This window comes from Budvicia aquatica DSM 5075 = ATCC 35567, from assembly GCF_000427805.1.
GTDB classification, from domain to species: Bacteria; Pseudomonadota; Gammaproteobacteria; order Enterobacterales; family Enterobacteriaceae; genus Budvicia; species Budvicia aquatica.
Genome location: NZ_KE386585.1, coordinates 57,672 through 115,342 on the forward strand (window position 1 = coordinate 57,672; position 57,671 = coordinate 115,342).

Annotated in this window: 39 protein-coding genes and 2 pseudogenes (2 of these 41 cut by a window edge); 5 read left to right on the forward strand and 36 right to left on the reverse strand. The window is 44.9% G+C overall.

The window, feature by feature from the left end; all coding sequences use genetic code 11:
* From YWE_RS0122340 to YWE_RS0122380, 9 genes are all read right to left on the reverse strand, one after another.
* A protein-coding gene (locus YWE_RS0122340; protein WP_029096459.1) for a hypothetical protein crosses the window boundary here: on the reverse strand, positions 1-141 show its beginning. 222 nt of this gene lie to the left of the window's left edge; only the first 141 of its 363 coding nucleotides appear in the window; it begins with the start codon at positions 139-141; its stop codon lies beyond the left edge, outside the window.
* A gap of 40 nt (positions 142-181) precedes the next feature.
* On the reverse strand, positions 182-1,432 hold the full coding sequence (locus YWE_RS0122345) for a tetratricopeptide repeat protein (RefSeq protein WP_029096460.1): 1,251 nt from the start codon (positions 1,430-1,432) through the stop codon (positions 182-184).
* Complete coding sequence (locus YWE_RS29255; RefSeq protein ID WP_051323523.1) at positions 1,420-2,262, reverse strand: type II secretion system F family protein; 843 nt, start codon at positions 2,260-2,262, stop codon at positions 1,420-1,422. The genes YWE_RS0122345 and YWE_RS29255 overlap by 13 nt, the downstream gene beginning before the upstream one ends.
* A gap of 41 nt (positions 2,263-2,303) precedes the next feature.
* Positions 2,304-3,209, reverse strand: a complete 906-nt coding sequence (locus YWE_RS28395) for a type II secretion system F family protein (protein WP_051323524.1) — start codon at positions 3,207-3,209, stop codon at positions 2,304-2,306.
* Positions 3,206-4,495 (reverse strand): TadA family conjugal transfer-associated ATPase, encoded by a 1,290-nt coding sequence (locus YWE_RS0122360; RefSeq protein ID WP_029096461.1) that lies wholly within the window; start codon positions 4,493-4,495, stop codon positions 3,206-3,208. The genes YWE_RS28395 and YWE_RS0122360 overlap by 4 nt, the downstream gene beginning before the upstream one ends.
* Positions 4,496-4,743: 248 nt before the next feature.
* On the reverse strand, positions 4,744-5,895 hold the full coding sequence (locus YWE_RS0122365) for a CpaE/TadZ family protein (protein ID WP_029096462.1): 1,152 nt from the start codon (positions 5,893-5,895) through the stop codon (positions 4,744-4,746).
* A 10-nt stretch (positions 5,896-5,905) separates the two neighbouring features.
* The gene (locus tag YWE_RS0122370; RefSeq protein ID WP_029096463.1) at positions 5,906-7,333 is read right to left on the reverse strand and encodes a type II and III secretion system protein family protein; all 1,428 of its coding nucleotides are present in this window, start codon (positions 7,331-7,333) and stop codon (positions 5,906-5,908) included.
* Between the two features lie 72 nt (positions 7,334-7,405).
* Complete coding sequence (locus tag YWE_RS0122375; RefSeq protein ID WP_029096464.1) at positions 7,406-8,290, reverse strand: hypothetical protein; 885 nt, start codon at positions 8,288-8,290, stop codon at positions 7,406-7,408.
* A 167-nt stretch (positions 8,291-8,457) separates the two neighbouring features.
* Complete coding sequence (locus YWE_RS0122380; protein WP_036016915.1) at positions 8,458-8,703, reverse strand: Flp family type IVb pilin; 246 nt, start codon at positions 8,701-8,703, stop codon at positions 8,458-8,460.
* Positions 8,704-9,635: 932 nt separating this feature from the next.
* Here YWE_RS0122380 and YWE_RS32170 point away from each other — a divergent pair.
* A pseudogene (locus tag YWE_RS32170) lies at positions 9,636-9,749 on the forward strand (JAB domain-containing protein); the annotation flags it as partial.
* 227 nt (positions 9,750-9,976) lie between these two features.
* Complete coding sequence (locus YWE_RS0122385) at positions 9,977-10,219, forward strand: hypothetical protein (RefSeq protein ID WP_029096466.1); 243 nt, start codon at positions 9,977-9,979, stop codon at positions 10,217-10,219.
* Positions 10,220-10,345: 126 nt separating this feature from the next.
* Here YWE_RS0122385 and YWE_RS28400 read toward each other — a convergent pair whose 3' ends face one another.
* From YWE_RS28400 to YWE_RS0122430, 7 genes and pseudogenes are all read right to left on the reverse strand, one after another.
* Positions 10,346-13,108: an autotransporter outer membrane beta-barrel domain-containing protein gene (locus YWE_RS28400; RefSeq protein WP_051323525.1), complete on the reverse strand. Its 2,763-nt coding sequence runs from the start codon at positions 13,106-13,108 to the stop codon at positions 10,346-10,348.
* Positions 13,109-13,339: 231 nt separating this feature from the next.
* Positions 13,340-13,618: an IS1/IS1595 family N-terminal zinc-binding domain-containing protein gene (locus YWE_RS30810; RefSeq protein WP_071605921.1), complete on the reverse strand. Its 279-nt coding sequence runs from the start codon at positions 13,616-13,618 to the stop codon at positions 13,340-13,342.
* 688 nt (positions 13,619-14,306) lie between these two features.
* Positions 14,307-14,951 (reverse strand): tyrosine-type DNA invertase, encoded by a 645-nt coding sequence (locus YWE_RS28405; protein ID WP_051323526.1) that lies wholly within the window; start codon positions 14,949-14,951, stop codon positions 14,307-14,309.
* A 332-nt stretch (positions 14,952-15,283) separates the two neighbouring features.
* Positions 15,284-15,895, reverse strand: a complete 612-nt coding sequence (locus YWE_RS0122410) for a tyrosine-type recombinase/integrase (RefSeq protein WP_029096468.1) — start codon at positions 15,893-15,895, stop codon at positions 15,284-15,286.
* Between the two features lie 364 nt (positions 15,896-16,259).
* Complete coding sequence (gene hdeA, locus YWE_RS0122420) at positions 16,260-16,577, reverse strand: acid-activated periplasmic chaperone HdeA (protein WP_036016918.1); 318 nt, start codon at positions 16,575-16,577, stop codon at positions 16,260-16,262.
* A gap of 188 nt (positions 16,578-16,765) precedes the next feature.
* Positions 16,766-18,544, reverse strand: a pseudogene (locus YWE_RS28410) (SulP family inorganic anion transporter).
* Between the two features lie 76 nt (positions 18,545-18,620).
* Positions 18,621-19,574: an FUSC family protein gene (locus tag YWE_RS0122430; protein WP_029096471.1), complete on the reverse strand. Its 954-nt coding sequence runs from the start codon at positions 19,572-19,574 to the stop codon at positions 18,621-18,623.
* A gap of 359 nt (positions 19,575-19,933) precedes the next feature.
* Here YWE_RS0122430 and YWE_RS0122435 point away from each other — a divergent pair, with 359 nt between their 5' ends.
* Positions 19,934-20,599: a DUF1345 domain-containing protein gene (locus tag YWE_RS0122435; protein ID WP_029096472.1), complete on the forward strand. Its 666-nt coding sequence runs from the start codon at positions 19,934-19,936 to the stop codon at positions 20,597-20,599.
* A 367-nt stretch (positions 20,600-20,966) separates the two neighbouring features.
* Here YWE_RS0122435 and YWE_RS28415 read toward each other — a convergent pair whose 3' ends face one another.
* Positions 20,967-28,010: an autotransporter outer membrane beta-barrel domain-containing protein gene (locus YWE_RS28415; protein ID WP_051323527.1), complete on the reverse strand. Its 7,044-nt coding sequence runs from the start codon at positions 28,008-28,010 to the stop codon at positions 20,967-20,969.
* Positions 28,011-29,059: 1,049 nt separating this feature from the next.
* Positions 29,060-29,728, reverse strand: coding sequence for a sulfite exporter TauE/SafE family protein (locus tag YWE_RS0122445; RefSeq protein ID WP_248595877.1), 669 nt, complete (start codon positions 29,726-29,728; stop codon positions 29,060-29,062).
* A gap of 186 nt (positions 29,729-29,914) precedes the next feature.
* Here YWE_RS0122445 and YWE_RS0122450 point away from each other — a divergent pair, with 186 nt between their 5' ends.
* Entirely contained in the window at positions 29,915-30,805 is an 891-nt protein-coding gene (locus tag YWE_RS0122450; protein WP_029096474.1) for a LysR family transcriptional regulator, read from the forward strand.
* Positions 30,806-31,084: 279 nt separating this feature from the next.
* Here YWE_RS0122450 and YWE_RS0122455 read toward each other — a convergent pair whose 3' ends face one another.
* Positions 31,085-40,870 (reverse strand): autotransporter outer membrane beta-barrel domain-containing protein, encoded by a 9,786-nt coding sequence (locus YWE_RS0122455; RefSeq protein ID WP_029096475.1) that lies wholly within the window; start codon positions 40,868-40,870, stop codon positions 31,085-31,087.
* 977 nt (positions 40,871-41,847) lie between these two features.
* Between YWE_RS0122455 and YWE_RS28420 the strand changes: the two genes are divergently transcribed.
* The gene (locus tag YWE_RS28420) at positions 41,848-42,786 is read left to right on the forward strand and encodes a LysR family transcriptional regulator (protein ID WP_051323528.1); all 939 of its coding nucleotides are present in this window, start codon (positions 41,848-41,850) and stop codon (positions 42,784-42,786) included.
* 141 nt (positions 42,787-42,927) lie between these two features.
* Here the strand turns inward: YWE_RS28420 and YWE_RS0122465 are convergent, their stop codons facing one another.
* The 17 genes from YWE_RS0122465 to YWE_RS0122545 form a co-directional block, all read right to left on the reverse strand.
* The gene (locus YWE_RS0122465) at positions 42,928-44,091 is read right to left on the reverse strand and encodes a mandelate racemase/muconate lactonizing enzyme family protein (protein ID WP_029096476.1); all 1,164 of its coding nucleotides are present in this window, start codon (positions 44,089-44,091) and stop codon (positions 42,928-42,930) included.
* 264 nt (positions 44,092-44,355) lie between these two features.
* Positions 44,356-44,946 carry a cob(I)yrinic acid a,c-diamide adenosyltransferase gene (gene cobO / locus YWE_RS0122470; RefSeq protein WP_029096477.1) on the reverse strand — a complete coding sequence of 197 codons (591 nt, stop codon included), beginning with the start codon at positions 44,944-44,946 and terminating at the stop codon, positions 44,356-44,358.
* Between the two features lie 33 nt (positions 44,947-44,979).
* Positions 44,980-46,626 (reverse strand): fumarate hydratase, encoded by a 1,647-nt coding sequence (locus YWE_RS0122475; RefSeq protein WP_029096478.1) that lies wholly within the window; start codon positions 46,624-46,626, stop codon positions 44,980-44,982.
* 460 nt (positions 46,627-47,086) lie between these two features.
* A complete protein-coding gene (locus tag YWE_RS0122480) occupies positions 47,087-48,004 on the reverse strand; it encodes a LysR substrate-binding domain-containing protein (RefSeq protein ID WP_029096479.1) in 918 nt (305 codons plus the stop codon).
* A 50-nt stretch (positions 48,005-48,054) separates the two neighbouring features.
* Positions 48,055-49,116: a nicotinate-nucleotide--dimethylbenzimidazole phosphoribosyltransferase gene (gene cobT, locus YWE_RS0122485; protein ID WP_029096480.1), complete on the reverse strand. Its 1,062-nt coding sequence runs from the start codon at positions 49,114-49,116 to the stop codon at positions 48,055-48,057.
* An 11-nt stretch (positions 49,117-49,127) separates the two neighbouring features.
* On the reverse strand, positions 49,128-49,739 hold the full coding sequence (locus tag YWE_RS0122490; RefSeq protein WP_029096481.1) for an adenosylcobalamin/alpha-ribazole phosphatase: 612 nt from the start codon (positions 49,737-49,739) through the stop codon (positions 49,128-49,130).
* 3 nt (positions 49,740-49,742) lie between these two features.
* Positions 49,743-50,501 carry an adenosylcobinamide-GDP ribazoletransferase gene (cobS, locus tag YWE_RS0122495; RefSeq protein WP_029096482.1) on the reverse strand — a complete coding sequence of 253 codons (759 nt, stop codon included), beginning with the start codon at positions 50,499-50,501 and terminating at the stop codon, positions 49,743-49,745.
* On the reverse strand, positions 50,498-51,043 hold the full coding sequence (gene cobU / locus YWE_RS0122500; protein WP_029096483.1) for a bifunctional adenosylcobinamide kinase/adenosylcobinamide-phosphate guanylyltransferase: 546 nt from the start codon (positions 51,041-51,043) through the stop codon (positions 50,498-50,500). Before cobU ends, cobS begins: the two co-directional genes overlap by 4 nt.
* Positions 51,040-52,575, reverse strand: a complete 1,536-nt coding sequence (locus tag YWE_RS0122505) for a cobyric acid synthase (RefSeq protein ID WP_029096484.1) — start codon at positions 52,573-52,575, stop codon at positions 51,040-51,042. Before YWE_RS0122505 ends, cobU begins: the two co-directional genes overlap by 4 nt.
* The gene (locus YWE_RS0122510) at positions 52,572-53,384 is read right to left on the reverse strand and encodes an ATP-binding cassette domain-containing protein (RefSeq protein ID WP_029096485.1); all 813 of its coding nucleotides are present in this window, start codon (positions 53,382-53,384) and stop codon (positions 52,572-52,574) included. The genes YWE_RS0122505 and YWE_RS0122510 overlap by 4 nt, the downstream gene beginning before the upstream one ends.
* A gap of 11 nt (positions 53,385-53,395) precedes the next feature.
* Positions 53,396-54,073: an energy-coupling factor ABC transporter transmembrane protein gene (locus tag YWE_RS0122515; protein ID WP_029096486.1), complete on the reverse strand. Its 678-nt coding sequence runs from the start codon at positions 54,071-54,073 to the stop codon at positions 53,396-53,398.
* The gene (locus YWE_RS0122520) at positions 54,060-54,341 is read right to left on the reverse strand and encodes an energy-coupling factor ABC transporter substrate-binding protein (RefSeq protein ID WP_029096487.1); all 282 of its coding nucleotides are present in this window, start codon (positions 54,339-54,341) and stop codon (positions 54,060-54,062) included. Before YWE_RS0122520 ends, YWE_RS0122515 begins: the two co-directional genes overlap by 14 nt.
* On the reverse strand, positions 54,341-55,081 hold the full coding sequence (locus YWE_RS0122525) for an energy-coupling factor ABC transporter permease (protein ID WP_029096488.1): 741 nt from the start codon (positions 55,079-55,081) through the stop codon (positions 54,341-54,343). The genes YWE_RS0122520 and YWE_RS0122525 overlap by 1 nt, the downstream gene beginning before the upstream one ends.
* Before the next feature lie 3 nt (positions 55,082-55,084).
* Entirely contained in the window at positions 55,085-55,798 is a 714-nt protein-coding gene (locus tag YWE_RS0122530) for a cobalt-factor II C(20)-methyltransferase (protein ID WP_029096489.1), read from the reverse strand.
* Positions 55,798-56,592: a sirohydrochlorin cobaltochelatase gene (cbiK, locus tag YWE_RS0122535; protein WP_029096490.1), complete on the reverse strand. Its 795-nt coding sequence runs from the start codon at positions 56,590-56,592 to the stop codon at positions 55,798-55,800. Before cbiK ends, YWE_RS0122530 begins: the two co-directional genes overlap by 1 nt.
* A gap of 13 nt (positions 56,593-56,605) precedes the next feature.
* Positions 56,606-57,400, reverse strand: coding sequence for a cobalt-precorrin-6A reductase (locus YWE_RS0122540; RefSeq protein WP_029096491.1), 795 nt, complete (start codon positions 57,398-57,400; stop codon positions 56,606-56,608).
* Positions 57,397-57,671: the 3' portion of a precorrin-3B C(17)-methyltransferase gene (locus tag YWE_RS0122545; protein WP_029096492.1), read on the reverse strand. The gene runs 451 nt beyond the window's last position; 275 of the gene's 726 nt are visible here — the last part of the coding sequence; the start codon falls outside the window, past its right edge; it ends in the stop codon at positions 57,397-57,399. The genes YWE_RS0122540 and YWE_RS0122545 overlap by 4 nt, the downstream gene beginning before the upstream one ends.

A 57,671-nucleotide genomic window follows, 5' to 3' on the forward strand; every position in this document is an offset into this window, starting at 1 on the left:
ATTTCCCGCGGCAGCAATCTCAATATCAATACCTGAGCCAACATGACCAAGAATCATGCCATTACGTGTATCAACGACGGCGGCGCATACTGAACCATCAAGTTCCATTAAATTATCAAGTGCATCACTTAATTTACTCATAAACAACTCCTACTCAGGTTTAAACTATGCCTTATCAGGCTTAAAAAATAATATCTAATACTAGTCGATTATTAGATATGGATGAATTTGGTAAGGTATTGACTTTAACTTGCTTTACAAGCCTCTTGGCGCTAAACGTTAATAATAAATCATTTCCTTGTTCTTCAATTGAGATAGAATTTAACGTTTTAGTATATTTCTTAATATTCTTAATCAGATCGTCTGTCTTATTATTTTTTTTCATATTCCGAATAACGATCTGAACGTGGTTATCACGTCCTCCAGAAAGCTTACTACCATTAATAACTGATGATGAGATGAAAACCAGACGAACAAATTTTCCATGATCGCCGATGACAACATTATCAATCTCTCCGCTAGATTTAGATCCAGCTACAACTGACTCTGAATCAGATGAAGTTATACTAATCGATTTTACATTATCCTTAATAACGACCGTTTTTTTAGTCTCTGGCAAAAGTACTTTTTCTGGTTTAGTTACATTGACTAAAGGCGTTTTATCTTTTTCTGAATCTGACTCTTTCGCAATTGGTGAAATATCGGTCTTCACCATCGGCTCAGGTATTTTTGAACTCACACTATCTAAATCTGCAATCAACTGTTGCGCAGAGTTTTCAATATTATTTTGCCTAATCAGCATTTCTGCCGTTGGGTAATCATTCAACTTAACCAGCGTAAAAATTAAGTTGTGTACAATTTGTGGTGAAGTATAACCTCGCGAATACAGTGGCATTAGGTATGAGTTGGCAAGATTATAATCTTTTTCGATAATAGCGATCATTGCCAGATTGTTATTTACAATCTCCTCGGCAACAAATAAATTTCTCGCACTTTCAAAATAATATTTAGCATTTTCCATATCACCCACTTGTGCCAATATTACCCCCTTTAGATTGTATGCCACCCCCATTTTAGGATTTAGCTTCAAAGCATCATCTATTTGTTTTAATGCAATTTCGTTATGACCAAGTGCGCTATTATTCTGCGCAGATAATAATAATGACTTATCCGTTGGTGAGTTATTGATCAGTTCTTTCAGGCAATTTTGTGATGATTCATAATCATCAATTTTATTATAGACTTCACATAACTTAAATCGAACCTCTGGCGTATCACTTTTACTCAGTTGTTCTCTATAAAATGAAATAAGCCCTTTATAATTATTTACCTTGGTTAAGATAAATTCACGCTCTTTATTATCCAGATCGTTTTTGGAACTACATCCGAGTAAACATATAGCCACAATAACCAGAGTAATTAATTTCCCCATATTGACATCATCCTAATAAATCCCGGACCTGCAACAATTGCCAGGATTGGAAACATAATAAAAAGAATCATAGGTGCAGCCATTTTGGCAGATAAACTAGCCACCTTCTCTTCTACGGCAAGGAGTTGCATTTCACGCATCTCCTTGGTTAGCTCAACCAAAACTGGCGCAATCGACGAGCCATAAGTAATACTTTGCTGGAGAGTTGTACAAAACATACGAACTTCAGCGCTCGGAACTTCTTCATATAACTGTTCAAGCGCACTGGAAATGCCACTAACTTCAATTTTAATAGCCGTTCTCTCCAATAAACTCGCAATATCACTGTTGATAAAGACGATATTCTTGGATATATAAATCAGCGCATTCTCTATTGTCATACCGGACTGAACACATATTGCCATAATATCAATAACATAAGGCAAATCGACATTCACTTTTCGGGTTTTACTTTTCATTATTATTCCCTTGATTCTTGGTGGTACGAGAATCATCAGGACCAGAACAGCACCAATTGCAATAGCCTGGGTATCTTTACCCATTGTGACGATACCTAAAGCACCTAATAGAAAAATGATAAGTGCAATAACAATAACAATACAAAACTTAAGTAACGTATTGGAATCTAGGTACTCAAAAAAGGATACAGATTTACTTGTCTTCCGGTATATTTTTTCAATACTGGACACAACCTCTTCGCTATTAATAGTATCTTTATCCTTTCGGTCTAATATTTCTGATATTCTTCTTTTTGGTTTATTTCTTATAAGATAAAGAAAGCCAAAAAAGAACGCCGACACTATTAAAAAATAAATGACAAATAATGACATAGTAATTTCCCACATACTATTAAAACTGATTTATTATATTTTTAAACTGCTTTATTCATCATATTCCATATAATAGCCAAGCCTAAACATACACTGCCAACAGCATAATAAAGGATATACTGCCCAGTCTCAGTATTGATCAAAATATCAAAATTTTCCGGACTTAAAAAATTCATAATAAAAATGAAGCCAACTGGTATTAATGCCAATACCTTTACTGACATCCTTGCCTCAGATGTCATAGCAAACTTTTTTCTATCCATAATTTTTGCATCTGAAATCTGTTTAGCCAGCCGTGACATAACATCTCTGACTTGCCCACCACCATTAATATTAATCATCACGGCCAGAATAAAAAAATAGTATTCACGATAAGGTAATCTTTGATAGGAATCCAACAAAACGGAACGAGCATCTTCGCCAATACTAAGTCGTCTTGATATTATTTTCAGCTCTGGACCAACCACGGTTCCACGCAATTTATTACCACACTGAGTGATACCATTAACGATAGAATTCCCTGAGCTTAACGAGCTATTAATAATATTGAGTGCTTCAGAAAATTCGGATTCAAATAAAGCGCGTATTTTCTTTTGGCTTATTCTATAGTGAATATAAGTTAGCATGACCAGTAACACAATACTAGCAATAATAATGTTTAACTTGAAATACATTACATCTATATATATCCCTGTTAAAAACAAACCACAATATATAACTACATCTTTTGGTTTAGTTCTTCTATATATAGACTTAACGCTCCTAATATCACCCGTCAGTAAAATTTTTAATTTGTCGAAAAAATGAGTTTTCCAATTATCTTTTCGGCCAACAGCGGTTAGTCGAATCTCTCCGCTATTAATTCTTTTAACTTTCTTAAAGTAAACCAATACGGTAAGAAAGTTTATAGCCCCCAATATAATCAATATGAAAAAAAGGATAGTCATATAATTTCGCTCCCGAACAATTCGTTCAGCGCATCAGTCATGCCATAGATCACACCTTGACGATAGACGACTGAACGCTTTAACAGACCATTAAACTTATAGTTTCCCTGAATTTTTCCATCCCGATCTCGCTGCGAAGATGTCTCAAAAGTAAAAATATCCTGAATGATAATATTTTCGCCTTCCATCCCCATGACTTCAGAAACATTCATGACCTTTCTTGAGCCATCTGGCATACGCGATACCTGAATGATCAAATGAATTGCTGATGAGATATTTCTTCTTATTGCCATCAAAGGCAGCGATGCGCTAGCCATCATCACCATACTTTCTAACCGGGCAATAGCATCTCTTGGAGAATTCGCGTGAAGCGTAGACATTGAACCATCGTGACCCGTGTTCATTGCCTGCAACATTTCAAATGCTTCTTCACCGCGACACTCTCCAACAATTATCCGGTCAGGGCGCATACGTAATGAGTTAATCACCAATGACCGCATCGGGATCATCCCCTGCTGCTCAGCACCGGCCATACGTGTTTCCATCCGCACAACATGGGGCTTTATCAGCCTTAGCTCTGCAGCATCTTCCAATGTGATGATACGTTCAGTTTCACCAATATATTGCGATAACGCATTCAATAGCGTGGTTTTTCCTGAACCAGTCCCCCCCGAAATGATAATGTTGACTTTACAGCTGGCAGCAATAACCAAAAAATTGGCCATCATCTCATCCATACTTCCGTAGTTGATAAGATCGCCCAGCGTCTTCTTGCCCTTACCAAATTTACGGATAGAAATCGAGGTACCGTCCAGAGTGATCGGGGCAATCACCACATTCAGCCGGCTACCGTCCGGTAAACGAGCGTCAACAAGAGGCTGTGAGTCATCAACACGGCGACCAACTTTGGAGACCAATCGCCTTGCAATTTCCGTTAATTGTTGATTATTAAGAAAAAAAGTATCTGTTTTTTCTAGCAACCCTCTCCGCTCAACGAAAATTTGTTCTGGTCCGTTGACCAGAATATCGCTGATGGTATCGTCCTCCATAAGATCGCGTAATGGACCATAGCCGGAAATTTCATCAGAAATAAGCTTGATAAGCTCCAACCTAAGCTGCGTAGATAAATATTGACCTATTTCAGTAGATACGCGCTGCAGGACATCACTTATCTCAAGTTCAAGCGCTGCTCTATCGTCTTTTATAGCATCAACGCGATCCAGGTCTAACTTCTTAAGAATATTTTCTCTGAAAACTCGCAGTAATGATAATTCATTCGGTCCCATTTATGCTCCACAGCTGTTATTTATTACTAAATAACTTTATTTTATTTAACATACTAAATTCTTTTGCACTTGGTTTAAGATCGTCTTTATCACAACCGGGACTGTTACTGTAAGACAATGGATAATATGAGAAAATGTGCAATATCTTATTATTTAAATACATGATAATTTCGCATTAATTATATAATTAATGTGTTCTGATATATTTCAATTGAAATATTCATTGCTATTATCATCTATATCTATACTTATTTTTTACTAAATATATTTATCTTATTTAAAAAACCACTCAATATATTTGTATTTTCTTTAGAATCTTCTTTATCGCGACCTAGAACTGTTGCAGCAAGATGCTGAAGAATTTGAGTAAACGGATCATTTTCTTTTCTCACTTGAAAATGTGGCAATATCACATTAATTTCGCAACCAAGATATTCAGAAATGTCTTCATTAGAAAATTTATTGCGATTATCACCCGGGTTATACTCATTTATGCATAACACTATCTTACGCATGAACGAATCCGTTTTTTGCCTTTCAAAGCGTATATATTCATCCATAATCCGCTTAGCCGTTCTGAAAGATGAGAAGTTACGGCCGATAATCAATACTATGGTGTTCGAATGATTAAAAATCGACTCCAAATTCTCTGTTGAAATTGCAGTCGCATTATGATCAAAAAGCGCAATATTAAACTGGTTAAATACAGGATCCGTATAGTTAAACATCTCATTATTCGATTCAAACTTCATAAATCTGTTATCGGTAATTTTCTGAACTTTACTGTCCGACGAATCAAGCTTATGTCCGGTGATCAGATCAAAATCGCGGCTTCCGGTCGCACCTTGTACCAATAAGCAAGGTACACTCGTATATTTATTCAATGAAGACAAAATACCACTACTTACGGTGGTCGTCCCACATCCACCTTTGCATCCCAGAATACTTATTCTCAACGTCGATCTATCTGTTGAATGAACTAAAGCCTTCACGACAATATCCGGCAGCTCATTGAGTTGAGTGTCAATATATAAATACCTGCCGCCTGACTTTTCTAATGATTTAGCAAATGCAATAGAATCGGTATTACCAACAAGCACATAATATACATCATAGGGAACAATTAGCGATGTAACATCGTTAATAGCATTAATATCCTTTTCATCCTCAATATCCAGTATCATCCAGCCGGCATCTTTTGTACTCGCATCATCCAGATATTCATTGAGAGATACTTTTTTTTGCACCACGTTATTTACATTGTGCATTTTAAGAATATTTTTAATATCCGTTTGTACTTTTTGATTACGGGAAATAAGGACAACCTTACTCCGGTCTAATATAATACGATTACCGTCATCTTTGTTGTCAGTTTCAGCTGATGTGCTAAATAATCTCATTGCTTATCCCCTATTTAGCAAAGCCAACCTGATCAAGAAATTCCACGGTATCATCGTTTAAACGATTATTACGCGTTTTCTCATCAACACCGACATTGAAAAAAATCTTTGAAGATGACGTTTTCTTAAAGCTTGGTAACGCAATTCTTTCACCTGAAGATGTAGGCTTAACCAGATTGACTGTCGCAAAAACGACCAGTTCTGTTTTACTACGTTCGGAACCTGCTCTTCTACCTAATGCCCCTAGAATAGGAATATCACCAATAAAAGGAACTTTAGTCAGCGTTTCCAGATCTGATTCATTCAACAGACCACCAATTGCAAAACTATCTCCGTCACCTAGTTCAATAGTAGAATTTGACTTACGGGTTCTTAGCGTAGGGATCTGGTATGTATTATAGGCGTATGTCCCCGTCACGCTGCTGACTTCATTCGATATAAATAGCTTGATCTTATTGCGACGTTCTACTTTTGCGGCAATATTCAGACGAATACCATATTCTTTATAGGTTACCGTTGTGGCATCACGATCTTGCATAAGAATTGGAATTTCACCACCAACAAGAAAGTTTGCTGACTCGCCGGATAACACGGTGAGATTAGGCTGGGCCAATACGCGCGCAATTTTGTCATTATGTACCGCATTGATCAGAGTACTAATATTTCTTGCATCAAAACCGTTTTTAAAACCCAGAAGATTGAATGTTCCTGCAGAATTTACCGTGCTCCCGCCCCCCATCATGCTGTCCAGAGTCAGGCTACTCCATTCAATTCCCAGATTATCAGTAAACTCTTTTGTTACTTCTACCACGGTTAATTTCACATTAACTTGATTTGACGACGGAAGTTCAATACGGTTGATAACGTTATCGTACCTTTTAACGCTGGCGAAAAAGATTTCGCTGTTGTTCAGCATCATATTGCTTGAGTTCCCGCCACCAGTATTCTCATCGACTTTTAGCGTTTCTTCCTTTTCAGCGGTGCCAACCAGACTACCGACTAGCTGATAGACACCGTCTCGTATCTCTTCACTTTGCACCAGACCGGTTAATATATAGGAGGCTTTACCTGCGTTATCATTAAAACGTTTAATGATAACGTTGCTGCCGGGATATTCCTGCCTAATACGCTGTGATAGCTCGGGTAAAAGTGGGTCAACGCCTAAGCTCACATTATAAATGACTTTCGAATTGGCCCCATAAACAGAAATCTCAGCAGAACCACTTTTTTTGCCATATAAAACCACTGACTTGTTGCCAATCACTTTATAATCAGCAATCTCAGGCGATGAAATAAATACTGTTTTAATCGAATCCCGGGTATTTATCTGCTTTGACATTCCAGGTTTTAAATAGAGCTGTTCTGCAAAAACGGCTGTGTTAATAAAAAAGGCCGAAGCCAAAATACATACTTGCCAAATATAATTACGCTGACACATATAGTTTATCCTTATGGGACTTATTCTATTCCAGATTTGAAGTGCGACCCTTCATGCATAATGAAAACGGTATTAACCACGTAACTCAGTAACACCATCCCTAGCAGGTGCCAATCCCGGTGATGGATAGTTATTTTCAGGTAAATATGGCGCCTCTTCCACCATACCGCTGTTTCCTTCATAAAGCTGGAGAAGTACATCTAAGGTCAATTCCTCTTGCTCTTGCTCTGTCGCCGGAAACAATGCTAATTTAGCGCCCATCTCTAAACCTTTAAGAATTTTGACATCTTCATTATTTAACTCTGCCACTATCTGACTACCTTCAGCAACGGTGTAAACACCATCTTTCTCCTTCCGTTGGGCTTTATTAATCGACAGCACACGCTTATTAGATATAACTCTTTTAAGACTGCGTCCTGTAATTGATGTTGGTGGAGAGACAATACTCTCTCGCATATCTCTACCAACTTCTCGACCATAAATTAGATAAATATCAACGCCGGTACCGACTTTAATATTATCCAGCAAATAATTTTCATTATTTTGCAGAGTAAAGGTATAGATGACATTACCTGGCATCAGAAACAATTCAAAGTAATCACCCGTTCCGGGTTTAGCCAGATGTTCTGTTGTCAGCTGTGAATTTTCTTTTAAATCAGTTTTCAGCGCCCAACCGTTAATATCATCTAAGCTACCCATGGCGCTGCGTTCAGAAGGAGTAACCTCATTGTCTTCCTTCTTAATTGTTTCAATACGATAGTCTTTCTCTGATAAAATCGCACTACGGCGGAGATCGTGAGTTAATACAATTTTTTTGATCTCAATAAACGGCTTTACTTCTTTTACATTTTGATCCGAAATGACATCCCTGTCTGAATCGCTCTTGCTGAAAACAAAAATACCTACAACCCCGACCAAAATCATTAATATATAAACAATGACAAGCTTTCTTTTCATCTTAATCCCTTTGTTGCAAAGCAAATAAATAAAAAACCACTACCAATACCAAAGGTATTGATATTTTAGCCGAGGGTATATTGTAAGATTTTCAGCAATACGTAAAATTCATCACATAAAAAGTTGTGACAAATATTCTTTAAGTGACTACGGATGATAAAATTATATTATGATCCTGAACCACCACCCATCAGAGCAGTTATTTTAGTCTGCAACGTTGTAAAAACTCCCGTTAACATTGTATCCACTGGCCCATCAGTACCAAATACGACCAAAACAACTGCCGCGATCCCCGCAACGACAATTGCGTATTCAACTGCAGTTACACCATCTTCTTTTTTCAAGAAGTTTTTGATTTTGTACCCAATGATATTTGCACGACAATAACTATTAATCATTAATTTATTTAACATACTTTTCTCCTGTATAAAAATAAACACTGCAAAAATATAGTATAACCTGCAGTGTACTTATCCAACTTAGCGGTCTACTTTTTATTACTCTGAAATTTTCTCCCTTACAATTTTATGATATTTTTATTTATTGTCTTCCTTGATATAGAACGATAGCTACCGCACGAAAAAAAATTAAAATATTTTTTCGGTATTATTTACTGCAGGACAAAAGAATCCCCCGTAAATATCATTATTTTCGGCAACAACAATGAATACAGTCACAATAAAAAATTGGGCTATGTTCGTTTTCTTTCTTATTCCTTATTCAAAAATTTTATCCACTGCCCTACTTTATTTTTATTAAACGAGTATAATTTTATTACGATTTGTCCTGCCAGATTATTAATCTGGTGAACTCAGAAATTTCATGATGGCTCCAGTCACTGGAATACATCGTCACAATAAAGGAGTTGATATCACTATTTTCATCTAATTCTATATTCTCCTCCTTGTATATTTTATAAAATATATATAATGCTTTACCTGTTTTAAGTATACCCACAATAACCACACAAGAACTGTGCTTTTTGTGCAAACTATCAATTTCATTTATCTAAACGATCAATTACTTTGATCGTAAACAGAAATAGCTTGAAGGAAACTAGTCAATTTAGTTCCCCAAGGCATAACACTCTCGCACTTTATCAACACAGACCAGAGGTTACCTCCGTTTGCAGGTAGGTCAATTAGAAATAGGCGCCTGTATGATTTTATACCCGGATAACAACAAATTATTTATTACCTTTAATATCAATGTATTATAATTAATTAATAAAAAATCGGTATATCTCAACGAGTATATTAAAGCATGTTTAGCATTTAATACCGCGGCGGGCATCCTTGCTCACAATCATTTATCCGATCTGACAGAATCCTAACAAACCGATCATTTAATCACCAAAAAATTAGAAGAAGTGTTATCGCTAGTTGGCGTCAAGATCTTAGACCACTTTATTATTGACCATGGTAAATTAATCTCATTTAATAAACATGATTGGCTATAAATCAAACAAATCTAATCCGCGATGATATATTAACAGCTCAATCCTCAATGCAATTCCTCCTTTCCCCCTCAAAACAATCCCGACAAAAAACTCGCCCAAAGCGAGCAATTTATTACCACCGAACAACTATCAACATGTCGTTAACCGCTAACTACGGCTATCCTTAAAAATGAACGCATTTCAATCACTACCTTTTATTCCTATTTACGCTCGCTAAGGAGATATGAATGAAATACAAATTTGAAGATGTCGATACCGCCTCGCCAAGTAGCTCAGATGATGCCATTCAAGCCTTGCTTGCGGCCTTTGCCGCACTAGCGGCATCTGTTGCACAAGGTTCAGACGAAAAGAAACAGGATATTTTGAGTAAATTAGACCAAGTGCTTGAGCTTAATAAAGGTGTGGATTGCTACGTAGAATTAGCAAGAATTGGTCAAATCACTAAAATCGCACTATATGGAAAAGAGTAACTTCATCGCCTTTTGCCTACTCAGATGATAATGGCCTGCAGCGCAGCCCCTGTTTTCACAGGGATAAATAAAAAAGCAGCGACAGAAAAAATCCTATCGCTGCTTTTATTGGTTTTCACACTTTAATCAGAAGCTGTATTTAACGCCAAACATTCCCTGTGTATCAGTATAGGAATCGGTGCCCCACTGCTGAGCCACGTTGGCCCACGTACTGACGTTATTGCTAAGTTTACCTTCGATACCCAATTTCAGTTCGCCGATATCCTTCGCCCCTACCTGACTGTTTTTCACATCATTCATAATCACCGTATAGTTCTCGGTATTATGAATCCAGTTCACTTCAACAAAAGGCTGGAACTCACGATCTTTACCGTCATCAATCTGGCTGTGTCCGTTGGCATAGGCTCGCAGGCCTAAGCGAGTCATCAGATTGTTATTGGTATCATCTTTCACCCGGGTACCGTTGGTTTCGGTGTAGTCATTAGCGCTTACGCCCATCCAGATAACCTGAGCTTTTGGCTGTAGCCAGTAGCTGGTACGCTCACTTTCACCCACTTTAAAACTATAGCCGCTTTCAATAGATGCGGTAACGCCGTCAGACTTATAGTCTTCCATATGCAGTTGTTCACCCTGTACTTGGTTGTTAAACCAGTTATACAAGGCCCAAGTATCTACATAGATACCGGTTTTATCGGCATTATTCGCGTACCAGGTGCCATACAGGCCAACGCTGTAACCGTCAACCTTACCGGTTGAGGAGTAACGGCTAACGTCTGAATGGGTTCTGCTGCTGTTATTAGCATAACCGGCCATTGCACCAACGTGCCAGCGGTCTAAGCCATCCGTACTCCATTGGGCTAAGTCCCCCCCTAATTGCATCACATAACGATTGCTGGTGGTACTCAACTGGCCGCTGCTGTCGTTAAAACGATTGTGACCGCCAACGTTGCGTAACCACATGCTGGTCACGCGTTTCTCGCCGGTTAACGCGTCGGTATATTGTGTTTCACCCAGTCTGTCGTGCAATCTGGTGATAAACATAGTGTTAGCCGCCGCTAAGTTAGCAATATAGCTACCCGATTCAGGGCGATATACCGGATCAACATTGGCAGGCGTTGGGTTTGGTGTTGGATCCGGGTCCGGCGTTGGATCTGGATCCGGCGTTGGGTCCGGGTCCGGTGTAGGATCTGGCGGAAGTCCGGAAATCAGATACCAGTTCTTAGCATCTGCTCCATTAATCGTTGAACCTGAACGAACAAAATAGTCATAAGAACCGGCAACAATACGTTGGCTATTGCTAAAGGTACCGCCTGAAAGACCACCTACCTCAACAATTTCTATCCCTTGAATGGTTTGCGCGCCGAAACCACCAATATTATTAATAGCAACGTCGGTATGGCCGGAGGTGTTGCCTTTAACGATTAACTTATCCGTCGCAGAAGCGTCATCACCCAAAACCGTATTGAGCACTAAGGTTCCGTTGTTACCGTTATAATCATTATCGACAGTTAGCGTCTTAGGCGTAAATGCAGCCCCTGCCAGCGGTTCACTGTATTTTAGCGTTGCGCCATTTAACGTTAGGTTAGTCAGCTCTGAATCACCGATCATATTCCAGATACTGTTAACTCCATCAATATTTAAATTGATCACGCCTTGGTTATCAGTCACCGGGTTACCGCCGGCGTCATTGTAGGTATAGGTATCTAACTTGGTCATACCGGTAAAGTTACTGGTATCTGTCATTGCCAGATCAATCAAACCTGATTGTGCAAACAGATTACCGGTAATGTTGTAAATACCTGAAGCGCCCGATGTGACCTTAGCGGCATCATTAACGATAGTGCCCGCCCCATCATAGAGTTTGTCATCACTACCGATATAGTAATTAGTTTTAGATGAAGAAATAACGGAGCCATCACCTAAGGTATGCATCGCGTAAGCGGTATCAGGCTGAGCTAAAGTGATTGTAGTATCACCGGTGAGTTCGATTTTTCCGCCCAAGGCATTAAAATTATTGCCGAGGGTTAGTTTTTTCTCCGCTCTGAGCGCATCAGCGCCTGAACCATCAGTAGAGATATTAACGGCGGCAGAGCTACCTTGTAGTTGTACAACGCCACCTTTATTTGCATAAACCGCATGGCCATTATTGCCGGTGGTTTTTATGGTCGCACCTGAGCCGATAACGGCAACCGCATTGGTTCCAGAGGCGGTACCATTGGTTAATACGCTATCCCGGTTACCGGCATATACCGCGTAACCCAGCGTATTTGAGCCGTTAGTCCCTGTGCCGCCGGCCTGAATATTGGCATTGTCACCAATATAGGCCAAGTTATAGAAAGGAGCCTGAGACGATAAGTTAACCCGAACTGCAGTACCGTCTCTAACAATAATATTGCTGGACTGACCAAGATAAACCCGCCCGTAACCCGCCCCGGTATTAGGGCTTTGCGCAACGTTAATTCCGTTGCTGTTGCTCCCGGTGGCAGTTAGCGTCGCATTATCACCGGCAATTACCGTATAAACGCCATTCACCGATGAGGTACCATTAGTTCTAATGGCATCTACAAAGCTGCCTGATGTCGTTACCGTTAAGCTATCGCCAAAAGTAAACGCCGGATGAGGGCCATTCATCGAGAAATAAATACCGTTAGTATTAGCGGTTTCATTTCCTCCGCCGATATTTTTACTGCCTGAAGTGGTAATAGTCACATTGTTACCGCAGTTGTTAGAAGCGGTATAAGAGCCGCCAAAAACCGTGATATTGGTGATTGTTGCGCCATTTCCGCAGGCTACGTTTGCATCAGCCAGAGCAACATTACTCATTAATGGAACTAATAATCCGATTGATATAAAGGACTCAACAATGCGATTCCTTTTAAATATTTTCATTTTTTATTCCTTTAAAAGACAAGAGAAAAACACTATTCATCTTTGCCGCTATTACCACTCCACTTATTCACGGCGTTTGATACAACCTATTTAAATAAAAACAAATAAGTTGCTTACTGAAATAAACCTTCACTCAACCCAGAAAAACACCAATAGCAACCTTCCACGGCTCTATACGTCAGCCACAGGCAATAGCTACTTTAAAAACTCACTGCTACTCTTTGGAATGCTTTAAGAACAAACATCCCCGGTTAATATAAACATATGCCGACCGATCACGTTTAACCCTACGCCTAATTGTCTGGCTATTTCTTCGTTACTTTTTCCTTCGGACCACATTTTTTTAATCAATCGATGAATATCTGATTCATTTCCTTGGTAGAGATAATTGGCTTGAAACGTTCGATGACAGGCAACGCACAAGTAGCGCCTAATTCCGGCTCTGGACTTACCGTGTCGGCGAACATACGTTTTCTCTTCACAGTAATGACAGCAAGGCTTTATTTCCATACGTCCCCACACATTGTTATTTGCAAAAAATTTAGACGTTATATTTAAATCTAATGATTAACGCAGTGCCGTTATCGCTATCGCCAACTCATGTTCAATTCATCATGATTGTGTTGCGATATTTAAATCCATTTCACCAATACCGGACAATCAAATAAACAACATTGCGCCCAGCGAAAAATTCGATCATCAAATATTACTCTTTGAATACCAGGAGTACGGTATAGCCGTTTTTCATCAATTGATTAATGTGTATAGGGCACGTTTCCCTAGCCCTTCTATCAGCTAGAGTAAAATAAGAAAAGGCATAATTAATCAATCGCGCAATAGGGCGAATAAAAGATAACCTGTTTAAAAAATACAACTTTTTTACAATTATTCTTCTTATGTTATCCATTTTCAACCCCCATCCTTAGATACAAAAGACAACCTTACTGGTACCTTCTCTGATTGACATTTAGGACCATTTTGACAATAAAAGTTTAAGATACCAAAATTAGCCGAATATCATGGATGATATTCCTATTTTCAATCATTTTTAGTTTATTTAACTTTCGAAACTGAATGGTAAAAATTTAATAATTGATTTTTGAATATGTTATTTTAAGTTATTTATTTCAAATACAATAAGTTGCTAAAAATTCAATTGCAAAACATCTCTTATTATTCAAAAAGATGATGTAGAGCACTAGATATTTATTTCAGATTTAGCGACAATACCAAGGACGCCAACGCATACTTTACACTTTGGTCCTAATTGTCGTTTATTTTGTATATTTTTTAATCGCCATATTCCCCTGAATCTTGCTGCATTACTCGCCGTATACCGCACCGTATGGCGAATGTTCCGGTGTCCGAGATAATCCTGAATTAATCTGGTATCAATGCCCCTGTCTGCCAGAGCAAAACCGCAGGCATGACGCAACATATGCGGATGTGACTCAAACGAACATTGCGCTTGTTTTCCTAGCCCGCGAATAATGTTGTAAAATTGTTGCCTTGATAGCGCCTTACCTTTTGAGGTGGCAAAGAGCCAATCACACTCCATATCAGCTTCAAATCGGCGCACATTTAACCACTTTTTTATTACCTGGATTTCCTTTACCAGCAAAGGATGTACCGTTGAAAAGCCATTTTTAAGCCGACTGACATTCAGCGTCCCACCGCGTAGATCTAAATCAGAAATGCGTAAGCCCAGCAGCTCGCTGGCCCTTAACCCATGCAAATAAGCCATATAGATCAGGCAATAATTCCTTTCACTATGACGAGTCGTCCGGCTGGCTTCCAACAGTGCTTCAACCTCGGGTCCTGATAAATACTTTCTTTTTGGCATCATATTCCACCTCTAAACAAATAAACAATCGCACAAGAACTAATGCGTTGCATTAATTCCATCTGAGTTTTTACCGGCTATCAATCAGAGTAAAGATGAATTATTAACTTTATTCAAAGAAAATCAAATCACACAATAGCCATGATATTAATATGGCTATTGATTATAAGATGAGCAAAAAGGATTTATTGAGTATTACTTGGTGGAAGTATGTACCTGCATATAAATTAACTCATACACAGATACATTTTATTTTTATGATTAAGATCGCTTAATGAAAAGATGATTTATATATAATAATGACTTTCGCCATATCTTATTAAAATAAAAATTCAGTCCATTTTTAATACTATATCCGGGCTAGTATTAAATACCATTTGAGGTTCCGACATATTTTGCCATGCGCGATTAAATCGCTTGGGATTGCTGGCAGTATAGTGCACCGTATGCCGAATATTACGATGACCAAGATAATCCTGAATCAGTCGAGTATCCATTCCTTGATCGGCTAAACTATAGCCGCACGCATGCCGCAACGTATGCGGATGTAAAATAACCGGCAAGTTAGCTTGCTCACCGTACTTTCGAATTAAACTATAAACCCACTGTCGGGAAATTCGCCCTCCTTTATTAGAGGTAAATAACCAGGGATTACTTTGATTGCTTGGTTTTTTATTACGCTGGGTAATCCATTTCTCTAACAGCGTAATTTCACTATCCAATAACGGATGTATGGTCGAAAAACCATTTTTTAATCGTGCAATATAAAGCGTCTGTGAAACCATATCGATATCAGAAACCCTTAAACCGGTTAACTCACTGACTCGTAGCCCGTGGATATAAGTCATAAATAGCATACAACGGTCCCGATAATAATCGGGCTCATCCGGTAATTGTTTAAACACCAACTCCCACTCATGCTTGGTAATATAGCGACGCTGCATTTTTTACTCTGCCTTTAGTCAACACAAATTTACGGCATACCTGAGTACTGAGACAAAATCTAGAATCAGATATGAAGATGGATATATTTAAGATGCGTTGCTATTGAACCCTACTCTGACCAAGAGTCCAACCAAATAGGCGTAAGAGTGTTGATGTAAAAATTAAATGAACCAATATTGGCTATATTATCGATTCTCATCGTCAAGTAATGATGACCAACCCGTTTCCGAGAATGTCGGTTTTAAGCTTACCAAAAAACGCCTGATAAAATATATCAGGCGTTTAAATACCGAAAAGCATAACGTATTGCAGGAGTGGATTAATGGCTTGACTCAGATTATCAATTTAATCTAACTCTATTAATTACATATCTTTTTTAAGCTTCTCAAATGAAGCTTTCAACTTACTCAGAAATGAAGACTGAGCGTCTTTTTTACATGCATCGATAACGATCGGCGTTATCTTTTCAATTCCGTCAACGTCAAGCACCGCGTCTTCCACCGTCCCTTTTTGGTTTAAAAGGGCACCAATACCTACCGCTGTCGGCTTATAGCTTTCATCTAAGGCAATAAAATCCTCACAGGTCCACGATTTTATTGGCTTTTTTGTTTCTGCTGCATTAGACATAGTTGAAAATATCAATAAACTTGCAGCACCGATCAATAACATCTTGATTTTCATCAGTTAACCTCTCTACTTTATTGAAGATTGCCAATTATTACTTCCTGCATATATAAATATAGTTAGCAAATGAGAGTTCCACAAAAAAATGCTTATATTTTTCTTTACTAAAACGCATAGTGATATGATTTAACCGCTTAAAGAAAAAACCAAAAAACCAATTATAATCAAATAGATATTAGCTATTGCTATTGGCCTTTCGACTCACGGTCACCACCAATATTATCTTTAGCGCTGTCAGAGGCAGATTGCATCGCTGAATCTTGCTCTTTAACCTCCATTTGCAGGTTATTGCTTTGAATCATCCGAATAGCAAAGTAAAGGTCCGGTACCAACAATAAGTTTACATCCTTACGTATAATCTGATTTTGAACCAGCCATTCATCCAGTTCGGTAGTTCGCCCTGCCAAAACCAGCATGACGCCTCGAGTTTTCAATTCAGCCATCAGCTCTTTAAGGGATGAAAACACGCTGGCATCATTATAGGTAAAACAGATAGCAGCATCGATCGCCACTCAGTTTGGCCGCTTAGCAGCACTGTCTACCATCTTCAGTACGCGGGTTTTAAAGTAGGCTACGTTGAAATAGGTTAGCGTGGAGTTAAAGCGATACATCAACAAGCCATCAACGGGCTTGATATGGTTTCCGGAAGAAACCGTATGAATAATGCCCTGACTATCGACCCCGAGTAGCTGATCGGTTGGCCTAAAGACGGTATGAAGAAACTGAAGTAAACCAAGCAGAATGGCAAAGCCAATGCCGTCAATAAGGCCGACAACCAATACCGCGGCCAGGGTGAATAACGTCAAGGCATAGGCTGAACGGCTATGCTTTCTGATAGAAAATATACTTTTAATACTGAACATAGACCATGCTGCATAAATTAACACGGCCCCCAACGTTGCCAGAGGAATAAAGCTAATAAAGCGGGTAAGAAAAAACAGCACCAGCGCTATCATCAGCGCAGCAACCAGTGACACCATCTGCGTCTTGCCACCATTGGCATCATTAACCGCAGTACGACTGGTTGCCCCACTTACGGCATATCCCTGAGATAAACCGGCAGCTAAATTGATATAGCCCAGTGCGCGCAATTCCTGATCGATATCGACTTCATAACCATTTTTATTGGCGAAACTGCGTACCGTCATCATGCAGCTGACAATGCTAATTACCGAAAGATTTAGCGAGGGAATGATTAACGCTCGCAGCAACTCAGGATCAAAATGAGCCATACTGATATGGGGAAGCCCATGACCAAAACTGCCGATAATGGCAATTCCCATTGCATTGAAGTCCAACTGCCAACTTAATAATGTCGCCAGCGTCATCACAATAAGGGGGGCGGGCCAGCCGGGACGTAATGCTTTCAAAATAAACAGGATAACCAGACAAACAGTCGACAGCGCCAACGTTAACCAATGTGTACCCGCTATCTTGCCAGGCAACGCGATCAGGCTTTCGATGAGATCTGATGGCAGTGCGCTTAACCCCAAAATATTGGCTATCTGCCCGACAACGATAGTCACCGCCACACCATTGAGTAATCCTTGTAAAATAGGCGGGGAAAGAAAATCAGCAAAAATAGCCAAACGGAAATGGCCTGCAACCAAGCACCAAAATCCGGTCATAATGGTTATGACAATCGCTAATAGCCACAGCATATCCTGATTGCCCAGGGCCAGCGGTGCAACAGCGGCAGTGATTATTGCGCAGGTTGCTGCATCAGGCCCGACAATCAACTGTCGTGAGCTACCAAACAGCGCATAGACAACCATAGGGAGAATACAGGCATAAAGGCCGATGATAGGGTTAATGCCCATCAGTTCGGAATAAGCGATCGCAACAGGTAATGCAACGGCTGCAACAGAAAGCCCGGAACGAATATCATATTTTAGGTTTTTTTTATCGTAGTGAATAAAGCTTTCAAGCCCCGGAACCCACTGTTTTACCTTGCTAAGCTGCATAATATTTAGCTCCTCGATAATATTTACCGCGACCATCGAAAGGGTAAACGCGCACAAGATTTATCCCTGTCATTTTTTATAGTTCATCTGGTAATACCCATAGTGCCAGCGCCGTGATAAACAACCCGCCCACGGTCAGCAACACCCTGTCGGTCGCAATAAGCAGTGCCGATGAGCCCGGATGCAAATTGAAGGTTAACGCGACGGCCGTTAGACAAAATGTCCAGATGGCATAGTGCTTAGCACCAATCATTAACATGCCAAAAACCAGCAGCAATACAAAAAATACGTGCAGCAGCGGGAAGGTATAAAGCCCGAGTAATAACCCGCCAAAGCAGGCACCCAATAGGCTCCCCAATGCCCTGTCCCTAATGCGCTTTTTGGTTTGCTGACGAGTCGGCTTCATCACGCGCAATGCAGCAGCTGGCAGCCAACAGGGATGGGTACTGGGTACCATAGTTGCCACGATGCTGGCTATTAAAGAGACCCCTACCATGCTGGCTAAAAAAGGTTTTTGGCTACTTAGCCAATTGGGTTTATTTACTGCTTTAGTATCCTCGGTAGCCGTTGCAACCAAGGCGAAAGTCATGATCCCTCCCCAAACGGTCCCGCTAAAAAAGTAGGTTAAAAAAAAAACCTCATCGCCATCAGCGGCCTGACCAACGGATAAAAAGAAGGCCAAAGCCGCCAACGCTACCGGCAAACTTAGGACGCTTTTTCTGAGTTCAGATACACCCTGAATAAAAGCAACGATCGCGGCAAAAAGGAAAAATGCCAAGCTCCCCAATATAACGCTCGCACCAATGGCAGAAAAAACGCTGTGGACCAACGCTGAAATGGCTAATACCAACCATGCCCTGCGCTTTGGTAAAAAGGGAAAAGAAATAATCATCAGGTAAGTACCAAATGAAGCAATACTTCCGGCAGCCGCATTGTGAGTCATAATCCCCAGCAACCATGGCGCTACTACTCCGGTCGCCAGTAAAAATGAACGGACAATATTGATAAACCTTTGTGATGTCATATACATATGATTAACCTACATCAAGTGCTAATTATGGCAATCAATAAGAACCGGCTCTGACTGCTAAATAATGTACTGATAAACAAATAGTAAAAGAGCAAGGTTCCGGGTTCTGACCAATCAAAATAGACTTACAGTAAATTTTAAAAATCCCATAAATTCAAATTGTTAACTGGTTACTACTTTTGGATATATTAACTCGGTGATGCAGCGTTTCTAACGCGTCGATAAGGCATTCGCTACCCTATTGCGATATTACTGATAGAGAGTAGTCGTAAACTCAGTATAGCTATATTTTATTGATACTTATCCTGTCTATAATAAATGTTATCGGTTCAGCAGCGACTTAAGGAGACGCGCTATTTATGAATCCTTCGCATTTTTTTAAACATTATCTGCGACATCGTCCTCGACTATTGATATCTGTCTTAGCGGGGATACTGTGTTTTTTCCTACTACCAAGCAGTATCTCTTGGCTACAGCGCCTGATGATCGCCTGGAACCTGTTGGCTTTCCTTTATCTGGTCTTATTAAGCCGTATGATGTTGCGCAGTAATACCCGACATATACGTGAAGTTGCCAAAACGCAGGATGAAAGCGCGCGGGTTGTCCTCTTTATGGTCTGTATCGCCTGCGTCGTGAGTATATTGGTTATTCTGCTGGACCTTGGCACCGCCAATAATGCCCCCGGGTCGGCAAAAACCCTGCACTTACTTCTGACCGGCAGTACACTGATGCTCTCATGGTTACTGTTGCCTACCGCGTTCGCAATGCACTATGCACATCTGTATTATCGCCAATCGGAGAGTGACGGGCTTGGGCTGATATTTCCTAATAATTTGGTAGAACCCAGCTATTGGGACTTTCTCTATTTCTCTTTCATTATCGGCGTCGCTTCACAAACCGCCGATGTCTCTATTGGCAGTTCAGATATACGTAAGGTATCGCTACTACAGTCGGTGCTCTCTTTTATTTTTAATATGGCTATTCTCGGTTTATCGATTAACGTAGGTGCAAGCCTGATCGGATAAGTCGATTAAATTTATTAGCCTGAATAGAGATCAAAAAAGCCTCGTGATTAAACGAGGCTTCAGATTGCTGACAAACCTCAAATACTAAAATTTAGGTGTTAAAAAACTTAAACGCAGGGAGAGCTTTCCGTTGGGGTCGTAGCAACTTTAGTTGCCGGAGGGCCCCTAGGAAAGGTAGGCCCGGAGCCCTCAAAGCTCAAAACCTCGCCCTTCGGCCGATAGAAAAAATAAATATTCCAATAATGATTATGCGGACGAAATTTGCACTGAAATCAAATTAGATCACTTTGTCATTAGTCTGAAGCCTCGTGATTAAACGAGGCTTGGTTTTTTGTCACTTAGCGAGAGCTAAAAATGGCTTTCAGAATTAGAAGTTATATTTAACCCCGAAGATGGCGGATGTATCACTGTAGCCTTCGCCGCCCATCTGCTGACCAATGTTAATCCACAGGTTTAACTTAGGATCCCACTGGGCTTCAACGCCGACTTTCAGTTCACCGATATTTCTGGCACCGTCTTGTTCAACCAGCGTGCCGCCCATATTGCCGCCAAAGCTCTTACTGTTATGGATCCAGTTAGCTTCAACAAAAGGTTCAAATACCCGCTCTTTGCCTTTATCAATATCGCTGTAGCCATTGATATAAGAACGAATACCTAAGCGCGTCAGGATATTACCATCCCCTTCACTACGGATCTGGTCACCACGAGCATCGTTGAAGTTATCGGCCTTAACGCCCATCCAGACAACCTGAGCTTTTGGCTGAATAAAGAATATTTTATTATCCTTCGGTGATTCACCCACTTTAAAGGTATAGCCCACTTCTGCCGATGCCGTAAAGCCGTTTGACTTATAGCTTTCAGAAGCAAAAGTGTCGCCGGTAACGGTATTATTAAACCAGTTATACAATACCCAGGTATCAACATAGGTGCCGTTCTTATCAGCATCGTTATCATACCAAGTGCCGTATAAACCAACGCTATAGCCGTCAACCTTACCTCTGGAGCCGCGGTCGGTAACGTGTGAATCGGTGTTACTCTGCTGATTGGCATAACCGGCCATCACGCCTAAATGCCAGCGGTTTAAGTCGTCATCACTCCATTGGGCAATATCACCGCCTAACTGCAGCACATACCGATTGCTCTGAGTTTTCAACTGCTCTGAAGAATCACGGAAACGGTTATGGCCGCCAACGTGACGCATCCACATGCTGGTGACTTTCTCTTCGCCGGTTAAGGCATCGATATACTGGGTTTCACCTAAGCGATCGTGCAGTCGGGTCATAAATAAGGTATTCGCCCCGGCAATATTCGCTGCATAGCTACCTAACTCAGGCCTGAATACGGAAGGGCCCGTCGGATCGGTTGGTTTTGTAGGATCGGTCGGATCGGTTGGCCCTGTAGGGTCCGTTGGTCCGTTGTCTAATTGACTGGTCAAATACCAGTTCTTTTCATTAGCCCCTTTTCCGCGGCCTAGGCTATATTCATAAGCCCCGGCAACGATACGGCCATTTTGTTCAAAGGTACCGGCAGAATCCCCGCCTACGTGCACAACTTCAATACCATTAAGAGTTTGAGCGCCCTGACCACCAACGTTAGCAACGGTCACTAACGTCTTGCCCAGCGTATTACCATCAACAACAAGTTTATCCGTTAGGGAATTGTCATCACCCAGCACGGTATTCAGGTACAAATTACCATCATTACCCTGATAATTACCGCTCACGTGCAGTTGATTACCGGTGGCAGATGAAGCCGTACCAATATAGGTTGAACCGCTATTGGTCAGGTTTCCGCCTACCATAAAGGTCGTCGCCGGTGATAATGTGCGGGCCAGGGCCTTTTCACCCACGTATAGCGAACCCTGATTATCAATATTACCGGCAACGCCGCCGTAGCCAGACATAAAGCTATTGCTGGCGATGTTAACCTGCCGGCTTGCTAACGAAATAGGGGTTGTGCTGTTACCTAAGGTAACTCCGCCGTGATTAATATCAGTAACGCCGGTGTAGCTAACGTTACCCATTAAGGTCAACACCGTTTGACCATTCTTGGTCAGGTTGCCGGTACCGATGACATTGTTTAACAGCGTCCAGTCGGTATTAACGTCCAGTTGCAATTCGCCATTATCTTCAACGTCTGCACTGCCCAAATGTTGGGCCAAAGAGGCCGTTAACTTCGATGTATTGTCGATCTGATAACGCCCGGAGAATGATGCATTATTACCTTTCAACACTGCCTGAGTGTTGTTCAGCTTCACATCGCCGCTATTGCTTAAGTTATTAACCAAATCGCCTGCTGCATTAGTGATGTTAAGCTTACCGGCATTATCAATATCACCGATACCTAATCCGCTGATGTTATTTAGGTTAACCTGTGCAGTATTAGCAATTTCTGTTTTGGCTGATAATTGAGTATTGGCACCGTTTACCGTTAGGGTATTACCGGCAACGGTTAAAGTGCCTGCCCCGGTCAAACGACCATCAGAAACCCCACCGTCATTGATAGTCAGATGACCGCCGCTCAGGTTCACCGATGTTCCCAGCTCACCCTGCAGCTCACCAATAACCTGACTGAAAGAGGCCATTTCAAATATGCTTTGATTCGTTAACTTTAACTTTTCGGTATTGCCCAGTACGTTATTCGCCGCCATCAGCAAGGTTCCTGAACGCACGTCGGTGGTACCGGTATAGCTATTCAGCGCATTAGAGAGAGAAACCGTATTATTGGCGCCGGTATCTATTGCCAAATCACCGTTGCCGGTTACTTTGGCACTAAGATCGGCAGCCGCAGAAGTTTTTCCGCCGGAGTTCAGCACTAAAGCATCAGTACCAGCAGTTAGCAGCTCTACCTGAGTTAAGCCATAGTTGATGTACAGGCCATCGCTATCCGTTCCGGCCGTTAAGCGATAGTCATAAGTCGCATTAGCGACATGCATGTTATTTTGCTCAATCTCTGCCGTTGTCTCATCGCTAATATCTAAGCCAGTACGGTTATCAATCAACTTTAATGCACCGCCGCTGCCGCTAACGGTCGCCGTATCAAGAGCTTCAACCAGCTTTAAGATCAGATTGCCGTCATCCTGTTCCAATAACGGTGTAGTGCCTACCGCTGGTGGGGTTGGCGGAGCATAATTTTGTACGCTCTCAATATTAACCCCCACGTTACCGGTACCGGTCAGGTCCAGCACTTTACTGGTCTCAATCTGGCTAAGCTCCGGCTGGCCCGGCGTACCGGTATTAAAGTTAAGCGTACCGCCGTCAAATACCAGCCCGCCGATACTTTGTAGGCTATCACCGACCAGAGTCTCACTCTTTTCACCCAGCTTTAACGTAGCCTGAGTTAAAGCCTGCGTGTTTCCTTGCTTCAAATCGAAGGTGCTATGGCCTAACGCAACGGTACCTTCAAAACCATCGGCATCGTTATTGGTCGTGAAGTTAAAGCTCTTACCGGTGGTATTAACGCTCAGTAATCCGCTACCTGACAAATGGCTGGCAAAGGCCACGGCATCACTATTTACAATGGCAAGCTCACTGGTGCCGTCAATGTTATAGCCGGTATCGTCAGCGTCATCTTTAGAATCACCTAATGCCAGCAAGGTATCGTTTAGTGTCAGAACTGAATTATTTTTTAATTCAATATGTTCCATGTTCAGAATAGCATCCGCATCCAGAACGCGATAAACAGAATTATCCAGCTGCAGGGTATCGTCGCCGGTTCCGCCATTCAGGGTGCTAAATATCGTCCCCTGCTCGCTTGCTTTGATATCTTTTAATAAGAACAGGTCATTGCCAGTACCGGTTTTAAAGTCGGTCCCTTTACTGGTGCTGACCAGCGTAACGCTGTTATCTTTACCATTCAGCAGATTAACCTGACCGCTGATAACAGCGCCCGCTTGGTTGGTAAACGCCACGGCCGGACCGGCGGTAGTTTGTAATGCTAATTGCTCAGCACTTGCCGCTAAGATTTGGCCGTGGTTAGTAAAGGTGTTTACCTTGCCATTGCTGATATCAACAACGGATACGCCACTCACCGTAGATTTGGAATCAAGCTTGCCGTATTGATTAACTTTTTGGCTGCTGCCACCTACCACTAATGCTGAACCACCGGTAGCCTGAGTAACATAAATATTTGCACCGCTGGTAACATCGGCAGATGAGTTAGTCACTAACCCTTTCCCGCCGGCTGACTTAACGTTAATGGTTAAACCTTCGGTTCCTGCCAGATTGAGTTCAACGTCGGTGGTTTTATCTCCGGCCGTATTTTTCTCAAACAGGAAGCCGGTACCGCTATCACCATTAACGTTAATGATGACATTATCGGTTTGAGCCAGGGCTGTTGCAGTACGAATACCTGCGCCTGAGCTGACATTAATGGTCGCATCGCTTAAATGGATATTGCCAATTTCAGCGGCATTCTCGATACCATTACCGCTGCCGGTCATATCAATGATGGCTTGCACCACGTCTAACCCGATAGCGCCGGTCTGCAATAGCACGCCGTGTGCCGTGCCGCCAGCTTTAGTCTGCCCCGTTCCGTCCAGGGTTAGTGACGCGCCAACGTCAACCAAATAGGCAGCGGTTTCATCCGTTGCTTCAATGATACTGGTATTATTAACCCGCGCATCTTCACCTTTGATATGGACCGCGGTGCCCTTAACTTTAATTTCACCCTGGTTATCCAATATGCCATTGTCAACCAACACCCCGGTTTTGCCTGTTCCGTCAGTTGAGAAGTCAATGCTCCCCATATGCACTAAAGTGCCGCTATTACGGGCAATATAGCCAAAAGCGCCGTCAACAGCGTGGTCAGAACCTAACTTGGCAAAGCTGGTTAACTTAGAGCTTTCACTAAAGTTATCTTCTACTTCAATACCATCAATACCATAGTATTTACCGTCAACAACGCCGGCCGTTGCTCCCTTGCCGGCAACCCGAATAATATCGGCAGTCTGGGTAATGGTTCCGCTGGCTCCGCCTTCTACACGGATACCGGTAGAACCCTCACCATTGACGTCCATTTTTAATTTACCCGAGCTAAAGCTGGTCGCCGTGTTGGTCTTTTTATCGGTTCCGGTGACTAAAAACAGCGAGGTATCTTTTGACATAGCTGCCAGTTTTGACGAGGAAATAATATCATCAGAACCGACAAAGCTGGCGCCACCATCAAGGCGATACAGCGTTGAACCTTCAGTGGTTAACTGCTGTTCCTGAGATGTGCTATTTAGGATCTGGGACCCCAGACCGTGAACAAAGTAGCCAATTTGGTTAATACCATCAATAAAATTGACCTGTGCGTTACCATTAACGTCAATCTTAGCGCCGCTACGGGCATGTACACCGATGGCCCCTTGGCCGTTCAGATTAACCTTACCCTGAATATCCGCAGAGGCATCTTTACCTTCAACCCAAATAGCAATATTTCGGGTACCGTTAGAGATATCGGCGCCGCCGTCAATATTGATAACGCTGGTTGCACTGGTTGATGCAGAGGCGCTTTTATCGGTAGATAACACTTTTAAAGCAACGGCATTAACGCCGTTTAATTCGATAAGGCCATTATGTTGAATATCAGTAGCACCGGTATTTTCAGCCCACATTGCAACATTCTGCAATGGGTTTTCCGAAGCATTGCCATTGATAATAATGTTACCATTATTGATCAAAGAGCTGCCTGCATCATCGCCGGTGGCAATCATCCCTATCGCATTTTCGGTTTTAGTCCCGATAGTAATAGTGCCGCTGTTGGTGGCTGTTCCTTTAATCAGGCGGATACCCTGTTGCGAAAGTTTATTGGTGGTGTCACTGACGCTTTCCGGCGTAACAACATTATATTGTGCCGCCCGGCCAATATAAATTAGGCCGGTGGATTCATTGGTAAAGGTTGAACCCTCACCGTCAACAATTGCTCCGGCCAGATCGGAATCAAGGAAGTTATTGGTCACACCAAGATTCATTATTCCGCTGTTTTTTGTCTGCGCACCTGAGGTTGTCTTAATGAGGTAGTTGGTATCCATCGGTGCGTTAGAGCCTTCCACATAGCTCCAGCCGGCCAGATTCATAATCCCATTATTTATAAAGCTGGCATCTTTACCATCGGCAGTAACGGCAAAACCCTGAACGTAAGCAAAACCGTTAGGGTGTGGATGAGATGAAGCAGTATCCCAATCGTCACCGGCAATATAACCGGATGAAATAACGCCGTTATTCACGCCGGTACTCTTATCCATGATTCTCATCAGATAATAGTGACCAGATAGCTTGCCGCCCTTTTCTACCTCAATATAGCCGCCTTCTCTGGCAACCATAGCGCCTAAATAGTTGATTCGGGCATCGATCTGCCCGCCGTCCTTAATAATACCTTTTGCGCCATTGCCGTCAGCCAGGATAACGGCGTTATCACCAATGGGTAATGTAACTTCATCGCCGGGAGTTATCGTATAGGAAAAAGTCCCTGACTTTTCTGTAAAGGTTACCGCTTTGGCTAAAGCATCATCATAGGCCTGCTGCGATTTAATCTTGCCGTCCTTTAATGCCTGAATCAGAGCATTATTATAGTTTTTTAGCTGCTCGGCATTAGTTACGGTATGGCTATTGTTATCAAAGCCGATAAACGTGCCCAGATAGTTTGGCGTACTATAGTCGAAATTAGTGGTACCAGTTCCCGCAGCTGCCGGGCTCCAGGTTTCAAACACCACTAAATTTTTAGAAGTCCATTCGACGGTACTACCCGGTCCTTTAGCCACGGTTAAGAAACTTTCTTTGGCGGCCATTTTAATGGTGTTTTCTTTATGGGTTGATTCCACCGAGGAATTGCCCAAATTAACCACCAGCGTGCCATTCTCGACGGTAGCAAAACGGGTATTTAAATATTGTTCGCCGTTAACATTATGCGGGATAGCGGTAAACCAATAGTCAGACGCTCCCCACATTGATGACCCTATTTGATCGGAGTAGTAGGTCGCAACAATGATATTTGCTCCGGTGATCTCATCCTTGGTAGTCACACCGTTGGTTTTATCGCCAAGCACCAAATGTTCTTCACTATTGGTGCCCGCAACAAGATCGCCAAGCTTGAAGCTGATATAGCCCGGGTCACCTAAAGCAATGGTCGTGACATCACCCGTCAGGGTAATTTTGTCACCATTGTTGACATATAAAGCCCCGACCTTATGGTCATTTGTTTTCGGGTCAAACATGTTGGTGATAGAACAACTGCCGCCATCAGCAACCGCAATTCCGCCGTCAATACCATTAGAGGTATTGCAACTGGAAGCGTTGGCCGCATTGGCAAAATATAGAACTCCGCTACAGGCCATAATAACACCGGCGGCAACTTTACTCAGTTTAGCACCGCTGATTAAGCCACCGACGCTCAGAAAAGGGGGATTGGTTGAATTGTGTTTAACTGACATAGCTAGCACCTTCCTTGTTATAGCATTCATTTATTGATTTCTAGATTGATGTGAATTTGTGTTATTTTGTTATATTAACATTCCGTTACATTAACATCTCGTTACATTAACACTCAGAATCACTAACATTGCCAACAATCTAAAAATAATACATCAAGAATTCCACCACACACTATGGAATATATAAATCATTCATAAGAACGATACGAACAGAATGATGCAAAATACATCAAAGAGTGAAAAGATCAACAATAATATAGATCAAAAGCGTTTTTAAAAAAAATAAAACATAACAAAAATAGCCATTAGCAAACTAACTAAATTTAAATTAATAAATAAAAACATTAAAATCAATAAGATAAAATAAACAATTAATTAAAAAGACAAACTAATAACAATTGTAAATATTATCAATAGCGTTAGTTCCACAATGAAACAAAGCGATCAAATAATGAACAAATAAAGATCAAAAGGGTGTGCTAATTAAATTAATAACTTATTAACATATTGACCAAGATCATTAAAAATAGCATCTGAAAAGTTGTTTGATATTTTAAAATTAAAAATAAGTATATGAGGACATAAGTTTTAAGAAAGAATCATTGCGTGTAGCCAGTTCTAACGCCGCACAGTTGACATAAAACCTGAAATATATTTTCTCTTAATCATTTTTTATATCGCTAAAATGGGTAGTGCTTAATCAAGTAATGTCGTTCACTGCTATTCACTAATCAACGCCTGATTTATGGGTAATTTATCTTTATTAGCTCAGACTGATTTGACATTGTTACAGCACCGAGCTTAACCTAATTTAGCATGGCAGCGCTGTGCCAAAAGCTGACAAAATAACATCAGAAAATATTTAAATTCCGCACAAGTCTTGTTAAGGCTGGGATAATGTCACCGCCCGGAGGCCTTAACGTACGGTTCAAGTGCACCCGAAGAAAGCTGAGTTCCGACCATGGGTTACTGTTCATTGCATCCTCCCGGTTGTTACCCCTTCAGAACAGATCGCCTATTGCTGCATCTTGTCCTACAGGTCTGATAAATCAAACAAAGGGGCGTAAAATCAACTCCATTCCGAGCACAATCAGAAACAGGAGAAAACACTGTCTGAAACGTTTGGCACCAATGCGCGCCCGCACCTTCTGCCCCAGCCACATCCCAGCCAAAGCAGGCAATATAGATAAAAAGGACAGTGAAAACTGCTCTACCCTGAAAGCATCATGTAGATAAAGCCCCACGGCCAGCGCCACGGTAGAAACTGTGAATGACAGCCCCAGGGCCTGAACGAGTTCATCTTTATTGAAGCGAAGCGACTGAAGAAAGGGAACGGCCGGCATAACGAATACGCCTGTCGCACCGGTGATTACACCGGTCACGCCGCCAATAACCGGGGAAAGCCATTTCTCCCTGGCTTGAGAAACCGTAAACGACGGTGAAACCAGCGCAAAAGCAGCATAAACGATTAAAGCCACGCCCAGAGCGAATGCTGACCAGGCCGGATTAATGGTGATAAGAAGCGAAGATGCTGACACTGTACCAACTACAATAAGCAGCATCATCAGCCACAGACGGCTGATAATCAGCCTCACTGAGGGGCCGGTAAAAAGCTGCAGCATATTCGTCACGAAAGAAGGAATGACCAGCAATGCCGCCGCGATCGGAAGTGGCATAAACATGCCAAGCAGCCCCATTGCTACGGTTGGTAATCCCATTCCGGTCACGCCTTTTACAAAACCGGCAAGGATAAATATCAATGAAAGGTAGATATACAGCTGTTCGCTCACAAAGTTTGCCCCGACATAGAATTTTCAGTGATTCAATCATCTCACCTGTTAGTAGACAATCTGGTTTAAGTGGGACATGCTTCGGATAATCCGAAGCATGAGGTAAATATCCCTATGAGACTGGATCTTTCTGATTTGAAACTTGTCGTCTGTATCGCTGATGCCGGAAGCATTACCCATGGTGCGCGATGTGCCAGCCTGGCCGTTGGTTCGGCCAGTGAGAGACTTAAAAACGTAGAGGACGATACCGGGGTGAAGCTGTTTTCACGGCATCCTAGGGGCGTCAGCCTTACAGAAGCCGGTGAGGTCCTCGTACGTCATGCCCGGGAAATACTGTCCCAGCAGGAGCGGCTTAAAGCTGAGCTCAGCGCTTATGCAAAAGGAGTCAGAGGAAAAATAAGGTTATATGCCAATACCTCAGCGATGGCTGAGTATCTGCCCGGCAGGCTTGCAAAGTGGCTTTCAGAGCACCCGGATGTGACCATTGAGCTGGAAGAGAGAACAAGTGCGGATATCATTAACAGTATAAGTAATGGTATAGCTGAAGCAGGACTCGTTTCAGATGCGGTAGACGCCCGGGAACTCATGCTTGAACCAATGGCGGATGACAGACTTGCTCTTATCGTCCCACCCTCTCACCCGTTTGTACGCAGAGATAAAATCTCTTTCTCCGATGTGATCACAGAGCCTTTCATTGGCTTATACCCCGGTAATGCGCTGCAGGACCACATCAGTGAGCATGCCGAAGGCCTTGGCCATCCACTGACTTATCGCGTCAGAATGAGCAGTTTTGAAGGGATTGGTGAGATGGTCAGTAGCAGTATTGGCGTAGGGGTTCTTCCTGTATCAATAGCTGAACGCTTCAGTAAAAAATTTCATTACCATATATTGCCGCTAACCGATCAATGGGCGCAGCGGCGAATCTGCATTTGCTATAAAACACCGGATTCACTGAGCCCAGCAATGAGAGAATTGATCGATTTTCTCAGGGTACAAGATTTATAAATATCCCTGTTATGCCAGATTAACGCTGTCCTACTCAGTCTCAGGTAATGTTAAGAAAGCAGTTCAAGTCATGTGGTGATCAATTGTGGGTAAAACTGCGAACTTCCGCTTTTCGCCCTGAGACATTCACCCGCTGTTTTTCTCGACGTTTTTAAACGTTACACCAGTAACGAGCCGGTATTAATATCTTTAGTCAGGTTATTTGGCTTTATCAGGAGTCTTTATAAAAAAAGGACGCTCAGTTTTCACTGCACGCCCTTCTGTTTTTACTTCAACCGATCAGAACCGATATTTCACACCAAAAGTTACCGCGGTATCGCGGTAACCATTATCTCCCATCCGCTGAGCGACGTTACTCCATAGATTGATATTCTGGTTGAGTTGACCTTCCGAGCCCAGCTTCAGTTCCGCTACATTACGGCTGCCGGACTGCTTAACTTCAGTGCCGTCAAGTATTGCTCCGGCCTGTTGGCTGTTGTGCAGCCAGTTGGCTTCGGCATACAGAGTAAACAGCTTATCAATGCCTTTGTCTTTATCACTGACGCCGTCACGGGAAACTTTGACGCCCAAACGAGTTTGAACGTTATCATGTCCGGAGGAAGAGGCTTTGGTGCCGCCTGTTTCTATATGATCATCAGCGGTGATGCCGTTCCAAGCTATCTGGCCTTGGGGAGTAATAAACACGTCCCCGTTTACCCCCTGATACACCGGTAAACGGTAACCGGCTTCTATAGAGGCACTGAAGCCGTCCATATCGTAAGACTCTTTGGCGACATCCTGACCGTTTACTTCGGCATCTAACCAGCTGTACTGTACCCAGCTATCTACATAAGCGCCGTTCAGGGTCTTGGCATCCTGATACCAAGTACCGTAAACACCGGAGCTGTAGCCATCAATGATGCTATTAGCTTTATAGCCGGTCTTTTGACTGTGAACTTTACTGTCAGCCTGACCGTAAGCCATCATCACGCCTAATCCAAAGCGGTCAGTATCACTAAGCTGAGTAGTGAACACTTCACCGCCGCCCTGCACCACATAGCTATTGGTAGCGGTACGTAACTGACCGCTGCCGTCGCGATGTTTATTACGTGAACCTTCCTGACGCAACCATAGGCTGGAGTTCTCCGCCCGGCCTTCACGATCGGCTAACCGCAGGCTAAACAGATTTCCTGCCGCCGCCATATTAGCCATATAACCACCGGCTTCCGGACGATAGACTGACGGGTCCGGACTCAGTGAACTTAAGGATGAACGTAAATACCAGTCACCGTCGGCTGGCGTAGCAATCCCCCCCTGATACAAAAAGTATTCATAGGCCCCAGCGATGGCCCGACCGCTTAATGTGAACTGAGCATTAGAGCGGCCCTGTACATCAATCAGCTTAATCCCGTTCTGAGTTTGAGCCCCTTCCCCCCGGGCACTCAAAACAACAACCTTGCTATTACCTTCAGTATTGCCGGTAATACGCAATATATCGGTGGAGGATGAGTCACCGTCCAGCGTTGAATTAAAGGTAATAGTGCTGCTATCGGTACCGGTATAGTTACCGTCAATAATAAACTGACCGTGAGTTCCGCCGGTTAAAGCATGACCCATAATCAAATTACCGCCGCTGGTCACATCTCCGATAACGCTGCCATAGCCACCCAGTGCGCCATTTTTGCCAATGGTGACATCGCTCTTAAGCACTGCCTGCGTGGAGTTCGCAGCCCCGCCAACCAGCAACAGACCGTTCTCAATGTTGGTTAACCCGGCAGAAATATTATCCGCCTCTAACTGCAAGGTACCATTGCCTTTCTTGACCAAAGTACCGTTGCCGCTGACGATATTATCCAGCGTCCACAGATTAGAGGTATCAATAGCAAAGGTACCGCGGTTATCAATGGTGGCGATGCCTAACTGGCTCTGTTCCGTGGCGGTTAAAGTGGTACCGGTATGGGTGGTAAAAGTGCCGCCATAACCGGTGTTATGGCCGCCCAGATAGATGTCTGCCCCATTATTCAGTACGGTTGCACCGCTGCCGTTCAGGTTGTTAAACAGTGTACCTTTGGCTGTATCTAAGTTCAGAATTCCTGCGTTATTGATGATACCCCGACCTAAACCCTGTGGTTTAGTCAGTCGGGCCGTGGTCCCGAACTCAATCTCGGTGGTACCAATAAAATGGCTGCTGTTCTGATTCAGGCTTAAGGTATTGCCGGTCAGGATAAGCTTTCCCTGCCCGATAAATGTACCGTCATTCAGTCCACCGTTGGTGATAGTCAACTCACCATTGTTTAGGTTAATCACGCTGCCGGCCATCGCCGCCAGAGAGCCCAGAACCTGACGATTACCGTTCAGATCTAATCCGGTACCGCTTTGCATATTCAGCGCTGACGTCTGGCCTAAACTATTGTGAGTAATCAGCTCAATATTACCGCTGTTCAGGTCTGTAGCACCAAGGTAATCACTGCTGGCGTTACCAATTCGTACCGTGCCGTTGGCCTTAATGGTAAAGCCACCATTACCGGTCAATTTAGCCCCCAATGCGTTATCAATTGCGCTAGAGTTGTCCAGAATCACAGATTGCCCGGCAAAGGCATCAATCTGTGTCAGGCCAAAGCCCAGATACAAACCGTCACCTTTAACCGAACCAAAGTAGCTGTAGTAAGCGTTCCCTGCGGTAGTTCCGTCTTGTATCAGACCTACAATCGAATCCGGAGCGACCGACGTACCGTCGAGCTTGGTTACGGCTATTTGTGTTCCTACTCCGTTGACGCTATTAGTCGCTCGCACGACCACATCGAATACTCTATCATCCTGGTCAAACAGAGAAACGCCGGTGACCGGGATCGGATTCGGTAAATTCCCCGGAGTGGTGATAGCTAAGTTACCGCCACCAACCACATCTAAGGTATTTGCCGTCAGTAATCCTTCAGGAAGGTGATTCAGGCGGCTGAACTCCACTTCCAACTGACCGCCGTTTAGGGTCAGCCCACCGATAGTGTGGTTTCCCATAAGCTGAGTACTGCCGTTGGTATTCAGTTGTAAAGTGGCCTGTGCCAGCGCGTTATCTGCATCGTTATTCAGCACAAAGCGACCGTTATTCATAGTTACCTGACCGGTAAAGTTGCCACCAATTGAAGAGGCCTTCATGCTTAACTCCTGGGCTTTACCGCCCAAGTTTACTAGCATTTGACCGCTACCGCTTAGCTGGCGGGTAAAGTCAACATTGGTGGTATCACCATTGGCTTTCATAATCGATAATGTGCCGCCTGAATCGAGATTAATCTCACCGATGGCACTGGCCAGATTATTCAGTTCAGCTACCTGCAATGTACCACTGGCTACATTAACCTTGGCCGCATTGGTACTGTTATTACCGGTCCAAATTAAGGTGCCGTCACCGGTTTTGGTCATGGTACTGGAACCATTGCTCTGATCATCCCAGCCGCTCATACTAGCAGTGACACCACCATCAACAATCACACTGCCATTTTTCACCAGCGAGATATCCCGCAGAGAGGCCAGATCGGCAGTAATCTGTAAATCACCGCCGTTCAGCAAGGTCTGATTCGACATCCTGCCCCCCCCCAGATTTTCATCGGCAGAAATTGAAACGATGCCGCTCTGAATATCCGTTTGACCGCTATATGTATTGGTACCGCGTAAAATTAAGGTACCGCTATTTTGTTTAATCAGATTACCGTTACCGCTGATATCCGCAGCCAGAGACATCTCAGTACTGTTATTGGAGATAAAATTACCCCCGTTAATAATGCCGATAGCTCCGCCAATATGCTTCGCCTCACCGATAGTTAGCCGGGAATCGTTATCAATACCTACTATGCCGCTAAAGTTGCGGTTATCACCACTTAAGGTCACATCACTGCCGGCATAGCTATTAAGCTTGCCGCTGCCGGAGAGCGCATTAGCAAATGTACCGCTGGTATCAATCAGCGTCACTTCACCATTGGTAATAACATTGCCCGCGCCTAACGCCTGTAGATCTTCCAACAAAGCCTGTGCCCCGGCATTCACCGTAGTCGTTGCACTTAGGCCGATGTTAGCATTGGTGACGGTTAGCGTCGCGTTAGCGCTAACTCTCAGATTACCGCTACCGGTCAAGCTACCGGATGAAGTACTGTTGGCGGTCAGAGTTAAATCGCCCCCCTTGAGGTCTAAGGTGGAACCTGATTTACCGTCCAGAGCCCCGATAGTCTGAGTTTTACCGTTAATATTCGCGGTAGTGGTGCCCGCTAAACTAAGCTTCGAGGTCGCGCCAAATCCATTATCGGCGCCCAGTATAACAGTGCCGTTTTTCACATCGGTTATGCCGGTATAGGTGTTATTCAGATTGCTTAGAATGAATGCATCTGCACCGTCACCTGCGTCAATACCAAAGTCACCGCTTCCGGTCAATTTGGCAGACAGCACTTTCTCAGCGCTGTGAGCGGTGTTAATCACCAGTTTATGCCCGCCATTTGCCAATAGCTCTAGCTCAGTCAGGCCATAACCCACATACAAGCCACCAGCCGTTCGGTTATTGTCCACGGTGGTTAGACGATAATCGTAGTGGCCGTTAGCCGCATGAGTACCGCTTTGATATACCGCAGTACCGTTAGCATTGCTAATTACATTCCCGAGTTCATCCGTTAGCACTAAATTACCGGCTGCACCGGTTACCGTTGTAGCACTAACAAGCTGGATTATGGTGTTGGTCTGCTGATCTAACAGTCCGCGAACTTGGCTGACGCTCGGTGCAACCGCACTATCGATAAACGTGTGTGTAACCTTAATATTGCCGGTGCCTGAGGCATCCAGGGTGTTAACCTGAATGCGATTATCAGCTGTCGTTGCACCGGGAATACTGATACCGAAATCGACCGATCCGCCGTTAAATATCAGCCCGCCAATCACCTGATTTCCTTCACCGACGATGGTGGTGTTATCACTCATCACCTTTAGGGTAGCATTGGCCAGAGCATTGGTATTACTATTTGACAGAGCAAACCGGGCGCTGTTCATTTGCACAATACCGGTAAATTGGTCGCCGGCGGAGCCGCCAAAATTAAACTCACTACCGGAATGAACAGCGATCAGCCCGTGGCCGCTCAGAGCATGGTTAAGGGTGTAATCACCGGAAGAATTGAGTATCAGTGATGATGTACCGTCAATAGCAATCCGACCAAATGATGTAGCCGTATCCCCCATCTGAATCGCTTGTGCGGTAGTAAAATCTGCACCATTGATCAGATTCAACAAATCGAAACGTTGGATATTGGCAGAATCTGCCAAGGTATAATTCGTACCGTCAAAAGTCAGACTATTATTAGTCCCTCCGCTACCCGCATCCAGGGTACCAAAGGTGGCCATATCTTTGACCAGTACCGCATTATTACCGCCGGCACCGGCAATCAGTCTGGCGATTTGTGCGCTGCCTGATAGCGTCAGGTTATTATTGCCAGTCCCCAACGTAATCGCGCCAGCTTCTGAAGTGCCGCTGAAAGTTAGTCCATTCTCTCCGTTACCGGTGGTGATATTACCCATCGTTGAGCTATCGACAGTAAGCTGATTAACGCCATCACCTAACGTCACGTTGCCTACAGAAGAGGATTCACTCACCGTTATCCGATGGTTCCCTCCTCCTACCATCACCAGATGACCTATTTCTGACGCGTCACTCACCGTCACGTTCTGAGCTTTAGTCCCGGCCAGCATAATCTCGCCGAGATGCTTTGCCCCCTCTGAAGCGATCAGAGTATTAGCGCCGCCGTTAGCCTTAATACGACCGGTTAGCGTGCCGCCGATCAGGTTAATCAGATTATCCCCCGAGGTAAAATCCAGCAGGCCGTGGATATCACCGGTATTGGTAAAGGCCTTATCACCCACGTTAGACATAGCAATAGCGGCAATATCCATAGAGGATGCAGTAATAGTTCCGCTATTATTAATTATCTCAGCGTCATGGACATTCAGCACATTACCGTTAGCCGCCGTGGACTGAGAGACTAATACTCCAGAGTTCACCACAGTTTTAGCCCCGCTAACATCAATGGCTGAACCGCCGGTAGCACTTTTAACGTTAACGCTAACTCCGGTATTGACACTCCGATTATTGCCATCCAGTGAGGCTTTTACCCCAATACCGCTGCCGATAACGTTAATTTCCAGATTAGCCGAATCGGAAAAGTCCAGATTCGCCGCGACATTCGTCCTGTCTTCATTAAGATATAAAATACCGGTACCATCGGTTACATCAATCTGGCCTGAGTTAGCCTGCGCCAATGACGCTCCGGTCTGAATACCAATGCCGGTTCCGCCCAGCTTAATATAGGTGTTATCAAGCCGAATACCTTCAATACCTGCTACGTTATGAATACCGATACCGCTGGATGAGGCATCACTCATATCAATCACAGTATTGGCCACGTTCAGGCTAAGGGCTCCCTCATCCAACAGAATACCGTCCGCCGTGCCTTTGGCCTTAATCGTACCGGTAGAACCTGAGATCGCACTTAAGTTTAACCCGGCGCCAGTATCCACATGAATAGCGGCTTTACCTCCGGCTGCTGTAATTTCACCGGTGCCGGAGTTAGTAATTGTACTGTCACTGCCTTTAATGTGAATCGCTGTGCCGTTAGCCTGAATATTACTGCGATTAACCAGATGGCCATTGTTAAGATCTATCGCCGTATGGCGGCTACCTATTGATAAATCGATGGTACCCTTATTGTCGATCTCACCGCCGTTCTCGGCTAAAAACGCCGTTGAGCCGCTGCTTCCGGCTACCGAGGTCACCAAGGCATTATTTTCTACCTGACTGTTCACCCCGCTGGCTTTACCGACAATCGCCCTATCACCGCTGATATTAAACTGGGAACCGGCATCAATCACCGCTTTACCCGCATTTTCAGCCAATACGCCGGTAGCATTGGTACCTATAGTCAACTGACTACCGCCTGCTAATGTAGCAAGTGAATCCACACCGCTCACCCGAATACCTGAGGTAATTTTATCGCTGCCGGCTTTACCCGATAGATTCAGATTCAGCACACCGTTCAGGGTTGCTGTATCAGTAACATAAAATAGCGTGACCCCGTCGCCATTGACCTGGGTGTTAGTGGTACCTGCTTTGGTGATAATTTTAGAACCATTGCCATCAACCCAAAAGGCAATTTGGTCAGAATTATTGATGTCAAAATTAACGGCAACATTGTCATTTAGCGTGACGGTACTACCCGCGGAGGCATGAACACCAACCGTGCCGGTGCCGTTCAAATTAACCTCAGCCGCATTAATACCGTTACCTATAGTGACAGAAACTTGGCTACCGTCAGCCAGTACTCCGGTGGTACGAGTTCCATCATTCAGGCCATCCCAACTGCTGTTTAACGTCAGATTTCCGGTAGAACTTAATATAGTCGCCAAGGTATCCGCTGATGCTTTAAGACCGACAGCCCCCATGCCACCTAAAGTCATATTCCCGCTGTTAGCACCGACCGCACCTTCCTCCACTTGAATGCCGGTGGTGTTATCGCCGCTAAAATAAATATTACCGGAGTTGGTTAACGTCGCCAAATTACGGGCAATATAACCAACCACACCATCCAGCGCCGAGTTCAAATTGGCACCGGCAGTCAACGAGGTGGTTTTTTTCTCCACATCTGTCATGACTTTTTCAACACCGCCCAGATCGTGCCCTTGGCCGTCGGCGATACCGGCAATTGCACCTTTACCAGAGAGATTAATGGTGCCCGTACTGCCAATTGTGCCCGTGGCTCCGCCCTCAATCAGAAAGCCGATGGCCTTATTGCCTTTTACATTAACCGTCATCCCGCCGGAATCAACAGAAGAACCCGTACCGGTAGCCACAATCACATTGGCGTTATCACCGGAAGCTGACATGGTCGAAGAGATATCAGACGAGCCGGTAAAGGCTGCTCCGCCGTCAAGGCGCATCAGAGTGGAGTTATTGGTAGTAACGTCTTGTGCACCGGTACTGTTATTAATAATTTTGGAATCAGCACCGTAAATGTAGTAACCAATCTGGTTTTCACCATGGTTAAAGATGACTTTTCCTGCACCGGATAGGTTAATTACGCCTTTATCTTTGGCATGAATAGCAATTGCATTATCGCCGGTCAGGCTAACCGTACCTGAAACCTCCGCGGTTGAATTGGCCCCTTCAACCCAAAGGCCAAAATTATTAAGATTGTTCGCAGTTTGCTTACCAAAAACGTTAATAATACCGGAAGAAATAGCCTTGGCGCTGCTAAGTACTCGCATACCGATATTATTGGTACCTTTAACATTGATCGTGCCGGCATTGGTAACGCCATAGGTCCTGTCGCTCAGAGCAATACCAACATTGGCAGCTGCGGTGTCAGATTTCTCACCTAAAATGTCAATAATACCGCTGGCGCTGTTAGTAAAATCAGCATTCCTATTGCCTGTATTGATGATCACGGCGTAGTTACCCGCAGTATTTTCGCCTAATACCAGTTGGCCACTATTTTGGTTATTTCCATCAGTGGCAGTCACCGTCATAATCGAAGAACCTACTGCAGTATTTATCGCTGTACCGTCCGCCAATAAACCCAGCGTCATTAATCCTTCGTTATTTACCGAACCAGAATTAGCATAAATACCTTTGGTTATATTAGGTATAGCAACGCTGGTATCAGTAAGGTTCATTATTCCTTTATTGGTAAACATAGAACCCGACTTCAGCGAAAGTGCAAAGGTAAACTCGGAATCAGAAGAATAGGTGGATTGAGATAAGTTTATTATGCCACTCTCATCGTTAATAAAGTGACTACCCGCACCGTGTAATACGCCTAAATAGTTTAGCCTGGCAGTTTCCTTATTATTATCAATTAACCCCTGATTAATAAAAGTACTACCGCCATTAACGATTATTCCATAGCCATACCCCCAACTAGTGATGCGTCCTTTGTTGATACCGGTTGCACCATTGTCCAACAGAACCAGTGAGTAAATTCGGTTATTGTTATTAATCACGGTACCGGTCAGCGAACCGGTCACCTCTACGGTAGCTTTGCTACCGTTACCATACAGTGCGGCAAATTGACCGACATCAGCCGTTAAGATCGGGTCAGTAATCGGAGTACTTTCTGGTGCCGTATTGATCAGATAGGAGACGTTTACCAGCGTATAGGCTTTGGCTAATTCAGCATCGTATAGGCTGCCTTTCAGATCACCTTGCTTAATTTGTTGAATTAGCCAAGTGTTATAGTTCTTTAGCCCTGCAAGATCGTTAATTGCAATGGTTGAACCATCAAACGCAGTGATTGATGTTTTATAGTCATGATATGAACTGTTATGTGTAACCGGTGCGATTCCCACCGTACTTATCACCTGATTAATCGTATTATCGGATGCCCAAATAGCTTTAGCATCCTTCGTATCACTTTCGGCAGAAACTAATTGGGTATCTTTAAAAATCCCACTGATATTGGAGGCTCCTATATTAATCGTCGCCTCACCGTCAGTAACTTTTAAAAATCCGGCCTGATAGTAATAAGGGGCTGAAGTAATCTCAGGATCCAAAATAGACACCGTGTTGTTTCTTAGGATTTGTGTCATTGTCGATGAGTTATAGGTACTGACAGTACTCGTAACGCCAGTCAACGGATCGGTCAACACAATACTATTGTTTTTATTACCAAAAGTGATAAACGGCTTACCATTAATTTTATCGGTATTATTTGTGATATAGCCCTGATCAATAGCATCGTTAACCGTGACAGTGATAATGCCATTGCTGGTTGCACTATCAAATATAGACGGACCCGTAATCGTATAATTTTTCCCATCACCTATTACTGCGGTTTGTACGCCACTGTTAGCCGTCGCGTATTTCCATTCGCTAGCAAGCTTACAGGTTAATAGTTGCGGATCACAGTCAGGTGCGGCAAGCACAGAAGCAGATAGCAGCGATAGTCCCACGCCGATTCCTGCCAGCTTTTTATTCGTAGCGCTTTTTACTTTTCCGCGACCTAACTCTGAAGTAACAACCCACGAACTCAAAGCGTTGTTCCAAATAATTCTATAGATTCTATTCACAGATATAACCTCCTATCTTTAAGCCCAATAAATAGATAGAAGTCTACTTATAGATTTTTAAAAACACATAACGTGAATTATTAACTATAAACAAAATACCTCTATATGTGTTGGCGATAGTAATTCACTATCTATTTTTAAATAAATTGTTAATAACGATAAATTTAAATAATTCAATAATCAAAACCTATCAAAACAAATATACCGATCGATTATTACGATCAAATTGCATTACATTATCAATCATAAATTACTACATTAAATTTACAAAACAAATTAACAAATTGATTTACAACAATAAATAAACCTTGGAGTAGTAAGATGAAATTAAAATATAATTTATAAATTATTTAACTAAAAATAAAATAAAAATATCACTAATGCGTTATATAAATGAAGTTATTGTGAATAAAAAGGACATATCAGCATTAATGTATAATTTATATCAATAGAGCAAAATTAAGTAACGACAGGAGATAAAAAAGGTTGGTAACATATATTTATAATAAATTATAAATTCATTTGTTATAATATGCTTATTAACAATATTTCTGCTTAAAAAACAGTCCAAAAACAGATAAAAAACTGGCTGTCGGTCTCATATGTTTTCTTAAATATTCATCCAGACTTATTAAGTGTTGCTCTATTATTATTCAATCCGGCCGCTGTTGGCGGTTATAGCCCATAATGTATACATCGTCATTAATGTTAGTTTGATAACAGAATGGCTCAATTTGGGCCCTATCGTAGATTTCTTCCGCATAATCAACAGCAGAATATTTACTTTTTCTGGCGGCCGAATACCGATATTTTACGCTGGGTGAGACTTAACGAGAATCTTGTAACAGCAAAAATTCTGCACAACGCCAAATGTGATCTTACAAAAGAAACCTTTAGCCTTAATCCATTACAATCAGGAAAGGATGCGGTCGTTAAGCTATCCCCTTTGTTATTCGGGCATCAAATGGAGCAAGAGAGTGCAGCATTCTCATCACGTTGAATTAATCTGGCTTGAAGACTGTCGCGCACTGGCAGAAACGTTGAATTTTTCACGCGCAGCCCAGCGCAGAAATGTCACTCAGCCGGCATTTAGCCGACGCATACAGGCATTAGAACAGTGGACCGGAACGCCGTTATTTGAACGAAACCGTCGTGAGGTAAAACTGACTAAAGCCGGCGAGGTTTTTAATCAACAGGCTATAAAGCTATTACGTATGATTGGCACCATGCATCAGACCACGCTGGAAGCCGCCGGCGTTTCATCACCGATGCTCATTTTTGCCGCTACCCACTGCCTGTCATCAACCTTTTTTCCCGGCTGGATTAGAAAAAGCCAGGTTGAGCATGTATACGAGACCCTCAAGCTGGTTTCAGATACTTTATCAGCCTGTGAAAGAATGTTCTTACACGGCGACGCACAGTTTTTGCTGTGTCACTGCCACCAAAACACCCTCGACCATTTAACTCCCGGTCAGTTTACCAGTCTGAAAGTCGGCCAGGATGAGTTAATCCCGCTGTGCGTTTCAACCGGCGATGGGGTAACGCCAAAATGGCAGCTCGCCCGTCAGACCAAAGATGTTCCTTTATTGTGCTATAGCAATGATTCAGGATTAGGGCGGATTATCAATCATTGCCCGAAGGTGGCTGATGCAGTCAGGGAGATGAAAAAGGTATTTACCTCTGATTTAGCAACTTCACTATTAGCCATGGTGCGAGCAGGTGACGGCGTTGCATGGCTGCCTCGTTCACTGGCTGAATCAGATCTGATGAATGGCACATTAGTTAATGCCGGTTCTGAAGCCCGTGACTTCAGCGTTCCTATTGAGATTCGCCTGTTTCGCCCCGCAACGCCGCTACCTGCAGCGGCAGAAAAGCTGTGGCACAGTTTGAAACGGTATCGGCTTAAGCCCGGCTGAATACTCCGGTGTGTTTCCGGGTTTGAAAATAGTGATTATCAAACCCGGAGATTAAGTTAATACTATCGAATCATGCCGGTTTGCTAGCAAACCAAATCTACGCAAATCTACGCAAATCTAAAATTAAGCCGCCGGATAAAATTACTCGGCTAATTCCCTCATAACCTTAATCAGGTCTGATTTACCTTCAAAACCAATTCCCGGTAGCTCAGGCATCACAATATGGCCGTTCTGAACCGAGACTGAATCAGGGAAGCCGCCATAAGGCTGGAACAGATCGGGGTAGCTTTCGTTACCGCCGAGCCCCAATCCTGCTGCGATATTTAACGACATCTGATGCCCGCCGTGAGGAATACAGCGCTTCGGTGACCAGCCAAATTGCGCCAGTACGTCCAAAGTACGCAGATATTCAACCAGCCCATAAGATAACGCGCAGTCAAATTGCAGATAGTCACGATCGGGACGCATGCCGCCATGGCGCAGCAGATTGCGGGCATCCTGATGGGAAAACAGATTTTCTCCGGTTGCCATCGGTCCCGGATAGAATTCAGACAACGCCGCCTGTAGGGAATAATCCAGAGGGTCACCGACCTCTTCATACCAGAATAGCGGGTATTCCCGCAGCATTTTGGCGTAGGCAATGGCAGTTTCTAAATTAAACCTGCCGTTAGCATCAACCGCTAATTGGGCCTGATCGCCGATCTCATCGAGAACCGCATCAATCCTGCGGCGATCTTCGTCCAGAGAAGCACCGCCGATCTTCATTTTAACTACCGTGTAGCCACGGTTAAGATAGCTGCGCATTTCTTGGCGCAGTGCGGCCAGATCTTTTCCCGGATAGTAATAGCCGCCGGCGGCATAAACAAAGACCTCAGGATTAGCTTCAACGCCTTTCATCTCTGCCAGCATGCGGAATAAAGGCTTACCGGCAATTTTGGCCGTTGCATCCCAAATCGCCATATCCAATGTCCCGACGGCAACGGATCGTTCACCATGGCCGCCGGGCTTTTCATTCACCATCATCGCATTCCACACCCGATGGGGATCCAAATTATCACCTTTATCGTTTAACAGACTGTCCGCATCCGCCTGCAGAATACGCTGTTGAAAACGTTCGCGGATCAGGCCGCCCTGACCATAGCGACCATTGGAATTAAACCCGTAGCCGACCACGCGCCGACCATCAACCACCACATCGGTGACTACCGCGACCAGGCTGGTCGTCATTTTACTGAAATCGATATAGGCATTTCGGATAGGAGAAGCAATCGGCTTGGTTATTTCAACTACGTCAATAATTCGCATGGCTAATTCCTTTGGTTAAGCAATTATATTGATGACCGGTACCCGAAATAACTCGAGTGACATTGAGGCCAACCAACTCCGCCAACAAAAAGCTAACTTCAAGTATGACGGGTATAAAGCGAGTATAACGGTAGGCTGATTTGCTTTTCTAATGCCGGTTCAGCCGGCTGTTATGCCGTGAAAGCATCACTAAAATAAAACCCCGCCGCGGATCAACGCGACGGGGTTTTTGATCACCAGATGTAAAGGTTTGAGCTCAAAGCGTTACCAGTCGATCCCCTTCTGTGCCTGAATGCCATTTTCAAAAGCATGTTTTACCGGACGCAGCTCACTCACCGTATCTGCCAGCTCGGTAATATCCCGGTGACAGGCTCGGCCAGTAATAATCACGCTTTGGTGAGGCGGTCGATTCTTCAATGCAGTCAGTATCTCATCCAGCGCTAAATATCCGCAGGGAATCATATAGGTCAGCTCATCCAGCACCACTAAATCAAATGACGCATCTGCCAGCATGCGCAAACCTTCTAGCCATGCTTCCTCAGCCGCTTTGATATCATCGCCTTTGTCTTGGGTATTCCAGGTAAACCCGGTTGCCATAACGTGGAATTCAACGCCGTTTTTCTCCAGCAGATTACGTTCCCCGTTTTCCCATGTCCCTTTGATAAACTGAATAACACCGACCTTTAGGCCGTGGCCGACCGCTCGGGCTACCGTACCAAAAGCCGCGGTAGACTTACCTTTACCGTTGCCGGTAAAGACGATAATAATACCGCCGGTTTTAGTTGCCGCCGCAACGCGTTCTTCTACGCGCTCTTTTAGCTGTTGTTGACGCTGTTGATATCTGTCTTCGCTCATACTGATGTTCCTCAGTGTTGAATCTGAATATCACTACTGGTGGCAACCTGCACATATCTGTGACTGAATCTGGTCAAAGAATGAGTTACCTTTATCATCCACCAGAATAAACGCCGGGAAGTTTTTCACTTCCATTTTCCACACCGCTTCCATCCCCAGCTCCGGATACTCAAGGCAGGTCAGGCTTTCAATATAATCCTGAGCCAGTATGGCTGCCGATCCACCGATACTGCCTAAATAGAATCCGCCGTGCTTATGACAGGCATCGGTTACCTGCTGACCGCGGTTGCCTTTAGCCAACATCACCATGCTCCCGCCGCGGGACTGGAACAGATCAACGTAAGGGTCCATTCGACTGGCGGTTGTCGGTCCCATAGAACCTGACACAAACTCTTCCGGCTTTTTGGCCGGCCCGGCGTAATAAACAGGATGGTTTTTGATGTAGTCGGGCAGCTCTTCGCCTTTATCTAAACGCTCTTTAAGCTTGGCATGAACAATATCGCGGGCAACAATCAGCGGACCATTAAGGGATACTCGGGTTGAAACCGGATGGCCGGAAAGCTGCTGCAGAATATCAGCCATCGGTCGATTAAGGTCGATATTTACCACGCTGCCCTCATTCCCTTCACGGAAATGCGCAGGAATATAGCGCTCCGGATGGTACTCCAGCTTTTCCAGCCAGATACCCTGTTTGTTAATCTTGGCTTTAATATTACGGTCAGACGAACAGGAAATCGCCATTCCGATAGGACACGATCCGCCGTGGCGCGGCAGGCGAATAACCCGAACGTCATGAACTAGATACTTACCGCCAAACTGAGCCCCTAAGCCGAACTCGCGGGAAGCGTCCAGCAGCTCTTTCTCCAGTTCGATATCACGGAAAGCCTGACCGTGCTCATTTCCTTCGGTGGGTAGATTATCGTAATACTTAGTTGACGCTAATTTAGCCGTTTTCAGGTTGGTTTCTGCTGAGGTTCCGCCGACGACAAAGGCCACATGGTAAGGCGGGCAGGCAGACGTTCCGAGGCTTCTCATTTTTTCGGTCAAAAAGGCCTTTAGCTTTTCCGGTTCTAAAATGGCTTTCGTTTCCTGATACAGCGCCGCTTTATTCGCAGAACCACCGCCTTTATTGACAAACAGGAAGCTGTATTCATCACCCTCTGTGGCATAAATATCAATTTGCCCCGGTAAGTTAGTACCAGTATTCACTTCGGTATACATATCCAGAGCGGCATTTTGCGAATAGCGCAGGTTGTCATTCTGGAAGGTGCGATAAATTCCTAACGATAGCGCAGCCGCATCATCCGTCCGGGTCCAGACATGCTCGCCCTTCTTGGCAACAATGGTGGATGTTCCCGTATCCTGACAGTTTGGCAAAATGCCTTTGGCTGAAATCTCAGCGTTACGTAGCAGCTGTAGCGCGACATATTTGTCGTTTTCGCTGGCTTCAGGGTCGCTTAAAATATTACCGACCTGCTGCTGATGAGCCGGGCGGAGAAAAAAGGAGGCATCATGAAGCGCCTGTTGGGCAACTAGCGTTAACGCTTCCGGTTCAATTTTTAATATTTCCTGCCCGTCACAAACTAAGGTGGACACATATTTATCGCTCAGAAGATAGTACTCGGTCTCGTCTTCTGATAAAGGAAAGGGTTGTTGATAAAAAAATTTATTATTAGACATTTTTTTCACTCATTTAATCGTAGGGAAGAAATATAAAAATAGTCGTATTTATTATTTAACAAATAGATAATTAATAATATTTAAGATGTACTGAGCTCAATTTATTACACCACATCATTATTAATTTAAAAAAGTAAAAAGCAAATGATCTATCTGCAACAGATGGTGCACATAAGTTAATAAGTAATAGTTAGCACACAACTAAAAACACCCAAACCCAATAAGCACGGAGCTTCCATACCAATGAGAAAATAACGACAGAATATTTCCGTTAAAATTAAAATAGAGTTTAATATTAAAAACAAGAATCACATCACAAACCAAATTTTATTTAGCCATAAAGCAATGCGTTATTAAAATCTAAAAAAATATCAGACAGGGGAAAACCCACCGAATAAGGTGTCATATTTTCCCCTGCTGTTCTCAGAATCAATAATAAAAAATATATCAGACGTTATTGCTAGCTTTGTTTTTGTTTCAGTGCTTCCGCTTTTGATTTTTCATGAACCCACTGGCTGAACTTTTGTAAGCTCTGCAAACCTATCTTGTCTTCCTTATAGGTCAAGATAAAGTGGTTGCCGGTACTCATGGGTAAATCACACGGAATCACCATATCACCATTCTCTAAATCTTTTTGAATAGCAAAGCGCGGAAGTAATGCCACGCCAAGATTAGAGCGCACCGCTGATATCAGCATAGACAGCAGGTCAAAACGCGGCCCCATTCGGACTTTAGGATTACTTACGCCGGATAATCCAAACCAGTCAAACCATGAATCCAACCGTGTCGTCTGATGAAGCAGAGTAAACTCTTCCAGCAGCTCTTCCGCTCGCATCACTTTTTTATCGTCTCGCCACAGCATTCGACTACATACCGGAACCAGTTCTTCTTCAAATAAAGATTCATTCTCAGCCCAAGGGCTGCAAAAATCCTCTCGCATAATTGCCGCATCATATTTCAGATGCAGGAAATCTGCCGGCGTAGTCAGCGCGATAAGATTAAGCACAATGCCGGGGTGTTTTTCACGAAAGTCATTCAGGTTAGGAATAAGCCAGTGGGTACTAAAGGTTGGCGTCGCAGCCACTTCAAGTACCTGTTGGGTTGAATGATAAGACATGATGCTTTGAGTATCCCTCTCCAACTGCTCTAAGGTTTCTCTGACCAGCTTGAGATAATAGTGCCCGGCATCATTAAGAAAAATTCGCTTACGCACATGATGAAATAGCGAAACGTTAAGAAACTCTTCCAGCGCCGTGATTTGCCGGAAAACCGCACTTTGCGTTAAGGCTAACTTCTCTGCTGCACGCGTGTAGCTTTCATACTGGGCAACCGCCTCAAACGTCACTAGTAAATCGGTCTTAGGAATTTTACACCGCATTTTAGCCCTCCTGACATTGATAATAGGGTCAATCAATACATACATCGCCGTTATTGGCTTAATGACCGACGTAAACTAAAGCCGCTGTTTTCCTGTAGCCCCATATCGCAATACATGGCACAGGCTGCACCGACTACGGACATAGCTATCGCCGCCCCGCTTCCTTCTCCCAGTCGTAAATCCAGATATAAATAAGGTGTTAAGTTAAGATGTTGCAGAGCGCGTTTAGCGCCTTTCTCTGCTGAGAAATGTGAAGGAATACAATACTCCCGCGCAGCCGGCGCTATCTGACAGGCCGCCAGTGCAGAAGCATAAGAAAGAAAACCGTCAAGAATGACCGGAACGCCACAGGCTGCCGCCCCCAGAATCACCCCGGTCATCCCCACCAGATCGAAGCCTCCTACCTTGGCCAGAACATCAATGCCATCGTTGGGATCGGGTTGGTTAACCACAATCGCCTGACGCACAATATTTTCTTTATGTTTCACCCGCGCCTGAGGCAAGTTGGCCCCGATACCAACCACTTCATGAGGGTCACAGCCGGTGAGTACGCTGACAATTGCTGATGCCGGCGTGGTGTTGGCTATCCCGAGTTCACCAACGCCAAAAACAGAAATCCCTTGCCCGACCCGCTGCTGAACCAACTGAGCGCTGGCTAATATCAACTGTGCTGCCTGCTGATAGCTCATGGCGGGCCCCTGAGCTATATTGCCGCAGCCTCTGGCAACTTTGAGCGACATCAGGCCATCAATAGGATCGCAATCAATACCGATATCAACCGGCAGCACGCTGGTATTACTGTTTTTAGCCAGTACGCATACGCCGGTTAGTCCTTTTTGCATATTACGCGCCTGAATCGCGGTAACATTTTTAGGTGTAATCGCCACGCCCTCATCAAATACACCGTGATCGGCACACATCACCACAATCTCTTTTTGCAGATCTTGTAGATCTGAAATTCCCGGCATGCCGAAAAGTTGTACCGCCAGCGTTTCAAGCCGGCCAAGGCTTCCCGGTGGTTTTGCCAGACTATCAATGTGTTTGACGGCATAGTTCATATGGGCCCGGTTCAAGGGCTGTATCGACGAAATTAAACTCTGAATTGTTTTCATTATGGTTATTCTCATTCCTCAGGTAGGTACTGCACCTGCCCATTAAATACCCGTAAAGTGATAAACCCGGCATGATTCTCCACCATGCTGTAAGCCTGGTGCTGAAAGCTAAAATGCCACATTGCCTCCGCCGGCATATTCAGTAGCCGGGCTAACAACAGGCTCAAAACGCCTTGGTGGGCAACAATCAGCTGATGACCAGAGGTGGTTATCGCCCTTAGCTGCTCGGCAAACTCCGTCACCCGCTGAGCAAAATCCTCAAAGGGTTCGCCTCCGGTTGCACATGCCTTCTGCCCGCCGGTTAGCCAGCGTTGCCAGCCGTGAGGATCATTTTTAGCAATCTCCTCAAAGTGGCGCATTTCCCATGCACCAAAGTGCATCTCGTTCAGCCGCCGATCAAACTGCATAGATCGGGAACGGGCAGGCAAAATGATATTGGCCGTCTGCTGTGCCCGGCGTAGCTGGCTGCAGTACACCGACTCAAACTTAACGCTTTTGAGGGCCAATTTTATCTTCCGCGCCTGAGCAAGGCCGGTCCGGGTCAGCCCGAGATCCGTACTGCCATAAAACAGCCCTTTTTCATTGGCTTCGGTCTGACCATGACGAACCAGAAAAAATCGCATCCGTTAGCTCCAAAGTAGTGCCAGCAGAAAAATAACCTCACCCAGCTCTTCTGAGGCGCCCAGCGTATCTCCGGTTTGGCCACCGAGGTGATAACAGAAGTATCGGCTCAGGCCATAAACCGCCATCAGTGTGATCCCCATGGCGAACAGGCCCTGCCAGCCACTGATAACGCCGATGAATATCCCGCCAAGTAACAAGGTGCTGCCCGTTTCGCGCCGCGACACTTGGCCGATGTAGATATTGCCCATCCCTTCACCTTCGCGGGAATAGCGTTGTCGGTACATCAATAAAACCATGGCCGTACGTCCGGCAACCGGAGCGCACACCAATACCGCAAACAGCTGCAGCGGTAAGAGGTGAGAGAGTTCCACCACGGCCAGCGTTTTAATCCCGATACAAAACACCAATGCCAACCCGCCGTGAGTACCCAAGCGGCTGTCACGCATAATCTCCAGCATCCGCACCCGGTTACGGGCAGAGAAAATGCCATCGCAGGTATCAGCCAGTCCGTCTAAATGAAAGCCGCCGGTTAACAGTGCCAGCACCAGCACATAACCCATTGCGCCAATATAAATACCGCCGCCGGACTGGCTAATTGCGACGGAAATTGCCGCCGCAATAGCGCCGACAATCAGCCCGACCAGCGGAAAAATCGGTACTCCGCGGCCATATTGCCGAAAATCAACGCCGCTCGCCCAAGACGCCGGAACCGGAATTCGGGTAATAAATTGCAACGTTGCCCAAAACATCGCCGGTTTCATTTAATTCTCACTCCAATACCGGACACCACCAGCCATACCTCATCTGCCGCAGCGGCAAGCCGCTGATTAGCCCGCCCGGCAATGTCCACAAAGTGGCGAGCCAGTCGGTTCTCAGGCGTAATCCCCATGCCTAACTCGTTAGTGACGATATAAACCGGCGTTCGGCAACTTTTACTGGCATCGATCAGATCGCTAATTTGTTGGTCAATAAAGGCTTCCAGAGGTGCGAAATCCAGAGTGTCGGGCGACTCAGCGCCGGACTGTTCAAACAGCAGATTGGCTATCAGCGTTGTAATACACTCCAGCATCACCCCTTCACCGGGCTTAACTTGTTGACGAATAACATCGCCTAACTGCTGAAAACCTTCCCACGTTCGCCAGTGGGCCGGACGCTGCGTTTTATGGCGGGCGACTCTGGCCGCCATCTCGCTATCGGTAATCACTGAGGTGGCGATATACAGCACCTGTTCGCAGCGAGTCTTTGCCAATTTTTCGCCAAAAGCGCTTTTGCCGCTGCGCGCTCCGCCGGTGACTAAAATCATGCCGTTACCTCCTGGTGTTGGCGTATTAACCGATAGATTCGGTCAATATCCAGATGCTCTCGCATGCCGGCGGCTAAGATATTGAACTGCTGCTCTTTATGTAGCGCATAGTCGAAGCTGTCATTGTCCAGCGCAGGAAGGCCTTTATTACTGCGTAACTGATTAAGCAGCGGGCGGGTAAAATTATTCTGGTCGAAGATTCCGTGAAGATAGCTGCCCATCACCGAGCCATCCCGGTTAACTGCCCCGTCACTCCACACCTCACTCTGACCATTGCGTAAGTCCATTTCGGCCAGCGCAATCGCGTTATCACCCAGCCTTGAAACCCCCATATGAATTTCATAGCCCGCAATCGGTTGTTGGCTGCAGCGGGCTAAAAAGCCCGGCAGATTATCCCGAGTTGCACCTTTAACCTGAGCGGTATGCTTTTTAGTTTCAAACTGGGTTTCAACGTCTAGCAGGCCGAGCCCGTGCATATGGCTCAGCCCGGATTCCACTTCATCAAATATCTGAGTCCCCAGCATTTGATAACCGCCACAGATACCGATAATCGGCGTTCCGGCCTGATGGGCATCAATAATCGCTTTATCCATCAGCTTGCTTTGTAACCACGTCAGGTCACCCAGCGTGTTTTTACTGCCCGGCAGAATGATCAAATCAGCGCCGGTAAGTTGCTGTGGGTCGGCGGTATAACGCAGGCGAACGTCAGGCTGTGCGGCCAGTGCATTAAAATCGGTGAAGTTAGCGATATGAGGAAGCTGTACCACGACAATATCCAGTAGCTCACTGGCTTTGCCGTGGTATTTTCCGACCTGTAGGGCAACGCCGTCTTCATCTTCCAGATCGACATCCAGCCATGGCAAAACCCCAAGTACAGGAACCTGAGTTAAAGATTCAATCTGAGTAATACCGGGCTTCAGCAGCTCAATATCGCCGCGAAACTTATTGATGATCACGCCTTTTACCCGCGCCTTCTCATCCGGCTCAAGCAGGGCCAGCGTGCCATAGATAGAGGCAAATACGCCGCCCCGATCGATATCGGCAACCAGAATTACCGGCGCATCGGCCAGCTTAGCCATGCCCATATTCACAATATCGCGATCGCGCAGATTGATCTCTGCCGGGCTTCCGGCCCCTTCCAGCACCATGATATCGGCTTCAGCACACAGGCTGCGGTAGACATCCTGAATTTGTTGCTGTAGCTGAGGTTTATATTGATGGTATTCAACGGCATCCATATTGCAGGCAACGCTGCCCATTAAAACCACCTGAGCTTTACGGTCGCTGGTGGGTTTAAGCAACACCGGGTTCATACGCACATCCGGCTTAATACCCGCCGCTTCAGCCTGAAATATCTGCGCCCGCCCCATCTCTTTGCCGTCGGCAGTAATCCCCGAATTGAGCGCCATATTCTGAGATTTAAACGGAATACATCGATAGCCATCCTGTGAAAATATCCGGCAAAAACCTGCGACCAGAACGCTCTTACCCACATCAGATGCCGTTCCCTGAATCATCAACGATAAACTCATGGTATTTCTCCCGTATTGGTACGTAGAATCGCTAGCAGTTCCTGCTCGGTTTTACATAAGGGCAGCCCGGCTTCGCTGTGTAATTTGACCAACCAAGGCTGCTCAAGCCCGGCGTTTTCCAGCATCTCTTTTTGCACAAAGACTTCCTGAGGCGTGCCGGTACTCACTATCTGTCCGTCTGACAGCACATAGATTCCGTCACAAATCTGATAGATCAGGTCAATATCATGGCTGGAGATAATGATGCGTTTTCCCTGAGCCACAATGGCTGAGATAATGTCGAGCATTTGCTTGCGCCCGGAAGGATCCAGCCCGGCGGTAGGTTCATCCAGTAGCAGATAATCTGACTCCATCACCAGCGCCCCGGCGATAGCCACCCGCTTTTTCTGGCCGAAGCTTAAACATTGAATCGGTTTGTCGCGAAAGTGCCCGGCATCAACCATCCGTAGTGCACGTTCAGTTCGGCGACTGATTTCAGCTTCATCAACGCCAAGATTACGCAGGCTAAAAGCAATATCGCTGGCAACATCGGTATAAAAAATCTGTTGGTCAGGGTCCTGAAATACCGTGACTACATTCTGACGCAGCGCCATAAGCCCTTTTTTGCTATAGTCCAGCGGCTCATTATTCCACCAGACCTCACCTTGCTGCGGCCGCAAAATGCCGGCAAGATTCATAAACAGCGTTGACTTACCACAGCCGTTAGCGCCGATAATCCCGGTCACCTTGTACTGACTAAAATCCAGCGTCAGATCTTTTAGCACCGGCGAGTCCGGATAGCTGAAACTCAGGGTTCGGGTCGCTAACATGTTTTCGCCATTCATAGATGGAAATCACCCTGATAAAGTTTTATCTCTAAGGCTACCGACATCTGCTGATAGCGGCTAAGAACCCGGGAAAATAACATGCAGACCAGCATGCTCAGCGAACGGTAGCTGGTACGCAGTGAGCGATAGCCAAACCGCAGTGACTGGGCATGATGAATCGCCGTTGCTTCTTCAACAAAAATAAAAATAAAGCGCCAGGTCAGTAATATTTGTTCAATAATCAGATTGGGCACCCGACAGAATTTGAGTAATTTAATCAGTTGCTCAAACGGCATATTCAGCATGAACCAGAAGGTGGCGGCTAAAGAAGCCAGACTTCGCCAGAAAGTTTGGTTAGCCGTCAGCAGCCCCTGCGGGTCAATTCCCAGCCAATAGTTTCCTAGCGGAAACCCCACCAGCAGGCTATCTGGCTGAGCAGATAGCGAAATCACAATCGCTACCAGCCCGACAGACAAAAAACCTAAAGGAATCAGCAACCACTTGAGATAGCTCAACGGACTGACCCGCAATAAATAGCAGGTAAACCCGGCTAGCCCCAATAGCAGCAGCCCTTGCCCTAAGGGAGGAAGCATCATCGCCAGCGCCATAAACAGCAGATAGAGCGCAAACTTCATTCTGGGATCTTTATGACGCCAGCGACTTTGGTTACTCAGCTTATCAATACTGAGCATTGTCTTTACGACCGCGGCGATAGTAGCCGAGCACATAAAAAATCACGGCGGTGCCGAGGCTTCCCTGTAGCGTAAACAGCAGGCTTTCAATCTCGCCGCTGGCAGGCTGATACAGCGACTCAAACCACGGCTCATAGTCCGGCGCAATCAGCATAATTTGATCTTCGGCCTGACCGTCTGCGCCGCCAAACTCACCGCCGTGATCGATAAAGAACGGAGCGATCACCAGCCCAACAATCAGTAATATCAACACCAATGTCTTGTTCATTATTTGAAACTCCATGCAGGCACCTGAACCAACTGTCTTTTCACCAATTGGTCATAAATCAGAACGGTTAATAAGCCTTCGGCAATGGCGATAGGCACTTGGGTTAAGCAGAAAATACTCATGAATTTCACGATGGCGGCCCCGGCCCCCATCTGCGGATCGGGGAAGGCTACGCCTAACTGCACCGAAGTGACGGTATAGGTCACAATGTCGGCAAAGAAGGCGCAGAGGAACACCGCAACGTCTTTACGCATGCCTAACTTGCATGAGAAGCGCCAGACCAGATAACCCACCATCGGGCCAATCACCGCCATCGACATAGCATTAGCCCCCAGGGTGGTGATACCGCCGTGAGCCAGTAACAGCGCCTGAAACAGCAGCACAATGGTACCGAGCACCGCAACCACCGAAGGACCGAACAGAATAATTGCCAGCGCCACGCCGGTCGGGTGAGAGCAACTGCCGGTAACCGACGGAATCTTCAGCGCCGAAAGCACGAAGATAAACGCACAGCACAGGGCCAGCAGCACCTTCTGGTTACTGTCTTCCTGCACAATTCGCCGTAGCCTGACAATACCGGTTGCCAAAAAAGGTAAAAAGATCAGCCACCATGCTATCGCCCACATGGGTGGCAGAAACCCTTCCATAATGTGCATGGCAAAGGCCTCTTGAGGAGCGGTGATCAGCAAAATGCCAATCGCTGCGCCGGATAACGAAAACTTCGTCAACTGCTTTTGCATAACTTACCTCGATGTATTCCAATGTTTGTTAACCAAAATTGTTGAAAAATAAGGCAGCTTCAGCTCACTGTCCGATTGACTCAAATCCCGCCAGCACTGTTCCGTTGGCAGAGTGGCATCCGCCATCATCAGCGCATGTTCAAGTAGATTCAGTCGGTGAAGCAGAGCGCGTACCTGTTCCAGTCGCCCATAAACTTTCATCAAAACCACACAGTCGTGGCTGCGCAGCGTTTGTTCCAGCTCATCTTCAGAAACGGTGCACGAAATCACCGCCATGGTCTGGGTTTCCATTGCCAGCGGCATCACTCCGCGGGCGGCAATAGCGGCAAAAGAGGTGACGCCCGGCACAATCTCTAACCATGGCTGGCGGCCGATTCGTTCTAATAAAGAGACCCAAGTACTGAATAGCATGGCATCGCCCAAGGTGATAAAGCCCACCTTACGGCCGTTCTTCACTTCATCTTTCAGCGCCTGAGCGACTTCATCCCACACGGCGGCTTTGTCATCCGCCGAGGCCTGCATTAAAAAGTGATAGGTCCGAACCTCGGTTTTCGCCGAGACGTACTCTTGCACAATGGTATGCGCCAAGCTGGGTGCGCCCTTTTTGCCTGCCGGTGCGTACAGCACGTCCAGTTCGCCAATAATTCGTGCACCCCGGACGGTGATCAGATCGCTGGCCCCCGGACCAACGCCAATGGCATATAGCTTTCCGTCCATCATGCCGGCTCCGCGCAGTTTTGATTGATTGCGTCTTCCAGATGGCTGACAAACATCTGGCGAATAATGCGGTTTTCACCCAGCCCCTGTAGCCAAGGGGTTGCACCTATTCCGGCCTTTTCTAACTGGCTTTTCCATGAGTCTTCTTCATCGGAGGCCATATCGTTAATGGCATGGTCCCCTGCCACCAGCATCAATGGCATCAGGTGAACGTTGCCAATACCTTTGGCTTTTAAGTCAGTAATAATCAGGTCAATCTCAGGGTAGCTTTCAACTGCACCAACTCGGGCCGGAAAGCCCTGGCTGGTCATCAGATGATCGAGGCAGGCGTAGGCAGAAAAAGCATGATGAGTCGCGCCATGGCCCATAAATACCGCGCACTCATTTGCTTTGAGTTCAGGCATCTGGTGCTGTATTGCCACCATTAACTGTTGATAGTCTTCAAATCGGCTAAGCAAAGGAGCCCCGAGAACTAAGCGTTTAAAGTACGGGCGAAACTTTTCAATCTCGCGGACAATCTTTTCGTATTCATCCCCCTTAATGACGTGCAGAGACTGAATAGCGACGTCTTGATATCCGGCCTGTGCCAGTCGGGACAATGCCTCTCGCGGGGTATCAATTTTTAAACCATCGCGGCGTTCTAATTTACGAATCACCATTCCTGAGGTAAATGCCCGAAACAGATCGCGATCGTCAAAGGCATCGGCCAGCTGTTGTTCGCAGGCTTCAATATTCTTTTTTCGCGTTTCGGTGTAACTGGTTCCAAAACTGATGGCTAATAATGCTTTTTTCATCACCATATCCTGACTAGTTAGCGGTAATCTGACCTTGGGTTAATAATCGTTCCATCTCTTTCAGGCCGTTGACCTGAGTGACTCCGTCACCATCAAACAGCCCTTTCGGGCGACAAACGATAATGCAGGGAATGCCTAACATCAGGCAGGGTTCGACCTTTTGTTTAAATCCCCCCTGGGCGCCAGACTCTTTGGTAATCACCACGTCAGCCTGACAAAACTGGTATAACGCCCGATTAAAGTCGGCGCTGAACGGTCCTTTTAGGGCAAAAATTTGATCGACCGACAGGCCGCAGTATTCGCACAGCGCTAAAACCTCAGTGGTGGGTAACACTCTGGCCATCACCGTCATGCCGGAGAGCAGATTGACGTAGTCCGGTAGTTGCTTACTGCCGGTGGTTAGCAGCACCCGCTGCCCGAGGCTTTTAGCCAGTTCACACGCCTGATCGATAGTGGATACTCGATGAACCAGCGGATGCAAAACCGCATGAATCTCACTAATACGCTCATAGCGAATCAGCGGAATACCGACGACCCGGCAGGCCTGAAAAATATTCTTGCTGAGCAGTTCTGCATAAGGATGAGAGGCATCGATCACCTGCCGGATACCCTGCTGCTGTAAGTAATCAATCATTTGATCCGCATCCATTCGGCCACAGACAATTTCGCCACCAATTCCGGCTGCCTGCTGAACGCCGGTCGCGGTGGCTACCGATAATCGGTAAGCGCTCCCGCTGTCATCAAGCATTTGGCAAATCTGGCGGGCATCGCTGGTACCGCCAAAGACATGGATCAATGGTTGGCTCACAGCGTATATCCCCTTGGCGTGATCATTAGGCCATCGCTGATGTAGGTCGACTGATTGCCGACAATCACCAGGCTGGTCATATCCACATTGCTGTAGTCCATTTCACCGAAGGTGGTTATCCACTTTTCCTGCTTTTTGCGACCGGCGGCTTTCACCACCCCGACCGGCGTTGAAGGTGATGTCCAGGGCGCCATAAGCTCAAAAGCCTTTGCCAAATGACCTTCACGGCCCCGGCTGCGCGGGTTGTAAAAACAGATAACAAAGTCGGCCT

Coding starts and splice junctions, on each gene's coding strand:
- YWE_RS0122345 (WP_029096460.1), bottom strand. CDS start 1,432: ATGGGGAAATTAATTACTCTGGTTATTGTGGCTATATGTTTACTCGGA.
- YWE_RS29255 (WP_051323523.1), bottom strand. CDS start 2,262: ATGTCATTATTTGTCATTTATTTTTTAATAGTGTCGGCGTTCTTTTTT.
- YWE_RS28395 (WP_051323524.1), bottom strand. CDS start 3,209: ATGACTATCCTTTTTTTCATATTGATTATATTGGGGGCTATAAACTTT.
- YWE_RS0122360 (WP_029096461.1), bottom strand. CDS start 4,495: ATGGGACCGAATGAATTATCATTACTGCGAGTTTTCAGAGAAAATATT.
- YWE_RS0122365 (WP_029096462.1), bottom strand. CDS start 5,895: ATGAGATTATTTAGCACATCAGCTGAAACTGACAACAAAGATGACGGT.
- YWE_RS0122370 (WP_029096463.1), bottom strand. CDS start 7,333: ATGTGTCAGCGTAATTATATTTGGCAAGTATGTATTTTGGCTTCGGCC.
- YWE_RS0122375 (WP_029096464.1), bottom strand. CDS start 8,290: ATGAAAAGAAAGCTTGTCATTGTTTATATATTAATGATTTTGGTCGGG.
- YWE_RS0122380 (WP_036016915.1), bottom strand. CDS start 8,703: ATGTTAAATAAATTAATGATTAATAGTTATTGTCGTGCAAATATCATT.
- YWE_RS0122385 (WP_029096466.1), top strand. CDS start 9,977: ATGAAATACAAATTTGAAGATGTCGATACCGCCTCGCCAAGTAGCTCA.
- YWE_RS28400 (WP_051323525.1), bottom strand. CDS start 13,108: ATGAAAATATTTAAAAGGAATCGCATTGTTGAGTCCTTTATATCAATC.
- YWE_RS30810 (WP_071605921.1), bottom strand. CDS start 13,618: ATGGAAATAAAGCCTTGCTGTCATTACTGTGAAGAGAAAACGTATGTT.
- YWE_RS28405 (WP_051323526.1), bottom strand. CDS start 14,951: ATGCCAAAAAGAAAGTATTTATCAGGACCCGAGGTTGAAGCACTGTTG.
- YWE_RS0122410 (WP_029096468.1), bottom strand. CDS start 15,895: ATGCAGCGTCGCTATATTACCAAGCATGAGTGGGAGTTGGTGTTTAAA.
- hdeA (WP_036016918.1), bottom strand. CDS start 16,577: ATGAAAATCAAGATGTTATTGATCGGTGCTGCAAGTTTATTGATATTT.
- YWE_RS0122430 (WP_029096471.1), bottom strand. CDS start 19,574: ATGTATATGACATCACAAAGGTTTATCAATATTGTCCGTTCATTTTTA.
- YWE_RS0122435 (WP_029096472.1), top strand. CDS start 19,934: ATGAATCCTTCGCATTTTTTTAAACATTATCTGCGACATCGTCCTCGA.
- YWE_RS28415 (WP_051323527.1), bottom strand. CDS start 28,010: ATGTCAGTTAAACACAATTCAACCAATCCCCCTTTTCTGAGCGTCGGT.
- YWE_RS0122445 (WP_248595877.1), bottom strand. CDS start 29,728: ATGGGATTACCAACCGTAGCAATGGGGCTGCTTGGCATGTTTATGCCA.
- YWE_RS0122450 (WP_029096474.1), top strand. CDS start 29,915: ATGAGACTGGATCTTTCTGATTTGAAACTTGTCGTCTGTATCGCTGAT.
- YWE_RS0122465 (WP_029096476.1), bottom strand. CDS start 44,091: ATGCGAATTATTGACGTAGTTGAAATAACCAAGCCGATTGCTTCTCCT.
- cobO (WP_029096477.1), bottom strand. CDS start 44,946: ATGAGCGAAGACAGATATCAACAGCGTCAACAACAGCTAAAAGAGCGC.
- YWE_RS0122475 (WP_029096478.1), bottom strand. CDS start 46,626: ATGTCTAATAATAAATTTTTTTATCAACAACCCTTTCCTTTATCAGAA.
- YWE_RS0122480 (WP_029096479.1), bottom strand. CDS start 48,004: ATGCGGTGTAAAATTCCTAAGACCGATTTACTAGTGACGTTTGAGGCG.
- cobT (WP_029096480.1), bottom strand. CDS start 49,116: ATGAAAACAATTCAGAGTTTAATTTCGTCGATACAGCCCTTGAACCGG.
- YWE_RS0122490 (WP_029096481.1), bottom strand. CDS start 49,739: ATGCGATTTTTTCTGGTTCGTCATGGTCAGACCGAAGCCAATGAAAAA.
- cobS (WP_029096482.1), bottom strand. CDS start 50,501: ATGAAACCGGCGATGTTTTGGGCAACGTTGCAATTTATTACCCGAATT.
- cobU (WP_029096483.1), bottom strand. CDS start 51,043: ATGATTTTAGTCACCGGCGGAGCGCGCAGCGGCAAAAGCGCTTTTGGC.
- YWE_RS0122505 (WP_029096484.1), bottom strand. CDS start 52,575: ATGAGTTTATCGTTGATGATTCAGGGAACGGCATCTGATGTGGGTAAG.
- YWE_RS0122510 (WP_029096485.1), bottom strand. CDS start 53,384: ATGTTAGCGACCCGAACCCTGAGTTTCAGCTATCCGGACTCGCCGGTG.
- YWE_RS0122515 (WP_029096486.1), bottom strand. CDS start 54,073: ATGCTCAGTATTGATAAGCTGAGTAACCAAAGTCGCTGGCGTCATAAA.
- YWE_RS0122520 (WP_029096487.1), bottom strand. CDS start 54,341: ATGAACAAGACATTGGTGTTGATATTACTGATTGTTGGGCTGGTGATC.
- YWE_RS0122525 (WP_029096488.1), bottom strand. CDS start 55,081: ATGCAAAAGCAGTTGACGAAGTTTTCGTTATCCGGCGCAGCGATTGGC.
- YWE_RS0122530 (WP_029096489.1), bottom strand. CDS start 55,798: ATGGACGGAAAGCTATATGCCATTGGCGTTGGTCCGGGGGCCAGCGAT.
- cbiK (WP_029096490.1), bottom strand. CDS start 56,592: ATGAAAAAAGCATTATTAGCCATCAGTTTTGGAACCAGTTACACCGAA.